The 47675-nt window shown below is 68.4% G+C and carries 55 protein-coding genes; 13 read left to right on the forward strand and 42 right to left on the reverse strand.

Annotated elements, in window-relative coordinates:
* Window positions 1-224: 224 nt before the first annotated feature.
* The 5 genes from ACXYMW_RS03935 to ACXYMW_RS03955 all read left to right on the forward strand — a co-directional run bounded on the left by ACXYMW_RS03935 (window position 225) and on the right by ACXYMW_RS03955 (window position 6722).
* Window positions 225-3230 (forward strand): formate dehydrogenase subunit alpha, encoded by a 3006-nt coding sequence (locus ACXYMW_RS03935; protein WP_459033991.1) that lies wholly within the window; start codon window positions 225-227, stop codon window positions 3228-3230.
* A gap of 12 nt (window positions 3231-3242) precedes the next feature.
* Entirely contained in the window at window positions 3243-3836 is a 594-nt protein-coding gene (gene fdh3B, locus ACXYMW_RS03940; RefSeq protein WP_459033992.1) for a formate dehydrogenase FDH3 subunit beta, read from the forward strand.
* A 158-nt stretch (window positions 3837-3994) separates the two neighbouring features.
* Window positions 3995-5212: a formate dehydrogenase subunit gamma gene (locus ACXYMW_RS03945; protein ID WP_459033993.1), complete on the forward strand. Its 1218-nt coding sequence runs from the start codon at window positions 3995-3997 to the stop codon at window positions 5210-5212.
* On the forward strand, window positions 5209-6558 hold the full coding sequence (locus ACXYMW_RS03950; protein ID WP_459033994.1) for a c-type cytochrome: 1350 nt from the start codon (window positions 5209-5211) through the stop codon (window positions 6556-6558). Before ACXYMW_RS03945 ends, ACXYMW_RS03950 begins: the two co-directional genes overlap by 4 nt.
* Window positions 6555-6722 (forward strand): hypothetical protein, encoded by a 168-nt coding sequence (locus tag ACXYMW_RS03955; RefSeq protein ID WP_459033995.1) that lies wholly within the window; start codon window positions 6555-6557, stop codon window positions 6720-6722. The genes ACXYMW_RS03950 and ACXYMW_RS03955 overlap by 4 nt, the downstream gene beginning before the upstream one ends.
* 28 nt (window positions 6723-6750) lie before the next feature.
* Here ACXYMW_RS03955 and ACXYMW_RS03960 read toward each other — a convergent pair whose 3' ends face one another.
* From ACXYMW_RS03960 to ACXYMW_RS03970, 3 genes are all read right to left on the reverse strand, one after another.
* On the reverse strand, window positions 6751-7977 hold the full coding sequence (locus ACXYMW_RS03960) for an AI-2E family transporter (protein WP_459033996.1): 1227 nt from the start codon (window positions 7975-7977) through the stop codon (window positions 6751-6753).
* A 110-nt stretch (window positions 7978-8087) separates the two neighbouring features.
* Entirely contained in the window at window positions 8088-9185 is a 1098-nt protein-coding gene (gene ychF, locus ACXYMW_RS03965; RefSeq protein ID WP_459033997.1) for a redox-regulated ATPase YchF, read from the reverse strand.
* A 152-nt stretch (window positions 9186-9337) separates the two neighbouring features.
* Complete coding sequence (locus ACXYMW_RS03970) at window positions 9338-10003, reverse strand: sulfotransferase family 2 domain-containing protein (protein WP_459033998.1); 666 nt, start codon at window positions 10001-10003, stop codon at window positions 9338-9340.
* Window positions 10004-10119: 116 nt separating this feature from the next.
* Here ACXYMW_RS03970 and ACXYMW_RS03975 point away from each other — a divergent pair, with 116 nt between their 5' ends.
* Window positions 10120-11748 (forward strand): AMP-binding protein, encoded by a 1629-nt coding sequence (locus ACXYMW_RS03975; RefSeq protein WP_459033999.1) that lies wholly within the window; start codon window positions 10120-10122, stop codon window positions 11746-11748.
* Window positions 11749-11837: 89 nt separating this feature from the next.
* On the opposite strand, the gene ACXYMW_RS03980 is transcribed toward ACXYMW_RS03975, so the two are convergent.
* A complete protein-coding gene (locus ACXYMW_RS03980) occupies window positions 11838-12587 on the reverse strand; it encodes an EcsC family protein (protein ID WP_459034000.1) in 750 nt (249 codons plus the stop codon).
* The gene (locus tag ACXYMW_RS03985) at window positions 12584-13129 is read right to left on the reverse strand and encodes a GNAT family N-acetyltransferase (protein WP_459034001.1); all 546 of its coding nucleotides are present in this window, start codon (window positions 13127-13129) and stop codon (window positions 12584-12586) included. The genes ACXYMW_RS03980 and ACXYMW_RS03985 overlap by 4 nt, the downstream gene beginning before the upstream one ends.
* Before the next feature lie 87 nt (window positions 13130-13216).
* Between ACXYMW_RS03985 and ACXYMW_RS03990 the strand changes: the two genes are divergently transcribed.
* The 3 genes from ACXYMW_RS03990 (at window position 13217) to ACXYMW_RS04000 (ending at window position 15360) form a co-directional block, all read left to right on the forward strand.
* Window positions 13217-13822, forward strand: a complete 606-nt coding sequence (locus ACXYMW_RS03990) for a flavin reductase family protein (RefSeq protein ID WP_459034002.1) — start codon at window positions 13217-13219, stop codon at window positions 13820-13822.
* 94 nt (window positions 13823-13916) lie between these two features.
* Complete coding sequence (locus ACXYMW_RS03995; protein ID WP_459034003.1) at window positions 13917-14810, forward strand: S-methyl-5'-thioadenosine phosphorylase; 894 nt, start codon at window positions 13917-13919, stop codon at window positions 14808-14810.
* Window positions 14803-15360, forward strand: a complete 558-nt coding sequence (locus ACXYMW_RS04000; protein ID WP_459034004.1) for an adenine phosphoribosyltransferase — start codon at window positions 14803-14805, stop codon at window positions 15358-15360. Before ACXYMW_RS03995 ends, ACXYMW_RS04000 begins: the two co-directional genes overlap by 8 nt.
* A gap of 149 nt (window positions 15361-15509) precedes the next feature.
* Here ACXYMW_RS04000 and rplQ read toward each other — a convergent pair whose 3' ends face one another.
* From rplQ to rpsL, 32 genes are all read right to left on the reverse strand, one after another.
* Window positions 15510-15929, reverse strand: coding sequence for a 50S ribosomal protein L17 (gene rplQ / locus ACXYMW_RS04005; RefSeq protein WP_459034005.1), 420 nt, complete (start codon window positions 15927-15929; stop codon window positions 15510-15512).
* A 128-nt stretch (window positions 15930-16057) separates the two neighbouring features.
* Complete coding sequence (locus tag ACXYMW_RS04010; protein WP_459034006.1) at window positions 16058-17074, reverse strand: DNA-directed RNA polymerase subunit alpha; 1017 nt, start codon at window positions 17072-17074, stop codon at window positions 16058-16060.
* Window positions 17075-17189: 115 nt separating this feature from the next.
* Window positions 17190-17582, reverse strand: coding sequence for a 30S ribosomal protein S11 (rpsK, locus tag ACXYMW_RS04015; RefSeq protein ID WP_459034007.1), 393 nt, complete (start codon window positions 17580-17582; stop codon window positions 17190-17192).
* Window positions 17583-17597: 15 nt separating this feature from the next.
* Entirely contained in the window at window positions 17598-17966 is a 369-nt protein-coding gene (gene rpsM, locus ACXYMW_RS04020; protein WP_459034008.1) for a 30S ribosomal protein S13, read from the reverse strand.
* A 240-nt stretch (window positions 17967-18206) separates the two neighbouring features.
* Window positions 18207-18851, reverse strand: a complete 645-nt coding sequence (locus tag ACXYMW_RS04025) for an adenylate kinase (RefSeq protein ID WP_459034009.1) — start codon at window positions 18849-18851, stop codon at window positions 18207-18209.
* Window positions 18848-20209 (reverse strand): preprotein translocase subunit SecY, encoded by a 1362-nt coding sequence (gene secY / locus ACXYMW_RS04030; RefSeq protein ID WP_459034010.1) that lies wholly within the window; start codon window positions 20207-20209, stop codon window positions 18848-18850. The genes ACXYMW_RS04025 and secY overlap by 4 nt, the downstream gene beginning before the upstream one ends.
* Window positions 20210-20330: 121 nt before the next feature.
* Complete coding sequence (gene rplO, locus ACXYMW_RS04035; RefSeq protein ID WP_459034011.1) at window positions 20331-20804, reverse strand: 50S ribosomal protein L15; 474 nt, start codon at window positions 20802-20804, stop codon at window positions 20331-20333.
* A gap of 171 nt (window positions 20805-20975) precedes the next feature.
* A complete protein-coding gene (locus ACXYMW_RS04040; RefSeq protein WP_459034012.1) occupies window positions 20976-21416 on the reverse strand; it encodes a GFA family protein in 441 nt (146 codons plus the stop codon).
* 226 nt (window positions 21417-21642) lie between these two features.
* A complete protein-coding gene (rpmD, locus tag ACXYMW_RS04045) occupies window positions 21643-21831 on the reverse strand; it encodes a 50S ribosomal protein L30 (protein ID WP_459034013.1) in 189 nt (62 codons plus the stop codon).
* 2 nt (window positions 21832-21833) lie between these two features.
* Window positions 21834-22424, reverse strand: coding sequence for a 30S ribosomal protein S5 (gene rpsE, locus ACXYMW_RS04050; RefSeq protein ID WP_459034014.1), 591 nt, complete (start codon window positions 22422-22424; stop codon window positions 21834-21836).
* 177 nt (window positions 22425-22601) lie between these two features.
* Window positions 22602-22961: a 50S ribosomal protein L18 gene (gene rplR / locus ACXYMW_RS04055; RefSeq protein ID WP_459034015.1), complete on the reverse strand. Its 360-nt coding sequence runs from the start codon at window positions 22959-22961 to the stop codon at window positions 22602-22604.
* Window positions 22962-22972: 11 nt separating this feature from the next.
* The gene (rplF, locus tag ACXYMW_RS04060) at window positions 22973-23506 is read right to left on the reverse strand and encodes a 50S ribosomal protein L6 (RefSeq protein ID WP_459034016.1); all 534 of its coding nucleotides are present in this window, start codon (window positions 23504-23506) and stop codon (window positions 22973-22975) included.
* Between the two features lie 13 nt (window positions 23507-23519).
* Window positions 23520-23912, reverse strand: coding sequence for a 30S ribosomal protein S8 (gene rpsH, locus ACXYMW_RS04065; protein WP_459034017.1), 393 nt, complete (start codon window positions 23910-23912; stop codon window positions 23520-23522).
* A 12-nt stretch (window positions 23913-23924) separates the two neighbouring features.
* Window positions 23925-24230 carry a 30S ribosomal protein S14 gene (gene rpsN / locus ACXYMW_RS04070; protein ID WP_459034018.1) on the reverse strand — a complete coding sequence of 102 codons (306 nt, stop codon included), beginning with the start codon at window positions 24228-24230 and terminating at the stop codon, window positions 23925-23927.
* Between the two features lie 13 nt (window positions 24231-24243).
* On the reverse strand, window positions 24244-24804 hold the full coding sequence (rplE, locus tag ACXYMW_RS04075; protein ID WP_459034019.1) for a 50S ribosomal protein L5: 561 nt from the start codon (window positions 24802-24804) through the stop codon (window positions 24244-24246).
* Window positions 24797-25108 (reverse strand): 50S ribosomal protein L24, encoded by a 312-nt coding sequence (gene rplX / locus ACXYMW_RS04080; protein WP_459034020.1) that lies wholly within the window; start codon window positions 25106-25108, stop codon window positions 24797-24799. Before rplX ends, rplE begins: the two co-directional genes overlap by 8 nt.
* Complete coding sequence (gene rplN / locus ACXYMW_RS04085) at window positions 25108-25476, reverse strand: 50S ribosomal protein L14 (RefSeq protein WP_137793019.1); 369 nt, start codon at window positions 25474-25476, stop codon at window positions 25108-25110. The genes rplX and rplN overlap by 1 nt, the downstream gene beginning before the upstream one ends.
* Before the next feature lie 76 nt (window positions 25477-25552).
* Window positions 25553-25783, reverse strand: coding sequence for a 30S ribosomal protein S17 (gene rpsQ, locus ACXYMW_RS04090; protein ID WP_459034021.1), 231 nt, complete (start codon window positions 25781-25783; stop codon window positions 25553-25555).
* A gap of 11 nt (window positions 25784-25794) precedes the next feature.
* Entirely contained in the window at window positions 25795-26001 is a 207-nt protein-coding gene (gene rpmC / locus ACXYMW_RS04095; protein ID WP_459034022.1) for a 50S ribosomal protein L29, read from the reverse strand.
* Window positions 26002-26242: 241 nt separating this feature from the next.
* Window positions 26243-26656: a 50S ribosomal protein L16 gene (rplP, locus tag ACXYMW_RS04100; RefSeq protein WP_459034023.1), complete on the reverse strand. Its 414-nt coding sequence runs from the start codon at window positions 26654-26656 to the stop codon at window positions 26243-26245.
* Window positions 26657-26669: 13 nt separating this feature from the next.
* A complete protein-coding gene (rpsC, locus tag ACXYMW_RS04105; protein ID WP_459034024.1) occupies window positions 26670-27377 on the reverse strand; it encodes a 30S ribosomal protein S3 in 708 nt (235 codons plus the stop codon).
* Window positions 27377-27757: a 50S ribosomal protein L22 gene (gene rplV, locus ACXYMW_RS04110; protein WP_459034025.1), complete on the reverse strand. Its 381-nt coding sequence runs from the start codon at window positions 27755-27757 to the stop codon at window positions 27377-27379. The genes rpsC and rplV overlap by 1 nt, the downstream gene beginning before the upstream one ends.
* A 3-nt stretch (window positions 27758-27760) precedes the next feature.
* On the reverse strand, window positions 27761-28039 hold the full coding sequence (gene rpsS, locus ACXYMW_RS04115; RefSeq protein WP_459034026.1) for a 30S ribosomal protein S19: 279 nt from the start codon (window positions 28037-28039) through the stop codon (window positions 27761-27763).
* Window positions 28040-28042: 3 nt separating this feature from the next.
* Window positions 28043-28885 (reverse strand): 50S ribosomal protein L2, encoded by an 843-nt coding sequence (gene rplB / locus ACXYMW_RS04120; protein ID WP_459034027.1) that lies wholly within the window; start codon window positions 28883-28885, stop codon window positions 28043-28045.
* A gap of 173 nt (window positions 28886-29058) precedes the next feature.
* A complete protein-coding gene (locus ACXYMW_RS04125; protein WP_459034028.1) occupies window positions 29059-29355 on the reverse strand; it encodes a 50S ribosomal protein L23 in 297 nt (98 codons plus the stop codon).
* Entirely contained in the window at window positions 29352-29969 is a 618-nt protein-coding gene (rplD, locus tag ACXYMW_RS04130; protein ID WP_459034029.1) for a 50S ribosomal protein L4, read from the reverse strand. The genes ACXYMW_RS04125 and rplD overlap by 4 nt, the downstream gene beginning before the upstream one ends.
* A complete protein-coding gene (rplC, locus tag ACXYMW_RS04135; RefSeq protein ID WP_459034030.1) occupies window positions 29966-30835 on the reverse strand; it encodes a 50S ribosomal protein L3 in 870 nt (289 codons plus the stop codon). Before rplC ends, rplD begins: the two co-directional genes overlap by 4 nt.
* Window positions 30836-30850: 15 nt before the next feature.
* Window positions 30851-31159, reverse strand: a complete 309-nt coding sequence (gene rpsJ / locus ACXYMW_RS04140; RefSeq protein WP_043773807.1) for a 30S ribosomal protein S10 — start codon at window positions 31157-31159, stop codon at window positions 30851-30853.
* A gap of 150 nt (window positions 31160-31309) precedes the next feature.
* Window positions 31310-32485: an elongation factor Tu gene (tuf, locus tag ACXYMW_RS04145; protein WP_459034031.1), complete on the reverse strand. Its 1176-nt coding sequence runs from the start codon at window positions 32483-32485 to the stop codon at window positions 31310-31312.
* An 86-nt stretch (window positions 32486-32571) separates the two neighbouring features.
* Entirely contained in the window at window positions 32572-34713 is a 2142-nt protein-coding gene (gene fusA, locus ACXYMW_RS04150) for an elongation factor G (RefSeq protein WP_459034032.1), read from the reverse strand.
* 28 nt (window positions 34714-34741) lie between these two features.
* Complete coding sequence (rpsG, locus tag ACXYMW_RS04155; RefSeq protein ID WP_459034033.1) at window positions 34742-35212, reverse strand: 30S ribosomal protein S7; 471 nt, start codon at window positions 35210-35212, stop codon at window positions 34742-34744.
* 12 nt (window positions 35213-35224) lie between these two features.
* Window positions 35225-35596 (reverse strand): 30S ribosomal protein S12, encoded by a 372-nt coding sequence (gene rpsL / locus ACXYMW_RS04160; protein WP_005980675.1) that lies wholly within the window; start codon window positions 35594-35596, stop codon window positions 35225-35227.
* 453 nt (window positions 35597-36049) lie between these two features.
* Between rpsL and ACXYMW_RS04165 the strand changes: the two genes are divergently transcribed.
* A complete protein-coding gene (locus ACXYMW_RS04165) occupies window positions 36050-36871 on the forward strand; it encodes a glycosyltransferase (protein WP_459034034.1) in 822 nt (273 codons plus the stop codon).
* A gap of 46 nt (window positions 36872-36917) precedes the next feature.
* Here ACXYMW_RS04165 and ACXYMW_RS04170 read toward each other — a convergent pair whose 3' ends face one another.
* Together ACXYMW_RS04170 and ACXYMW_RS04175 are read right to left on the reverse strand one after the other, a co-directional pair.
* A complete protein-coding gene (locus ACXYMW_RS04170) occupies window positions 36918-37862 on the reverse strand; it encodes a DMT family transporter (RefSeq protein WP_459034035.1) in 945 nt (314 codons plus the stop codon).
* A gap of 10 nt (window positions 37863-37872) precedes the next feature.
* A complete protein-coding gene (locus ACXYMW_RS04175; protein ID WP_459034036.1) occupies window positions 37873-38070 on the reverse strand; it encodes a hypothetical protein in 198 nt (65 codons plus the stop codon).
* A gap of 147 nt (window positions 38071-38217) precedes the next feature.
* Between ACXYMW_RS04175 and parE the strand changes: the two genes are divergently transcribed.
* Both parE and ACXYMW_RS04185 read left to right on the forward strand, forming a co-directional pair.
* Entirely contained in the window at window positions 38218-40176 is a 1959-nt protein-coding gene (gene parE, locus ACXYMW_RS04180; RefSeq protein WP_459034037.1) for a DNA topoisomerase IV subunit B, read from the forward strand.
* 3 nt (window positions 40177-40179) lie between these two features.
* Complete coding sequence (locus ACXYMW_RS04185; RefSeq protein ID WP_459034038.1) at window positions 40180-40959, forward strand: hypothetical protein; 780 nt, start codon at window positions 40180-40182, stop codon at window positions 40957-40959.
* A 115-nt stretch (window positions 40960-41074) separates the two neighbouring features.
* Here ACXYMW_RS04185 and ACXYMW_RS04190 read toward each other — a convergent pair whose 3' ends face one another.
* The 3 genes from ACXYMW_RS04190 to ACXYMW_RS04200 form a co-directional block, all read right to left on the reverse strand.
* On the reverse strand, window positions 41075-41260 hold the full coding sequence (locus ACXYMW_RS04190; RefSeq protein ID WP_459034039.1) for a PLD nuclease N-terminal domain-containing protein: 186 nt from the start codon (window positions 41258-41260) through the stop codon (window positions 41075-41077).
* Window positions 41261-41321: 61 nt separating this feature from the next.
* On the reverse strand, window positions 41322-43520 hold the full coding sequence (gene uvrB / locus ACXYMW_RS04195) for an excinuclease ABC subunit UvrB (protein ID WP_459034040.1): 2199 nt from the start codon (window positions 43518-43520) through the stop codon (window positions 41322-41324).
* 301 nt (window positions 43521-43821) lie between these two features.
* Window positions 43822-44121: a hypothetical protein gene (locus ACXYMW_RS04200; protein WP_459034041.1), complete on the reverse strand. Its 300-nt coding sequence runs from the start codon at window positions 44119-44121 to the stop codon at window positions 43822-43824.
* A gap of 432 nt (window positions 44122-44553) precedes the next feature.
* Between ACXYMW_RS04200 and ileS the strand changes: the two genes are divergently transcribed.
* Window positions 44554-47565 (forward strand): isoleucine--tRNA ligase, encoded by a 3012-nt coding sequence (ileS, locus tag ACXYMW_RS04205; RefSeq protein ID WP_459034042.1) that lies wholly within the window; start codon window positions 44554-44556, stop codon window positions 47563-47565.
* Window positions 47566-47675 lie beyond the last annotated feature (110 nt).

Here is a 47675-nt window from a genome sequence, read left to right on the forward strand (position 1 = left end):
TGGCACTGGCCGCGGCCGCCGTGGGCGGCACCGCCACCGACGCCGCCGCGGCCGTGCCGCAGGACGGGTCCGAGGCGCGCTTGCAGGACACCGCGCATACCCGCGCCTATTTCGCCGCCGCCCGGTTCTGACCCGGACGCCAGCCTAAGAGGCCGGCGGGACAGGGCCCGCAGACCGGCCAGCCAGGTCCGCCCCCGGGGCGGAACCCAGCAACGGAGGGAACGATGCTTCGCAAGAAATCCACAGGCACCGTCCAGCGCAGCGCGCGGACCGGCCTGCTGTCCGACATTACCGGCGCCGCCGTCGACCGCCGCGCCTTCCTGCGCGGCTCCGGCCTCGCCATCGGCGGCCTGGCCGCGATCGGCGCCACCGGCGGCGCGGTCACCCCGGCCAGCGCCGACGAGGCGGTGCGCGGTGCCGTCGAGACGGTGAAGACCGTCTGCACCCACTGCTCGGTGGGCTGCACGGTGATCGCCGAGACCGCCAACGGCGTCTGGGTCGGCCAGGAGCCGGGCTGGGACAGCCCGTTCAACCTCGGCGCGCATTGCGCCAAGGGCGCCTCGGTGCGCGAGCACACGCATGGCGAACGCCGGCTCAAGTACCCGATGAAGAAGGAAGGCGGCGAATGGGTCCGCATGTCCTGGGCCGACGCGATCAACGAGATCGGCGACAAGATGCTCGCCATCCGCGAAGAGAGCGGCCCGGATTCGGTCTACTGGCTGGGCTCGGCCAAGCATAACAACGAACAGGCCTACCTGTTCCGCAAGTTCGCCGCCTACTGGGGGACCAACAACGTCGACCACCAGGCGCGGATCTGCCACTCCACCACGGTGGCCGGGGTTGCCAACACATGGGGCTACGGCGCCATGACCAACTCCTACAACGACATCCACCTGTCGCGGGCGATCTTCGTGATCGGCGGCAACCCGGCGGAGGCGCACCCGGTCTCGCTCCAGCACATCCTGAAGGCCAAGGAGCAGAACAACGCCCCGCTGATCGTCTGCGATCCGCGCTTCACCCGGACCGCGGCGCATGCCGACGAATATGTCCGCTTCCGGCCCGGCACCGATGTGGCGCTGGTCTGGGGCATCCTGTGGCACATCTTCGAGAACGGCTGGGAGGACAAGGAGTTCATCCGCACCCGGGTCTGGGGCATGGACGAGATCCGTGCCGAGGTGGCCAAGTACACCCCCGAAGAGGTCGAGCGCATCACCGGCACGCCCGGCAGCCAGCTCGAGCGGGTGGCCCGCACCATGGCCAACAACCGTCCCGGCACCGTGATCTGGTGCATGGGCGGCACCCAGCACACCAACGGCAACAACAACACCCGGGCCTACTGCATCCTGCAGCTGGCGCTCGGCAACATGGGCACCGCGGGCGGCGGCACCAACATCTTCCGCGGCCATGACAACGTGCAGGGCGCGACCGATCTCGGCGTGCTCGCCGACACCCTGCCCGGCTATTACGGCCTCTCCGACGGCTCCTGGGCGCACTGGGCCCGGGTCTGGGGCGAGGATCTGGAATGGCTGCGCGGCCGCTTCGCCGTGATGGCGGGCGACGGCGAGGACGGCAAAGACCGGATGATGATCAACGAGACCGGCATCCCGGTGTCGCGCTGGATCGACGGCGTCCTCGAGGACAAGGAGAACCTGACCCAGCCCGACAACACCCGGGCGATGGTGCTCTGGGGCCATGCCCCGAACTCGCAGACCCGCCTGCCGGAGATGAAGACGGCGATGGAGAAGCTCGACCTGATGGTCGTGGTCGATCCCTACCCGACCGTCTCGGCGATCATGCAGGACCGCACCGACGGCGTCTATCTGCTGCCGGCGGCCACGCAGTTCGAGACCTACGGCTCGGTCACCGCGTCGAACCGGTCGCTGCAATGGCGCGAGAAGGTGGTCGACCCGATCTTCGAGAGCCTGCCGGATCACACCATCCTCAAGCTGTTCGCGGACAAGTTCGGTTTCACCGACCGCATGTTCCGCAACATCGAGGTCAACGGCGACGAGCCGCTGATCGAGGACCTGACCCGCGAGTTCAACAAGGGCATGTGGACCATCGGCTATACCGGCCAGTCGCCGGAGCGGATGCGCACCCACATGCAGAACCAGCACACCTTCGACAAGACCACGCTGCGCGCCAATGGCGGTCCGGCGGACGGCGACTATTACGGTCTGCCGTGGCCGGCCTGGGGCACCGCGGAGATGAACCATCCGGGGTCGCCGAACCTCTATGACATCTCCAAGCCGGTGGCCGAGGGCGGCATGGGCTTCCGCGCCCGCTTCGGCGTGGAGCGCGACGGCGAGAACCTGCTGGCCGAGGGCGTCTACCCGGTGGGCTCCGAGATCCAGGACGGCTATCCCGAGTTCACCATGCAGATGCTGATCGATCTCGGCTGGGACGGCGATCTCACCGCCGAGGAGCGGTCGGTCATCGAGCAGGTGGCGGGCTATGTCCGCGAGGAGGAAAAGCAGGCCGGACAGAACGGCGAGGGCCAGACCGATGTCGGCGAGCAGTCGCAGACCGGCCCCTACCCGTCCGACTACGCCGAGAAGGTCGGCGGGGTGAACTGGAAGACCGACCTTTCGGGCGGCATCCAGCGCGTCGCGATCAAGCATGGCTGCGCCCCCTACGGCAACGCCAAGGCCCGCGCCGTGGTCTGGACCTTCCCGGACCCGGTGCCGATCCACCGCGAGCCGCTCTACACGCCGCGCTACGACCTGGTGGCCGATTACCCGACCTACGAGGACAAGAAGTTCTGGCGGGTGCCGACCATGTATGCCTCGATCCAGAAGACCGACTTCTCGAAGGACTTCCCGATCACCCTCACCTCCGGACGCCTGGTGGAATACGAGGGCGGCGGCGACGAGACCCGGTCGAACCCGTGGCTCGCCGAGCTGCAGCAGGACATGTTCATCGAGGTCAATCCGCGCGACGCCAACAACCTCGGCATCCGCGACGGCGCGATGGTCTGGGTCGAGGGCCCGGAGGGCGGCCGGATCAAGGTCAAGTCGCTGGTGACCGAACGGGTGGCGCCCGGCGTGGCCTTCATGCCGTTCCACTTCGGCGGCTTCTGGCAAGGCGAGGACCGGCGGTCCTACTACCCCGAGGGCGCCGATCCCTACGTGTTGGGGGAATCCACCAACACCGCCCAGACCTATGGCTACGACAGCGTCACGCAGATGCAGGAAACCAAGGCCACCCTGTGCAAGATCGTGGCAGCGTAAGGAGTTAACGACATGGCACGCGCTAAATTTCTCTGCGACGCCGAACGCTGCATCGAATGCAACGCCTGCGTCACCGCCTGCAAGAACGAGCACGAGGTGCCCTGGGGGATCAACCGCCGCCGCGTGGTGACGATCCAGGACGGCAATCCGGGCGAGCGGTCGATATCGGTCGCCTGCATGCACTGCTCGGACGCGCCCTGCATGGCCGTCTGCCCGGTGGACTGCTTCTACCAGACCGCCGACGGCATCGTGCTGCATTCCAAGGATCTGTGCATCGGCTGCGGCTACTGCTTCTACGCCTGCCCGTTCGGCGCGCCGCAATACCCGCAGGCCGGCAATTTCGGCTCCCGCGGCAAGATGGACAAGTGCACCTTCTGCGCCGGCGGCCCCGAGGAGAACAACTCCTCCGCCGAGTTCAACAAGTACGGCCGCAACCGGATCGCCGAGGGCAAGCTGCCGATCTGCGCCGAGATGTGCTCGACCAAGGCATTGCTGGCCGGCGACGGCGACGTCGTCTCGGGGATCTACCGCGAACGCGTGGTGGCCCGCGGCTTCGGTTCCGGCGCCTGGGGCTGGGGCACCGCCTACGACCAGAAGGGCGGCTGAGCCGCGCCACGGTCGCACAGGCCCGGAGGGTCCCGCCCGCGCGGGTCCCCCACCCGTCATCCCGGCGGCGCGGAAACGCGCCGCCGGTCCGGTTTGACCGGCGCGCCCGCCGCCCGGTCTGAAAGGACGTAGTCTGCGGCCCGCCCGCGGAGGAGATCATGATGAACCCGCTTCTGCGATGCCTCGCCATCCTGTCGCTCGCGCTGGGACTGGCCGCTCCGGCCGCCGCCCAGAGCGTCGAGACGCCCGAATCCGTCGCCCCCGCCACCGAGGGCACCACGCCGACGCTGGAGGACATCCTGCGCCGCCAGGAGGGCCAGCGCGTCGGTCCCGGCGGCCGCGACGAACTGGTCGGCCGCGACGTCTCGCCGGACGGGGCGCTGGGCCCGCTCGGCACCCTCGGCGGCTCCTCGGACGCCGATCTGTGGCGCGCCTTCCGCTTCGACCAGCGCGAGATGCGGACCCAGGACCGTGGCCCCGCCGCCGACGTCATCATGCAGGACCGCGGCATGTGGTGGCTGGAGTTTCGCCGTGGCCCGCTGATCACCTATGGCGGCTGGCTGCTGCTCGGCACCATCACGCTGCTGGCGCTGTTCTACTTGGTCAAGGGGCGGATCCGCATCCATGGTCCCAAGACCGGGCGCCGCATCCCGCGCTTCCGCTGGGTCGAGCGCTTCACCCACTGGGTGCTGGCGGGCTCCTTCCTGGCGCTGGCGATCACCGGGCTGTTCACCCTGATGGGCCGGCAATACATGATCCCGTGGATGGGCCGCGAGCTCTACGCCGACCTCGCCCTGGCCTCGAAATGGGTCCACAACAACATTTCCTGGGCCTTCATGATCGCGCTGGTCGTGGTCTTCGTGATGTGGGTCCGCCACAACCTGCCCGACCGCACCGACGTGAAATGGATCCTCGCCGGCGGCGGCTTCATCGGCAAGGGCCACCCGCCGGCGAAGAAGTTCAACTTCGGCCAGAAGCTGATCTTCTGGTCGGTGATCGTGCTCGGCGCCTCGGTCTCGGCCTCCGGCCTGTCGCTGCTCTTCCCCTTCGACCTGCCGATGTTCGCGCCCACCTTCGAGAAGGTGAACGCGCTCGGCCTGCCGGAACTGGCCGGCGCCGGGCAGCTGCCGACCGCGCTCAGCCCGCAGGCCGAGATGCAGTTCGCGCAGCTCTGGCACGCCATCGTGGCCTTCGTCTTCATGGCCATCATCATCGCCCACATCTACATCGGCACGCTGGGCATGGAAGGCGCCTGGGACGCCATGAGCCGCGGCGACGTGGAAGAGCAATGGGCCCGCGAGCACCATTCGCTCTGGGCCGAGAAGAAGCTCGCCGAGGGGGATGTCGCACCCTCCGGGGCGACGCCCGCGGAATGACCCGGACCGGCGCTGCCGCAGCCGCGGCCCGGGGCCGCCGCCCCGCCCTCTGGGCGCTGGCCCTGGCGGCGGCGCCCGGCCTCACGGCCGGACCCACCCTGGCCTCCGAGGCGGTCACGCTGGCCGGCCATGGCGGGCCGGTGATGGCGATCGCGGTGGCCCCGGACGGCGCCGTGGCCTCGGCCAGCTTCGACAATTCCGTGGGGCTCTGGAGCGATGACGGCACGCCGCGCTGGCTCGACGGCCACGAGGCGGCGGTCAACAGCGTGACCTTCGCGCCCGACGGGTCGCTGGTCTCCGGCGCCGACGATTTCGACGTCATCCACTGGAGCCCCGACGGCGCGCCGGCGGAACGGCTCGAGGGCCATGCCGGCAAGGTCGCGGCGGTGGCAGCCGATCTGGCCGGCATCGCCTCGGCAAGCTGGGACGGCACGATCGGGCTCTGGCCCGCCGGGGGCGGCGCGCCACGCTTCCTCGACGCCCATGACGGCGCGGTCAACGACGTGGTGCTCTCCGACGACGGGGCGCGGCTCTACTCCGCCTCCGCCGACGGCACGCTCAGGGTCTGGGACCGCGCCAGCGGCACCGAGACCGCGCGGCTGGTGGAGCACGGCTTCGGTCTCAACGTGCTGGCGCTGGACGAGGCCGCGGGCTGGCTGGCCTACGGCGCGGTCGACGGCGTGACCCGCATCGTCGATCTCGACGGCGCCCCGCTGGCCGACCTGTCGCTGGAACGGCGGCCCATCCTGGCGCTCGCGGTCTCGCCCGCGGGCGACCGGCTCGCGGTCGGCGACGGCGAGGGCTACATCATGGTGGTGACCACCGCCGACTGGTCGGTGGAGCGCGATTTCCGCGCCGCGCTCAGCGGCCCGATCTGGGCGCTGGCCTTCTCGCCGGACGGCGCCACGCTCTACGCCGCGGGGCTCGACGCCGCGGTGCATGGCTGGCCGGTGGGCACGCTCGACGCCCAGGCGCCGATGCCCACGGGCGGCGAGAGCTTCCTCGCCGACCCGGCGACGATGTCGAACGGCGAGCGGCAGTTCATGCGCAAATGCTCGATCTGCCACACCCTGACCCCCGGCAGCGCCCGCCGCGCCGGGCCCACCTTGCACGCGCTGTTCGGCCGCAAGGCCGGCACGGTGCCCGATTACATCTATTCCGAGGCGCTGGCGCAATCGGACCTGGTCTGGGACGAGGAGAGCGTCGCCGCTCTGTTCGAGATCGGTCCGCTGCATTACGTGCCGGGAACCAAGATGCCCATGCAGCGCATCACCTCGGCCCAGGACCGGGCCGATCTGGTCGCTTATCTGCGCCGCGCCACCGCGGCCAAGGAGACACTCGAATGAAAGTCATGCTCACCGGTTTCGTGGCCGCCCTGGTTCTGTCCGGCGTCGCCTATCTGGTGCTCGATGCCCTCGACTACACCGCTGCCGAACGCGTCGTCTCGGACAGCGTGCGGCTGGGCGATGCCGGCCCCGAGGACGAGAACCTGATCGACCTGCCGGAGTGATGCCGGCGCGCCGGGCGCGCGCCGCGGCTCAGATCTTGCCCTCGTCCGGGCGCACCACCTCGACGGCCTCTTCCTCGGCCTCCTCGGCGGCCTCGGCGCTCTTCTCGCGGGAGGCATGGGGGCCGGCGAGGAACAAAGCCGTGGTGCGGTAGCGCGGCACGTGATCGCAGAAGACCCGGATGGCGATCAGCACCGGCACTGCCACGAACATGCCGATCACCGACCAGGCCCAGCCCCAGAACGCCACTGCGAGGAACACCACGACCGGGTTCAGTTCAAGCCGGCGCCCCACCGTGTAGGGGGTGATCAGCTGGCCCTCGATGCTGGTCAGCGCCAGGAAGCCGCCGGCGGCGAGGAAGGCCTGGCTCACCGTGTCGAGCTGGATCACCCCGATCCCGAAGGTGATGGCGGCGCCCAGCACCGCGCCGATATAGGGGATGAAGTTGAGCAAAAAGCCCATCACCCCGAAAAGCAGCGGGTTCGGCATGCCGACGCCCCAGAGCATCACCCCGATCGCCACCCCGAGGCCGAAATTGATCAGCGTGATGGTCAGAAAGTAGCGGCTGAGCTGGCGCTCGATGTCGTAGGCGATGCCGATGGCGCGCCGCTTGTCGGCGAAGGTCGGGTTGGCCTGCACGATCTTCTCGTAGAACAGGTTGCCCGAGGCCATCAGGAAGAACAGCAGCACCAGGGTGAAGATCACCTGCGCCAGCACCGACGGCGCGCTCAGCGCCACCCGGGTGACCAGGTCGGGCCCCTGCTGGACCACCACCTTCTCGGGATCGCCGGGCTTCTCCTCGCCGGCCAGTTCGTCGACCTTCTCGCCAGCCTCGGCCACCGTTTCGAGCATCTCGCTCAGGCCGCGCAGCTTGTACTCCACCTCGCGCACCAGTTCCGGCCCGCGGGTGGCGTAATCCTGCACCGGGGTGGACAGCGCCATGGCCACCGCGCCGACGCCGACGAAAAGCGACAGCACCACCAGCGCCGAGGTGATCGCCGGCGGCACGCCGCGCCGCGTGGCCCAGCGCCGCACCGGGGCGAAGGTCAGGTTCAGCAGCAGCGCCAGCAGCACCGGCATCAGGAAGGAGCGGGCCGCGACCAGCGCCGCCACAGCCGCGATCAGCGCGATCAGCACGACCGCCGGCTGCACCCGCCGCTGCGAGGCGACGTGGATCGGCGGCGCGGCGGGCGGATCCTCGTGACCCTCCGCCGACCGGCCGTCCTCACTGGAAGCATTGTCCCCTGTCCGGGCCATCAACGCGTGTTCCCTCCGACAGGCGGGAGCCTGTCCACCGGGGAGGAAAGTCGCCAGGGGCTGCTCCGGTTCCGCGCGAATCCGTGCCAGCGCGCGGAGCGGGGAAGGACTCAGGTGTTGAAGAGAAAGTGCAGCACGTCGCCGTCCTGCACCCGGTAGGCCTTGCCCTCGGCGCGCATCTTGCCGGCCTCCTTGGCCGGCTGCTCGCCGCCGAGCGCGACGTAATCGTCGTAGGAGATGGTCTCGGCGCGGATGAAGCCCTTCTCGAAATCGCCGTGGATCACGCCCGCCGCCTGCGGCGCCAGCGTGCCCTGCGGGATGGTCCAGGCGCGCGCCTCCTTGGGCCCCACGGTGAAATAGGTCTCGAGCTTCAGAAGCCCGTAGCCGGCCTTGATCAGGCGGTCGAGGCCGGGCTCCTCGAGGCCCATCTCGGACAGGAACATCTCCGCCTCCTCGGCCTCGAGCTGGCTGATCTCCTCCTCGATCTTGGCCGAGATCACCACATGGGCGTTGCCCTGATCGGCCGCCATCCTGGCCACCGCCTCGGAATGGGCGTTGCCGGAGGCGGACTCGTCCTCGGAGACGTTGCAGACATAGAGCACCGGCTTGGTGGTCAGCAGCTGCAGCATGCGCCAGGCCTTGGCGTCCTCGGCATCGACCGCCACGGTGCGCGCCGGGCGCCCCGCCTCCAGCGCCGCCATGGCGGCCTTCAGGAGCCGCTCCTGCTGCACCGCGTCCTTGTCGCCGCCACGCACCTTGCGCGTGAGGTTCGCCATCCGCTTCTCGATCGATTCCATGTCGGCGATCATCAGCTCGGTCTCGATGGTCTCGGCATCGGCCACCGGGTCGACGCGGTCCTCGACATGGGTGACGTCGCCGTCCTCGAAGCAGCGCAGCACATGCGCGATGGCGTCGACCTCGCGGATATTGGCGAGGAACTGGTTGCCGAGCCCCTCGCCCTTCGAGGCGCCCTTCACCAGGCCCGCGATGTCGACGAAGGTCAGCCGGGTCGGGATCACCTGCCGCGACTTGGCGATCCCGGCCAGCCGGTCGAGCCGGGCATCGGGCACCGCCACGTCGCCGACATTGGGCTCGATGGTGCAGAACGGGAAATTCGCCGCCTGCGCCGCCGCGGTGCGGGTCAGCGCGTTGAACAGGGTCGACTTGCCGACATTCGGCAGACCCACGATTCCCATCCGGAAGCCCATCTCGATCCTCGCTCGCTGAAGGTTCGGGGGCTTCTAGGCGCCGGGGCGGCGCGGCGCAAGGGTGCGGGGCTGCGGCGCGGGCGGCGAGGGCGCGAGGGGCGCGGCCCCTCTTGGCCGCCCGGGGCGGCCAATTCACCCCGGGATATTTCCGCTCAGAAGAAGGACGGGGCGGGGTCGAAGCGGTAGCCGAAGCGGGCGATGTCCTCGGCGCAGAGCGCGGCCAGGCGCTCGGCATCGGCGGCGCTGTAATAGCGCCGCCAGTCGGGGTGGCGCTCGGAGCGGTTCGCGCGGCCGACCTCGAGGCGGAAGCCCAGATGCGCCTCCAGAGGGGCTAGGTCGGTGGCGAGATGCTCGAGCCGGATCCAGTGGCTGGCGCGCTCGGTGCCGGTGACGTCGCGCAGATAGGCGCCGTAGGGGTTGGCGCGGAAGCCGCGCGCGGTCACCGGGTGGGCGAGGAAATCCGAGAAGGCCAGGCGCTGCGCCAGCGGCACGGCCGGGTGGTCGAAGCGCTGCGCCCGCAGCCAGTGATAATAGCTCACCGCGCGGTCCCACGGGTTGCGCACCAGCGCGAAGGTGAAATGCCCGGCGATCTCCTCGGGGCTCAGCACGCCGTCGAGATCGGCCAGGGTGGCGTGTTTCCAGAGCCGGCCGCGCGCCGCCAGGCGCAGCACCCGGGCGCGGCGGCGGCGCGCCTTCGAGGTGTCGCCGATCAGGATGTCGGCGGCCATGGCGCGCGCCTCCAGCGCCCGGGCGAGCGCCGTGCCGCCGGTTTTCGGGATATGCACGAAGATGTAGCGCCGGCCGGGCGAGATGATCATGGCGCCACCCTAGCCGGCGCCGGCGCGGCGCGGAAGCGTCGGAGGAGGGCTCTTGCGCGGCCCGGCGAAGCGCCGCATCCTGCCCGCCGCGGAACGCGCAGCGGGAGGAGAACGCGATGGGCTGGCTGGCCGACGAAACCGGGCTCGGGAAGCGGGCCGCGAATTACGCGCCCCTGACGCCGCTGTCCTTCCTCACCCGCGCGGCGGGGATCTGGCCGGACCGCGACGCGCTGGTCTATGGCGGCACGCGGCGCAGCTATGCCGAGCACCGGGCGCGCTGCAGCCGGCTGGCCTCGGCGCTGGCCGGGCTCGGAGTGCGCCCGGGCGACGTGGTGGCGACGCTCCTGCCCAACGTGCCGCCGCATGTCGAGGCGCATTTCGGCGTGCCGGCCTGCGGCGCGGTGCTGAACGCCATCAACACCCGGCTCGACCCCGACACCGTGGCCTATATCCTCGACCATGGCGGCGCCCGGGTGCTGCTGGCCGACAGCCAGTTCCTGGGCCTCGCCCAAGACGCCCTGGCCCGCATGACGGGTCCGGCGCCGCGCCTCGTCGAGGTGCCCGATGCCGAGGCCGGGATCGCCGCCTCCGGCGCGCATCCGACCTACGAGGAGCTGCTCGCGGGGGGCGATCCGGATGTCGCCTGGGTGATGCCCGAGGACGAGTGGGAGAGCCTGGCGCTGAACTACACGTCGGGGACCACCGGGCGGCCCAAGGGCGTGGTCTACCATCACCGCGGCGCCTATCTGAACGCCATGGGCCAGGTGCTGTCCTGGCGCATGGTGCTGAACCCGGTCTACCTGACCATCGTGCCGCTCTTCCATTGCAACGGCTGGTGCCACAGCTGGATGATGCCGGCGGTGGGCGGCACCATCGTCTGCTGCCGCGAGATCCGCGCCAAGCCGATCTACGACGCCATCGCCGACGAGGGCGTGACGCATTTCGGCGGCGCGCCGATCGTGCTGAACACCCTGATCAACGCCCCCGAGAGCGAGCGGCGCGCCTTCGACCACGTGGTCGAGGTGTTCACCGCCGGCGCCCCGCCCGCCCCGGCGACGCTGAAGCGGATCGAGCCGCTGGGCTTCAACGTGACCCATGTCTACGGCCTCACCGAGACCTACGGCCCGGCCACCGAATGCTGCTGGCAGGACGCCTGGGACGGGTTCGAGGGCGACGAGCGGGCGCGGATCAAGGCGCGCCAGGGCGTCGGCATGCCGTTCATGGAGGCCAACACCGTGCTCGACCCCGAGACCCTGGCGCCGGTGCCCCGCGACGGCGCCACCCAGGGCGAGATCATGTATCGCGGCAACGGCGTGATGAAGGGCTATTACCGCAACCCCGAGGCCACCGAGAAGGATTTCGCCGGCGGCTGGTTCCATACCGGCGACCTCGCCGTGCTGGAGGCGGACGGCTATATCCGCATCGCCGACCGCGCCAAGGACATCATCATCTCGGGCGGCGAGAACATTTCCTCGGTCGAGGTCGAGGGCGTGCTGATGGGGCACGACGCGGTCAGCCTCTGCGCCGTGGTCGCCCAGCCGGACGAGAAATGGGGCGAGGTGCCCTGCGCCTTCGTCGAGCTGAAGGACGGCGCGACGCTCGACGAGGCCGAGCTGATCGCCTGGACGCGCGAGCGACTGGCCGGGTTCAAGACCCCGAAACGGGTGGTGTTCGACGAATTGCCGAAGACCTCGACGGGGAAGATCCAGAAGTTCCAGCTGCGCGCGCGGGCCCGCGAGGTGTGAGCGGAGGTCGAGGGGCGCTGCCCCTCTTGGCCGCCGGGGGCGGCCAATTCACCCCGGGATATTTCCGCTCAGAAGAAGCTGGGGGGCGGTCAGAGGCGGGCGCGGGTGGTGCGGAAGGCGGCGAGCACCGCGTCGCGGCTCTGGCCGCTGTCCTGGGCCAGCCGCTTGAGGCCGAAATGGACCTGCGCCATCTCCTGGTAATAGGAGGTGTAGGCGTAGTTGGTGGCGGCCCCCGCAGCGGCGCCGATCACCGGCACGGTCTGGGCGGCGAGCTTCTGGCCCAGCACCGTGGCGAGGCGCGGCGCCACCTTGCCGATCAGCCCGTGCACCGTCGCCCCGGTCAGGGTGATGCGGGCCGACAGGAAGGCCATGTCGACGCCGTCATCGGCCTCCAGCGGGCCGGCGCTGCCGAAGACGGCGAGGCATTCCTTCTGGATCTCCGGATCGGCCGGGTCGAAGCCGTGTTCGGCGGCGATGCCCTGGATGGCGCGCAGCAGCACCGTCACCGTGACCGGCAGCTCCGCCAGCGCGGTGGGCAGGCCGCCGGCGCCGCCGGCGGCGCCCATGGCGGTGGCGATGGCGGTGTTCAGCCAGCCCTTCTGGTCGGGCACCACGCCGCGGCTGCCGGCGGCGGCGCGCATCGCCACCTCGAGCGCCCGCGTGGTGGCCTCCTCGAGGCGGTCCTTGACGCGGTCGGGCAGCCGCTCCAGCAGGTTCTCGGCCTGGCTGCCGATGACGTTGAGGACCTGCAGCCCGACGCCCCCCGCGGCGCGGTGGCGCCGCGCCAGCCGGGTCAGGTCGGCGTCGAACGTGGCCGTGGCCAAGGCGGTGCCGGTCATGATGCCCCCTCGCATTTGTCCTCGGCCACAAGATCGGTCGCCGGGCCGGCGCTTTCAATGGCCGGCCGCACCGGGCCGCCCTGTCCCGCCCAGGCGCCGGGCGCCAGGTCGAGCGCCAGCACCCGCTCCGGATTGGTCGGCGGCGGCATCTCGACATTGTCGATGCGGGCGAAGCCGAAGCGGGAATAATAGGGCGCGTCGCCCACCAGCAGCACCCGTTCCCAGCCGGCGGCGCGGGCCGTGGCGAGGCTGTCGCGGATCAGCGCCGCGCCGAGGCCCTCGCCCTGCGCGGTGGGGTGCACCGCGACCGGCCCGAGGAGCAGCGCCGCGGCCTCGCCCACCCGCACCGGCCAGTAGCGGATGGCGCCGCCGAGGATGCCGGTTCCGTCCCAGCGCGCCACCCGGCAGAGCGCGGCCACCGGCGGCACGCCCTCGCGCAGGCGGTAGGAGGACAGCGCCGCCCGGCCCGGCGCGAAGCACAGGTCGAACAGGGCCTCGACCTCCCAGGCATCCTCCGCGTTTTCCTGCCTGATGCGATACACGCCCGCCCGCCCCGCTTCCGGTTCGACATTCCGCCTAGCATGGGGCTAAGTCTCGGGCAAACCGGAACCCCGTGAAGGAGAGACGCGATGTTCTATCGCCCCGAGGACGGCCACGGCCTGCCCCACAACCCGTTCAACGCCGTCGTCACCCCCCGCCCCATCGGCTGGATCTCGACCCGCGGCGCCGACGGGCAGGAAAACCTCGCGCCGTATTCGTTCTTCAACGCCGTGGCCTACGTGCCGCCGCAGGTGATGTTCGCCTCGACCTCGGCGAAAGAGGATCGCGGCGACACCAAGGACAGCGTCGCCCATATCCGCGAGACCGAAGTGTTCTGCGTCAACATCGTCGAATACGAGATGCGCGACGTGATGAACCGCACCTCGGGCGACTGGGCCCGCGATGTCGACGAGTTCGACCTGGCCGGGATCGAGCGCGCTCCCTGCGAGGCCATCGCCTGCTCGCGCGTGGCGCGCGCCCCGGCCAACCTCGAATGCCGCCTGACCGAGATCGTCAAGCTGCCGGGCGAGGCCAATTACGTGGTCTTCGGCGAAGTGGTGGGCGTGCATCTGCGCGACGATTGCATCCGCGACGGCCAGTTCGACGTGCTGGCCTTCAACCCGCTCTCGCGCATGGGCTACCGCGACTACACCGTGGTGCGCGAGAAATTCTCGCTGAAGCGCCCGGGGGAATGAGCCGGCGCCGCGGCCGGCCGCCGGCGGCCCTTCCGCGCGCCGCGGAGCGGCCTATGGTGGCCGGTGAGCGACGGCCAGGACATCAGGAGGCGGCATGACCCTCGGCATCATCGGCGGATCGGGTCTCTATGACCTGCCGGGCTTCGAAGACGCGCAGTGGCAGAGCGTGGAGACGCCCTGGGGGGCGCCCTCGGACGCCATCCTGACGGGTCGGCTGGGCGGCTGCGACCTGGCCTTCCTGCCGCGCCACGGCCGCGGCCATAGGCTGTCGCCCTCCGAGGTGCCCTACCGGGCCAATATCGACGCCCTGAAGCGGCTCGGCGTCACCCGGATCGTCAGCCTGTCGGCCTGCGGGTCGTTCCGCGCGGAGATGCGGCCCGGGGATTTCGTCCTCGTCGACCAGTTCATCGACCGCACCCGCGACCGCCCGGCCTCGTTCTTCGGCTCGGGCTGCGTGGCGCATGTCTCGCTGGCCCATCCGACCTGCCCGCATCTCGCCGCCGCGGCCGGCGCCGCCGCGCGCTCGGCCGGCGTCACCGTGCACGAGGGCGGCACCTACCTCGCCATGGAAGGCCCGCAATTCTCCACCCTCGCCGAGAGCCGGCTCTACCGCGAGGTCTGGGGCGCCGACGTCATCGGCATGACCAACATGCCCGAGGCGCGGCTCGCCCGGGAGGCCGAGATCTGCTACGCGCCGGTCGCCATGGTGACCGATTACGATTGCTGGCATCCCGACCACGACGCGGTCGAGGTCGCCGAGATCGTCGCCACACTGGCGGCCAATGCCCGCCATGCCCGGGCCGCCGCCGCGGCCCTGCCCGAGGCCGCGTCGCGGCTCGCCGCGCCCTGCCCGGCGGGCTGCCACCGCGCGCTCGACCACGCCCTCATCACCGCGCCCGCCGCCCGCGATCCCGGGCTTCTCGCTCGGCTCGACGCGGTGGCGGGGCGCGTCCTCTCCGCTCCCGAAGAAGGCCCAGACCATGCCTGAGACCCGCCGCCCGGCCGCCCGGCCCGATGTCCGCGACTACATCCGCACCATCGTCGACTTCCCGCACGAGGGCATCCAGTTCCGCGACGTGACCACGCTGTTCGCCGATCCGCGCGGCTTCCGCATGGCCATCGACCAGCTGCTGCACCCCTATGCCGGGCTGCGCTTCGACAAGGTGGTGGGCCTCGAGGCGCGCGGCTTCATCCTCGGCGGCGCGGTGGCGCACCAGCTCTCCGCCGGCTTCGTGCCGATCCGCAAGAAGGGCAAGCTGCCCGGCGCGGTGATCTCCGAGGCCTACCAGCTGGAATACGGCGAGGCGGTGGTCGAGGTGCATGACGACGCCATCGCTCCCGGCGAGCGCATCCTGCTGGTCGACGACCTGCTGGCCACCGGCGGCACCGCCGAGGCCGGGATCAAGCTGATCGAACGTCTCGGCGGCACGGTGATGGGCTGCGCCTTCATCGTCGACCTGCCCGATCTCGGCGGCCGCGCCCGGCTCGAGCGGCTGGGCCACGAGGTCCACGCGCTCTGCGCCTTCGAGGGCGACTGAGCCGCCGCCCACCGGCGCGCGGGCGGCGGCCGGACGGCCGGCGCCAAGCGCCAAGGCAGCCCCCCGTGCGAAGCGCCCGACGGCCCGGCCGGAACGAAAAAAGGCCCCGCCGATGGCGGGGCCCCGAAAGGCGTGGCCGTGATCGCGGATCACTCCGCGGTGGCGTCCTCGGCCTCGAGCCGGGCGCGGTCGGCGGCGCCCTTGGCGGCCGGGTCGCGGTCGACGAACTCGATGATCGCCATCGGCGCCATGTCGCCATAGCGGAAGCCGGCCTTCATGATGCGCAGGTAGCCGCCCTGACGGTCGGCCAGGCGCGGGCCCAGCACGTCGAAGAGCTTGGCGACGTGGATGTCCTGCTTGAGCTGCGCGGCCGCCAGGCGGCGGGCATGCAGGTCGCCGCGCTTGGCCAGGGTGACCAGCTTCTCGACGATCGGGCGCAGTTCCTTGGCCTTCGGCAGGGTGGTCTTGATCTGCTCGTGCTCGATCAGCGAGCCGGCCATGTTGGCCCACAGCGCCTTGCGGTGCTCGTGGGTGCGGTTGAGGCGGCGATAACCCCGTGCGTGACGCATTGTCTTACTCCTAGGTCGTGTTTTGCTTTGTCAGGCGGCCCATGCGTGCGGACCGCTCACCTTGGGGCCGGATGGCCCGGGGCGCGGAGCCGGGCGGCCGTGGCCGCCCTGCCCGCTATCGGTCGGTCTCAGAAGGTGTCTTCCATCTTCTTCGACAGGTCCTCGATGTTGTCGGGCGGCCAGTCCTCGACATCCATGCCGAGATGCAGGCCCATGCCCGAAAGCACTTCCTTGATCTCGTTCAGCGACTTGCGGCCGAAGTTCGGGGTGCGCAGCATCTCCGCCTCGGTCTTCTGGATCAGGTCGCCGATATAGACGATGTTGTCGTTCTTCAGGCAGTTGGCCGAGCGCACCGACAGTTCCAGCTCGTCCACCTTCTTGAGCAGGAGCGGGTTGAATTCCAGCCCGTCCTCGTCGTCCTGGCGGCTGGCCGATTCCGGCTCGTCGAAGTTGACGAAGATCGACAGCTGGTCCTGCAGGATGCGCGCGGCATAGGCCACCGCGTCCTCGGGCGTGACCGCGCCGTTGGTCTCGATCTTCATGGTCAGCTTGTCGTAGTCAAGCACCTGGCCCTCGCGGGTCGGCTGCACGTCGTAGGCGACCTTCTTGACCGGCGAGTAGATGGCATCGATCGGGATCAGGCCGATCGGCGCATCCTCGGGCTTGTTCTTGTCGGCCGAGACGTAGCCCTTGCCGGTGTTCACGGTCAGCTCCATGAACAGGTCGGCGCCCTCGTCGAGATGGCAGATCACGTGATCCTTGTTGAGGATCTCGATGCCGTTCGACTCGGAGATGTCGCCGGCGGTGACGACGCCCGGGCCCTTGGCCTGGATCGACAGGCGCTTCGGCCCCTCGACTTCCATGCGCAGCGACACACCCTTGAGGTTCAGCACGATGTCGGTGACATCCTCGCGGACGCCGGCGACGCTGGAGAATTCATGCAGGACGTTGTCGATCTGCACGGCGGTGATGGCACCCCCTTGCAGCGACGACAAAAGCACCCGGCGCAGCGCGTTGCCGAGCGTCAGACCGAAGCCGCGCTCCAGCGGTTCGGCGATGACGGTGGCCTTGCGGGTCGGGTCGTTGCCGGGCTTGACCTCGAGCTGGGTGGGCTTGATCAGTTCTGCCCAGTTCTTGTGGATCATGTAGGACCTCCATTCTCGTCCCGGCCCCATGTCCCGATGGCCGCGGACTCCCGAGGTTTCTGAAAACGGCAGACCGGGGCCGCGCGGTGGCGGCCCCGGCCGGTCGATCGCGAAATCAGACCCGGCGGCGCTTCGGCGGGCGGCAGCCGTTATGGGCGATCGGCGTCACGTCGCGGATCGCGGTGATGTTGAAGCCGGCGGCGGCCAGGGCGCGCAGCGCGCTCTCTCGGCCGGAGCCCGGGCCCTGCACCTCGACCTCGAGGGTCTTGACGCCGTGATCCTGGGCCTTCTTGCCGGCATCCTCGGCGGCGAGCTGGGCCGCGTAGGGGGTCGACTTGCGCGAGCCCTTGAAGCCCATGGTGCCGGCCGACGACCAGGAGATCGCGTTGCCCTGCACGTCCGAGATCAGGATCTTGGTGTTGTTGAACGACGAGTTCACATGCGCCACGCCTGCGGCGATGTTCTTGGAGACCTTCTTCTTGCCTCCGCGACGGGTATCACGTGCCATATCTGCGGTCTCCCCTTACTTCTTCTTGCCTGCGATGGGCTTCGCCGGGCCCTTGCGGGTGCGGGCGTTGGTATGGGTGCGCTGACCGCGCACGGGGAGGTTGCGGCGGTGCCGCAGGCCGCGGTAGCAGCCGAGATCCATCAGCCGCTTGACGTTGATCTGCACCTCGCGGCGCAGGTCGCCCTCGACGGTGAAGTTGGCGTCGATATGCTCGCGCATCGCCACCACTTCCGCGTCGGACAGTTCGTTGACGCGGCGGGTCTGGTCGATGTTCACCGCGTCGCAGATGTCGCGCGCGGAGGACGGGCCGATGCCGTGGATGTAGGTGAGGGCGACGGGCACCCGCTTGTTGGTCGGGATGTTGACGCCGGCAATACGTGCCAAGTCGGTATTCCTCTTCGTTGCGGTTCCGTAGCGCCAGAACCTTTTTTCACAACATTTGGCCCTTCGGCTGAAAAGCCTCCGGGCCGCAGGTCGATCAGGTGGTCGCGCGGCCCGCAAGTCGGGCCGGAAGCGGCGAATCTCCAAAGGAGATGGCGGTGCGTAGTGCGATTCCCGGGGCGCGTCAACACCCCGGGCCCGCGATCGGTCGGGAACCGCCGGACCCCCGGCGGCCGGCCCCGGTCAGGCGTCGATATGCTGCGCGATCTCGGCCTCGACGGCCTCGATCTCGCCCAGCCCGTCGACCCGGACATGCTTGCCCTTGGCGTGGTAGTAGCCGATCAGCGGCGAGGTCTGCTTGTAATATTCCATCAGACGCTTGCGCAGGCTGTCCTCGTTGTCGTCGGACCGGCGCTTGAACTCGGTACCGCCGCAATTGACGCACTTGCCGTCCGCCGGGATCGGCTTGGTCAGGTCGTTGTAGACCTCGCCGCAGGACGCGCAGGTCGAACGCGCGGTGATCCGCGCCACCAGCGCCTCGTCATCGACGCGCAGCTCGATCACCCGGGCCAGGCTCTCGCCGGTATCCTTGAGCAACGCCTCGAGCGCGTCGGCCTGCGCCAGGGTGCGCGGGAAGCCGTCGAAGATGAAGCCCGCCGTGGCGTCGGCCTCGAGCTTCTCGCGGATCAGGCCGATGACGATCTCGTCGGTCACGAGCTCGCCCCGCGCCATCACCTCGGCGACCTTCTGGCCCATCTCGGTGCCGGAGTCCTTGGCCTCCCGCAGCATGTCCCCGGTGGAGAGCTGGGTCATGCCGCGCTTTTCCGTCAGCAGGCGCGCCTGTGTTCCCTTGCCCGCGCCGGGCGGTCCCAGAAGTATGATGTTCATCGCCGAGCCGGCCCCCTTCCCTTGCGGGCCTTACCCTTACCGCGCAGCTGCGACTTCTGAATAAGACCTTCGTATTGATGCGCCAGGAGGTGGCTCTGCACCTGCTGGATCGTGTCCATGGTCACGCTCACCACGATCAGCACCGAGGTGCCGCCGAAATAGAACGGAATGGCGAACTGGTTGCGCAGGATCTCCGGCAGCAGGCAGACGGCGGCAAGGTAGGCGGAGCCCAGGACCAGGATGCGGTTGACCACGTATTCGAGGTATTCCGAGGTCCGCTTGCCCGGCCGGATGCCCGGCACGAAGCCCGACTGGTTCTTCAGGTTGTCGGCCACGTCGTCCGGCTTGAACGACACGTTGAACGTGTAGAAGTAGGCGAAGAAGACGATCATCACCGCGAAGAACAGCAGGTAGAGCGGCTGGCCGGGGCCGAAATAGGCCAGGATCGTCGACATGACCGGGCCGGTATCGGAGCCCGAGAAGGTCGAGATCGTCACCGGCAGGAGCAGCAGCGACGAGGCGAAGATCGCCGGGATGACGCCCGCCGGGTTGACCTTGACCGGCAGGTGCGAGTTCTGCGCCTCGGTCATCTTCATGCCGACCTGGCGGCGCGGATACTGGATGGTGATCTTCCTGAGCGCGCGCTCCATGAAGACCACGAACATGATCACCGCGATCACCATGACGATGACGCCGATGATCACCGCGGGGGAGATCGCGCCGGAACGGCCGGAGGCGAAGAACTGCGCCAGTGCGGCCGGGACCTCGGCGATGATGCCGACGAAGATGATCAGCGAGATGCCGTTGCCGACGCCGCGGGCGGTGATCTGCTCGCCCAGCCACATCAGGAACATGGTGCCGCCCACCAGCGTGATCACCGTGGCGGCGCGGAAGTACCAGCCCGGATCGGTCACCAGGTCGCCGGCCTCGAGGCTGACGGCGAGGCCGTAGGCCTGGAAGGTCGCCAGCAGCACCGTGCCGTAGCGGGTATACTGGTTGATCTTCTTGCGGCCCTGCTCGCCCTCTTTCTTCATCTGCTCCAGCGCCGGCACCATGGAGGCCAGCAGCTGCACGATGATCGAGGCCGAGATGTAGGGCATGATGCCGAGGGCGAAGATGCCCATGCGGCCCAGAGCGCCGCCGGTGAACATCGTCAGGATGCCGCCGATCCCCGATTGCGCGCCTTCCATGAATTCGCGCAGCGCCGCGCCGTCGATGCCGGGCACCGGGATGAAGGTGCCGAGCCGGAAGATGCACAGCAGCGCCAGCGTGTAGAGGATGCGGTTGCGGAGGTCGGTGGCCTTGCCGAGCGCCGCCCAGCTGGTGTTGGCGGCCATTTGTTCGACTGCGGATGCCATGGCGGATCTCTCTATTCGGACGAACGCCGCCCGGAGCGTCTTCCAGCTCGGGGCGGCGTCGGAAAACTCGGGGGAGACATAGCGGCCGGCGCGGCCGGCCACAATGCCCCGAACGGAGCCGTTACTCGGCCGCCTCGGCGCCGGTGAGCTTCAGCGAGCCGCCGGCCTTCTCCACCGCCTCGACGGCGGCCTTGGAGGCGCCGGTCACGGCGAGGGTCAGCTTGCGGGTGATCTCGCCCTTGGCCAGCACCCGGATGCCGTCCTTCTTGCGGCGCACCAGGCCGGAGGCCACCAGAGCGTCCTCGTCGATGGTCTGGCCGGCATCGAGCTTGCCGGCTTCGGCAAACTTCTCGATCAGGCCGAGATTGACCACGGCGTAGGCCTTGCGGTTCGGCTTGTTGAAGCCGCGCTTCGGCAGACGCTGGTAGAGCGGCATCTGGCCGCCCTCGTAGCCGTTGATCGCCACGCCCGAGCGCGACTTCTGGCCCTTGATGCCGCGGCCGCCCATCTTGCCCTTGCCCGAGCCCGGGCCGCGCGCGATGCGCTTCTTCTTCTGGGCGGCGCCGGGATTGTCCCGGAGTTCGTTGAGTTTCATATCGCTTCTCCTTTGCCGGATGCGGCCCCCGAAGCGAACGGGGCCGACCACGGTGGTGTCAGGTTGCGCGCCCGCATGCGGGCCGCCGCCGGCCTATAGCGGGCGGCGGCGGCGAGTTCAAGGGCGACGGGCGGCCTCGGGCCGGCGGCGCCCCGGCACGATCCCGAAGGCTCAGGCCGATTGCGGCCAGGAGAAGTCCGGGCGCAGCCCCTCGTAGACCGGACGGCCGTCCTGCGGCTTCGGGTAGCCCTTCGAATCGTCGTAGAAGGCGTGATAGTTGGCATCCGGGAAGGCGTCGTCGTCATAGCCCATGACGTTCGGCACGGCGACGCGGATGCGTTTTTCCTTGTCGTCGAGCATCAGCGCCGCGCCGCATTCGCCGCAGGTGCAGAGCTCGAGCGGCCCGTTCGGGTTCTCGGCGTTGAACGGCTGGCGCTTCATCTTCTCCGGATGGTCGACCTTCACGTCGCCGTAATTGAAGAAGGCGACATGGGTGGTCTGCTGCCCGGTCACCGACTTGCAGACATTGCAGTGGCAGACATGGTTGTCGATCGGCTCGGCCTCGGCCTTGACGTGCACGTGTTCGCAGCCGCCCTGGTACGGACTGGACATGATCTTTCCTCCCTCTGGGATCGCGGGACCCTTCCCCCGCGTCACCATCAGGCCGCAACAAAGCCCCGGCGTCGAGACCGACGTTCGGATCCCCCGCGGCACCCCGGCGCGGGGACCCGCCGCGGCGGCGACGGTCGCCGCCGCCGGGGGGGGCCTGACGAACGCGAAAACGCCCCGATGCGGGGCATCGGGGCGTTTCCGGGTCTCGGGTCGCGGGGCGGCGGCTTCAGCCGCGCTCCTCGACGATCTCGACCAGATGCGGGATCTTGCGGATCATGCCGCGGATCGCCGGAGTGTCCTCCAGCTCGCGGGTCTTGTGCATCTTGTTCAGCCCCAGGCCGATCAGCGTCTGGCGCTGCTTCTCGGGGCGGCGGATCGGCGAGCCGATCTGCTTGACGACGATGGTCTTGGCCATGTTCACGCCTCCTCGGACACGTGCTGATGGTCACCCGACGCCTGCGCCGAGGCATCGTCGCGCTTCGGCAGGATGTCGGAGACCTTCTTGCCGCGGCGCTGAGCCACGTGGCGCGGCGACTGCTCGAGCGACAGGCCGTCCAGCGTTGCGCGGATCATGTTGTAGGGGTTCTGCGACCCGATCGACTTGGCGACCACGTCCTGAACGCCCAGCATCTCGAAGACGGCACGCATCGGACCACCGGCGATGATCCCGGTACCCTGCGGCGCGGCGCGCATCACCACGCGGCCGGCGCCGTGACGGCCCTCGATGTCGTGGTGCAGGGTGCGGCCCTCGCGCAGCGGCACGCGCATCATGCGGCGCTTGGCCTGCTCGGTAGCCTTGCGGATGGCCTCGGGGACCTCCTTGGCCTTGCCCTTGCCGAAGCCGACGCGGCCCTTCTGGTCGCCCACGACGACGAGCGCCGCGAAGCCGAAGCGCTTGCCGCCCTTGACGGTCTTGGAGACGCGGTTGATCGCGACCAGGCGATCGGCGAATTCCGGAGTCTCGTCGCGGTCGCGACGGCTGCCCCGGCGGTTGTCACGGTCTGCCATGCGGCATCCTTCTTGCTGTGCGGCGCCCGCGCGGGGCGCCTGGTCGGTCCAATCGAAGTGGGTGCGCGCGGCGCCCCCCGATCATCGAGGCGACAGGTGTCGCCTGCCCTCACCGGCGCCCGCGCGCGGGGCCGACAAAAGACGCGAGGCGGGCGGGGTCGCCCCCGCCCTGCCCCATCAGATCTTCAGGCCGCCTTCGCGGGCCGCCTCGGCCAGCGCTTTGACGCGGCCGTGGTAGAGGAAGCCGCCGCGGTCGAAGTAGGCCTCGTCGATGCCTGCCTTCTTGGCGCGCTCGGCGATCGCGGCACCGATCTTCTGGGCCGCTTCCACCGAGTTCTTGCCGACCACGCCCAGATCCTTCTCGAGGCTGGAGGCGGAGGCCACGGTGACGCCGTTGACGTCGTCGATCAGCTGCACGCTGATGTTCTTGTTCGAGCGGTGAACGCTGAGACGGAGCCGCCCCGCATTCGTGGCCCGAAGCTTGTTCCGCACGCGCAGACGGCGCTTCTGGAACTGCACTCTTTTGCTGAAAGCCATTTGCGCCGTCCTTACTTCTTCTTGCCTTCCTTGGCGAAGATGTACTCACCCTTGTAGCGGATGCCCTTGCCCTTGTAGGGCTCCGGACGCCGCCAATCGCGGATGTTCGAGGCCACCTGGCCGACCTGCTGCTTGTCGTGGCCTTCGACCACGAGCTCGGTCGGCTTCGCCGCGGTGATGGTGATGCCTTCGGGGATCTCGAAGTTGACCTCGTGGCTGTAGCCGAGGTTCAGCTTCAGGATCTTGCCCTGAACCTGGGCGCGGTAACCCACACCCTGGATCTCGAGCTCCTTCTTGAAGGTGTCGGAGACGCCGTGCACCAGGTTGGAGACGACGGTCCGGCTCATCCCCCATTGCTGGCGGGCGCGCTTGGACTTGCCGCGCGGCGTGACCGAGACGGCGTCGTTCTCGACGGTCAGGGTCACGTCGTCGGTGGCGGTGAAGCTCTGGGTGCCCTTCGGCCCCTTCACCTCGATGGTCTGGCCCGACACGCTGGCGGAGACACCCGCGGGCAGCGCGACCGGTTTCTTGCCGATACGAGACATGCGTGCGTCCTCCTCAGAATACCGTGCAGAGCACTTCGCCGCCGACGTTCTGGGCACGGGCGGTCGCATCGGACATCACACCTTTGGGGGTGGAGACGATGGAAACGCCGAGACCCTGGCGGACCTGCGGGATGGCATCCACGCCCATGTAGACGCGGCGGCCGGGCTTCGAGACGCGCTTCAGCTCGCGGATCGCGGGGGCGCCCTCGTAGTACTTCAGGCTGATCTCGAGAGCGGCGTGGCCACGCTCGTCGGTCACCTTCTCGTAGCCGCGGATGTAGCCTTCGTCGGCCAGCACATCGAGCACCCAGGCGCGCAGCTTGGAGGCCGGCGACCGGACGGTCGACTTGCCGCGCATGCCGGCGTTGCGGATACGGGTGAGCATATCACCGATGGGATCGTTCATCTCACGCCCTCCTTACCAGCTCGACTTGACCATGCCCGGAAGCAGGCCCTTGGAGCCCAGCTCGCGCAGCATGATCCGGCTGACTTTCAGCTTCCGATAATAGGCGTGCGGACGCCCGGTCAGCTGGCAGCGGTTGTTGAGACGCGTCGGCGACGAGTTGCGCGGCAGCTCGGCCAGCTTCAGCCGGGCCTTGAAGCGCTCTTCCATCGGCTTCGATTCGTCGTTTGCGATCGCCTTCAGAGACGCGCGCTTCTCGGCATATTGTGCCACGAGCCGCTCACGCTTCTTCTGGCGTTCGACCATGGATTTCTTGGCCATAATCCGTATCCCCTCAGCTCGTGAACGGCATGTTGAAGTGCTTCAGAAGCGCCTGCGCCTCCGCGTCGGTCGCGGCGGTGGTCGTGATGATCACGTCCATGCCCCAGACCTCGTCGACCTTGTCGAAGTCGATTTCCGGGAAGACGATGTGCTCCTTGATGCCCATCGCGAAGTTGCCGCGACCGTCGAAGCTCGGCTTCACACCGCGGAAGTCGCGGATGCGCGGCATCGCCACGGTGATCAGGCGGTCGAGGAAATCGTACATCCGGTCGCCGCGCAGGGTCACCTTGGCGCCCAGCGGCATCTCTTCGCGGACGCGGAAGCCGGCGATCGACTTCTTGGCCTTGGTCACGACGGCGTGCTGGCCGGCAATGCGGGACAGGTCTTCCTGCGCCGACTTGGCCTTCTTGCTGTCGCGGACCGCCTCGGCGCCGCAGCCGATGTTCAGAACGATCTTGTCCAGACGCGGGATCTGCAGGTCGTTCTTGTAGCCGAACTCTTCCTTGAGCTTGGCCTTGATCTCGTCGCGGAACAGCTGCCGCAGACGCGGGGTGTAGTTCTGAGCATCAAGCATCGATCGCGTCCCCCGTGGTCTTGGCGAAGCGGACCTTCTTGTCGCCGTCCACGCGGAAACCGACGCGGGTCGGCTTGCCGTTGGCATCGACGAGGGCGAGGTTCGACAGGTCGATCGGCAGCGCCTTGGGCTGGCGGCCACCCTGGTTGGTCTGGGTCTGACGCTGGTGGCGCACGGCCATGTTGATGCCCTCGACGACGGCCTTGCCGTCCTTCGGCATCACCTGCGTGATGGTGCCCTGCTTGCCCTTGTCCTTGCCGGCAAGCACGATCACCTTGTCACCCTTGCGGAGTTTCGCAGCCATCAGAGCACCTCCGGAGCCAGCGAGATGATCTTCATGAAGTTCTTCGCCCGCAGCTCGCGCACGACCGGCCCGAAGATACGGGTGCCGACCGGCTCGCCCGCATTGTTCAGGATCACGGCGGCGTTGCGGTCGAAGCGGATCGCGGTGCCGTCCTCGCGACGGACTTCCTTGGCGGTGCGCACGACGACGGCCTTGCGGACATCGCCCTTCTTCACGCGGCCGCGCGGGATGGCTTCCTTTACCGAGACGACGATGATGTCGCCGACGGACGCATATTTGCGCTTGGACCCACCCAGGACCTTGATGCACTGAACCTTCCGGGCACCGGAATTGTCAGCGACATCCAGATTGGTCTGCATCTGGATCATGTGGTTTCTCCCGACCTTCCGAGGCTTTTCTGGTTAAATCCCCGGGGTTTCGATCAAACGGAAAGGTGGCCGCGGATCACTCCGCGATCACCTCCCAGCGTTTCGTCTTGGATTTCGGGGCGCATTCGATGATGCGCACCGTATCGCCGACCGAGAACGACCCCGCCTCGTCATGGGCGCGGTATTTCTTGGACTTGCGGATGGTCTTCTGCAGCACGGGGTGCTTGAAGCGGCGCTCGACCGAGACGGTGACGGTCTGGGCGTTGGCCGTCGAGGTCACGGTGCCTTGAAGAATACGCTTGGGCATGTCCGTCCCTCTTATTCTGCGGAGGCCGCGTCGGCGGCCTTCTGGTTCAGCACGGTCTTCACGCGTGCCACGTCGCGGCGCACGGACCGCATCCGCGCGGTGTTCTCGAGCTGCCCGGTGGCCTGCTGGAAGCGCAGGTTGAAGGCCTCTTTCTTGAGCTGGACAAGCTGGTCCCGGAGTTCGTCCGGGGTCTTGTCACGGAGTTCGCTGGCGTTCATGTCGCCCCTTTCTTCAACATCACCGGAGGGCCCCTCCCCGTCTGCGAGGGTCACCCTGATTCCGGTGGAGTCCGTGGATGAGCGCGCCCTATAGCGCCGATGCGCCGGCGTGGCAAGGGCGGGCTGCGGGAAATCGCCGGGCGCGCGCGGCGCCGCCCGGGGCGGGTGTGCGAAGGCCCCCGCCGGCAGCGCCGCGGGGGCCTTGCTTGGAGCGTCGCGGGCGGCCGGGCCGCCCGGCGGATCACCAGTCCTCGCGGACCACGATCCGGGTCTTGATCGGCAGCTTCATCGAGGCCAGGCGCAGCGCCTCGCGGGCGATCTCCTCGCCGACGCCGTCGATCTCGAACATCACCCGGCCGGGCTTCACCCGGGCGGCCCAGTAATCGACCGAGCCCTTGCCCTTACCCATCCGGACCTCGGTGGGCTTGGAGGAGACCGGCACGTCCGGGAAGATGCGGATCCAGACGCGGCCCTGACGCTTCATGTGGCGCGTCATGGCCCGGCGGGCGGCCTCGATCTGGCGCGCGGTGATGCGCTCCGGCTGGGTCGCCTTGAGGCCGTAGGTGCCGAAGTTCAGGTCGGACCCGCCCTTCGCCTCGCCGTGGATCCGGCCCTTGTGCTGTTTGCGGAACTTCGTCCGTTTCGGTTGCAGCATGTGTCAGTCCTCCTCAGCGGCGGCCGCCGGCGCCACGCGGGGCCGGTCCGTCCTGGAGTTCCTGCGAACGACGGTCGCGGGCCTGGGGATCGTGCTCCATGATCTCGCCTTTGAAGATCCAGACCTTGATCCCGATGATGCCGTAGGGCGTCGCCGCCTCGACATGGGCGTGGTCGATGTCCGCGCGCAGCGTGTGCAGCGGCACCCGGCCCTCGCGGTACCATTCGGTCCGGGCGATCTCGGCGCCGCCGAGGCGGCCCGACAGGTTCACCCGGATGCCCAGGGCACCCATGCGCATGGCGTTCTGCACCGCGCGCTTCATGGCGCGGCGGAACGACACCCGGCGCTCGAGCTGCTGGGCGATCGATTCCCCCACCAGACGCGCGTCGAGTTCCGGCTTGCGCACCTCGACGATGTTGAGGTGCAGCTCGCTGTCGGTCATCCGGCCGAGCTTCTTGCGCAGCGACTCGATGTCGGCGCCCTTCTTGCCGATGATGACGCCGGGACGGGCGGCGTGGATCGTCACCCGGCACTTCTTGTGCGGGCGCTCGATGATGATCCGCGCGACGCCGGCCTGCTTGCACTCCTTGTGGATGAAGTCGCGGATCCGCAGATCCTCGAGCAGCAGGTTCCCGTAGTCCTTGGTATCGGCGTACCAGCGGCTGTCCCAGGTGCGGTTGACCTGGAGGCGCATGCCGATCGGATTGGTCTTGTTACCCATTAGGCTTGCTCCTCGATCTGACGCACCTTGATGGTGATTTCCGAGAACGGCTTGAGGATGCGTCCGAACCGGCCGCGCGCCCGCGGACGGCCGCGCTTCATCACCAGGTTCTTGCCGACCCAGGCCTCGGCCACCACCAGCTCGTCGACGTCGAGACCGTGGTTGTTCTCGGCGTTGGCGATTGCCGATTGCAGGCACTTCTTGACGTCGATCGCGATGCGCTTCTTCGAGAAGGTCAGGTCGTTGAGAGCCTTGTCGACCTTCTTGCCGCGGATGAGCGCCGCAACGAGGTTGAGCTTCTGGGGCGAGGTGCGCAGCATGCGCAGCTTGGCCATCGCCTCGTTGTCCGCCACGCGGCGGGGATTCTTATCCTTGCCCATGGCTTACTTCCTCTTGGCTTTCTTGTCGGCAGCGTGACCGTAATAGGTCCGCGTCGGCGAGTATTCCCCGAACTTCTGGCCGATCATGTCCTCGGTGACGTTCACCGGCACGTGCTTGTGGCCGTTGTAGACGCCGAAGGTGAGACCCACGAATTGCGGCAGGATGGTGGAGCGCCGCGACCAGATCTTGATGACTTCGTTGCGGCCCGAATCCCGTGCTGCCTCGGCCTTCTTCAGGACGTAGGCATCGACGAAGGGGCCTTTCCAAACAGAGCGCGTCATGGATTACCGCCCTTTCTTCTTGGCGTGGCGCGAGCGAATGATGAGCTTCGACGACGCCTTGTTGGGGTTGCGGGTCCGGGCACCCTTGGTCGGCTTGCCCCACGGGGTAACCGGGTGACGGCCGCCCGAGGTGCGGCCTTCGCCGCCGCCATGCGGGTGATCGATCGGGTTCATCACCACGCCGCGGACGCTCGGCCGCTTGCCGTAGTGGCGGTTCCGACCGGCCTTGCCGATGTTCTGGTTCGAGTTGTCCGGGTTGGACACCGCGCCGACCGTCGCCATGCATTCCTGGCGCACCAGGCGCAGCTCGCCCGAGGACAGGCGGATCTGGGCGTAGCCGCCGTCGCGGCCGACGAACTGGGCGTAGGTGCCGGCGGCGCGCGCGATCTGCCCGCCCTTGCCCGGCTTCAGCTCGATGTTGTGCACGATCGTGCCGATCGGCATGCCGGAGAACGGCATCGCGTTGCCCGGCTTGATGTCGGCCTTGGCGCTCGACAGCACGCGGTCGCCGATGGCGAGGCGCTGCGGCGCGAGGATGTAGGCCTGTTCGCCGTCATCGTACTGGATGAGGGCGATGAAGGCGGTGCGGTTCGGGTCGTATTCGATCCGTGCCACGGTGCCCTGCACGTCGAACTTCGTGCGCTTGAAATCGACGATGCGATAGAGACGCTTCGCGCCCCCGCCACGGCGGCGTGCAGTGATCCGTCCGGTGTTGTTGCGACCGCCCTTCTTCGTCAGACCCTCGGTGAGTGCCTTGACGGGACGTCCCTTCCACAGCTCCGAACGGTCGATCAGCACCAGCCCGCGCTGGCCCGGCGTCGTCGGCTTGTACGACTTGAGTGCCATGCTTCCTGTCTTCCGTTGTCAGTCGGCGGCCGCCGCCCGGGACCGGGAAGCGCCGCCACGTGTCGGATGGGGTTGCCCCCATCGTCGGATACAGGGCCCCGAAGGTCCCCGGCGAAAAGACGTGGCCCCGAGGGATGGTCCCGGGGCCACGCCGAGTGAGTCGCGGCTCTCTATCAGAGGCCGGTGGTGACGTCGATGGTGTTTCCCTCGACCAGCGTCACATAGGCTTTCTTGGTGTCGGCGCGGCGGCCCTTCTGACCGCGGAAGCGCTTCACCTTGCCCTTGGTGATGGCGGTGTTGACCGCCTTCACCTTGACCCCGAACAGCGCCTCGACCGCGTCGCGGATCTGCGGCTTGGTCGAGTCCATGGCCACCTCGAACACCACCTTGTTGTCCTCGGACACCAGGGTGGACTTCTCGGTGATCACGGGCTTGCGGATCACGTCGTACTGTTCTGCCTTCGCGCTCATTTCAGCCGGGCCTCCAGAGCTTCGACACCGGCGCGGGTGATCACCAGGGTGTCCCGCTTCAGGATGTCGTACACGTTCGCGCCCATCGAGGGCAGGATGTCCAGCCCGTCGATGTTGGCGGCCGCGCGCGCGAAGCCGTCATTGACCTGCGCGCCGTCGATCACCAGCGCCTTCTTCCAGCCGAGATCGCGGACCGCCTTGGCCAGCGACTTGGTCTTGCCGTCGGTCTCGGTCGATTCGAGGATGACCAGACGGCCTTCCTTCGCCTTCGCCGAAAGCGCGTGCTTCAGACCCAGCGCCCGGACCTTCTTGGGCAGGTCGTGGGCGTGGCTGCGGGGCGTCGGCCCCTTGTAGATGCCACCCTTGCGGAAGATCGGCGCCTTGCGGGAGCCGTGGCGTGCGCCGCCGGTGCCCTTCTGGCGGTAGATCTTCTTGGTCGAGTAGCTGACCTCGGAGCGGCCGAGCGTCGAGTGGGTGCCCTGCATCGCCTTGTTGCGCTGCCAGCGGACCACCCGGTGCAGGATGTCGGCGCGGGGTTCGAGACCGAAGATCTCGTCGCCCAGATCGACCGAACCCGCGGTCTCGCCGTCGAGCTTGATCACGTCGAGTTTCATGCCTCACCGTCCTTCTTCTCGGCGTCCGACTTGTCGGTGTCCGCCGTCTCCTCGGAGATCTCGGCCTCGGCTTCCTTGAGCGCGGCCTCCTGCTGGGCGGCCTCCTCGGCGAGACGGGCCTCCTCGGCGGCGCGGGCCTCTTCCTCGGCCTGGCGCGCGGCTTCCTCGGCCAGACGCTTGGCCTCGTCGGCAGCGGATTTCAGCGCCGCGGGCAGGATGATGTTCTCGGGCACGGGCTTCTTGACCGCGTCCTTGATCGTCACCCAGCCGCCCTTCGAGCCCGGCACCGCGCCCTTGATCATGATCAGGCCGCGATCGGCGTCGGTCTTGACCACCTGCAGGTTCTGCGTGGTGACCCGGACGGCGCCCATGTGGCCGGCCATCTTCTTGCCTTTGAAGACCTTGCCGGGATCCTGACACTGGCCGGTCGAGCCGTGCGAGCGGTGGCTGATCGACACGCCGTGCGAGGCGCGCAGGCCGCCGAAATTGTGCCGCTTCATGGCACCGGCGAAGCCCTTGCCGATCGAGGTGCCGGAGACGTCGACGTACTGGCCCTCGAAGTAATGATCGGCGGTGATCTCCTCACCGACATTGATCAGGTTCTCCGGCGCGACGCGGAATTCCGCGACCTTGCGCTTGGGCTCGACCTTGGCGACGGCGAAGTGGCCGCGCATCGGCTTCGAGACGTTCTTCGGCTTGATCGAGCCGCAGCCGAGCTGCACGGCGGAATAGCCGTGCGCCTCGACGGTGCGCTGCGCCACGACCTGCAGCTTGTCGAGTTGAAGGACGGTCACGGGAACCTGCTTCCCGTCCTCCAGGAAGAGCCGGGTCATGCCGACCTTCTTTGCGATGACTCCAGAGCGCATCTGAACCTGCCCTCCTTACACCTTGATCTCGACGTCGACACCCGCGGCGAGGTCGAGCTTCATCAGCGCGTCCACGGTCTGCGGGGTCGGATCGACGATGTCGAGCAGACGCTTGTGGGTGCGGATCTCCCACTGGTCGCGCGACTTCTTGTTGACGTGCGGACCGCGCAGGACGGTGAACCGCTCGATCTTGTTCGGCAGCGGGATCGGGCCCCGGACGTCGGCCCCGGTCCGCTTCGCGGTGTTCACGATCTCCTGGGTGCTGGCATCCAGCACGCGGTAATCGAACGCCTTGAGCCGGATGCGAATGTTCTGGCTTTGCATTTCTCTCGCCTTTGTCGGCTGTGGGGGTTGAGAGGAGGAGACGGGACCACCCCGCCGCCTCGTCGAACCCGGTCGGTCAGACGCCGGCACAGCGGCCGGCGTCCTCGCGGTAGCTCTGCCGGCCCCGGGAGCGGGGCGCGGCGGTGCGGATCACTCGACGATCTTCGAGACGACGCCCGAGCCGACGGTGCGGCCGCCTTCGCGGATGGCGAAGCGCAGGCCGTCTTCCATGGCGATCGGGGCGATCAGCTCGACGACGAATTTCAGGTTGTCGCCGGGCATCACCATCTCGGTGCCCTCGGGCAGCGACACGGTGCCGGTCACGTCGGTGGTCCGGAAGTAGAATTGCGGACGATAGTTGGCGAAGAACGGCGTGTGGCGGCCGCCCTCCTCCTTGGTCAGGATGTAGACCTCGGCCTCGAACTTGGTGTGCGGGGTCACCGAGCCGGGCTTGCAGAGCACCTGGCCGCGCTCGACGCCCTCACGGTCGACGCCGCGCAGCAGCGCGCCGATATTGTCGCCGGCCTCGCCGCGGTCGAGCAGCTTGCGGAACATCTCGACGCCGGTGCAGGTGGTCTTCTTGGTGTCGCGGATGCCGACGATCTCGATCTCGTCGCCCACGTTGATGACGCCGCGCTCGACCCGGCCGGTGACCACGGTGCCGCGGCCGGAGATCGAGAACACGTCCTCGATCGGCATCAGGAAGGGCTGGTCGACGGCGCGCTCGGGCTGCGGGATGTACTCGTCCACGGCGGCCATCAGCTCGCGGATCTTGTTCTCGCCGATCTCCGGGTCGCGGCCTTCCATCGCCGCCAGCGCCGAGCCCGCCACGATCGGGATGTCGTCGCCCGGGAAGTCGTACTCGGAGAGCAGCTCGCGCACCTCCATCTCGACCAGCTCCAGGAGCTCCTCGTCGTCGACCTGGTCGACCTTGTTGAGGAACACCACCATCGCCGGGATGCCGACCTGACGGCCGAGCAGGATGTGCTCGCGGGTCTGCGGCATCGGGCCGTCGGCGGCGTTCACCACCAGGATCGCGCCGTCCATCTGCGCCGCCCCGGTGATCATGTTCTTCACGTAGTCGGCATGGCCCGGGCAGTCGACATGGGCGTAGTGCCGCGCGTCGGTCTCGTATTCCACATGCGCGGTCGAGATGGTGATCCCGCGGGCCTTCTCCTCCGGCGCGCCGTCGATCTGGTCATAGGCGCGGAAATCGCCGAAATACTTGGTGATCGCGGCGGTCAGCGTGGTCTTGCCGTGGTCCACGTGCCCGATCGTGCCGATGTTGCAATGCGGCTTGCCGCGTTCGAACTTTTCCTTTGCCATGAAACTGGCTCCTTCTCGTTGCGGGTGCCGGGCCCGGGCCCGGCCTACGAATGGTGGGTAGGGCGGGCCTCAGCCCGCCACCCGGATCAGGCGTACTGCTTCTGGATCTCGTCCGAGATGTTCTGCGGCACCGGATCGTAATGGTCGAACTGCATCGTGAACTGCGCGCGGCCCGAGGACATCGAGCGCAGGTTGTTGATGTAGCCGAACATGTTGGCCAGCGGCACCATGGCGTGGATCGCCACGGCGTTGCCGCGCGGATCCTGACCGGTCACCTGGCCGCGCCGCGAGGTCAGGTCGCCGATGATCGAACCGGTATATTCCTCCGGGGTGACCACCTCGACCTTCATCATCGGCTCGAGCAGCTGCGCGCCGGCCTTCTTCAGGCCTTCCCGCATGCACATCCGCGACGCGATCTCGAAGGCCAGGACCGAGGAGTCGACGTCGTGGAACTTGCCGTCGATCAGCGCCACCTTGAAGTCGATCACCGGGAAGCCCGCGAGCGGACCGCTGTCCATCACCGACTTGATGCCCTTCTCGACGCCGGGGATGTATTCCTTCGGCACCGAGCCGCCGACGATGCGGGACTCGAAGGAATAGCCCTCGCCCGGCTCGGTCGGCATGATCTCGAGCTTGACCTCGGCGAATTGACCCGAGCCACCCGACTGCTTCTTGTGGGTGTAGGTGTGCTCGATCTTCTGGCGGATGGTCTCGCGATAGGCCACCTGCGGCGCGCCGATATTGGCCTCGACCTTGAACTCCCGCTTGAGGCGGTCGACCAGGATGTCGAGATGCAGTTCGCCCATGCCCTTCATGATCGTCTGGCCCGACTCGATGTCGGTCTCGACGCGGAAGGACGGGTCCTCTGCGGCCAGGCGCTGCAGACCGGCGGACATCTTCTCCTGGTCGGCCTTGGTCTTCGGCTCGACGGCGATCTCGATCACCGGGTCGGGGAAGGTCATGGTCTCCAGAACCACCGGCTTGGCGGCGTCGCAGAGCGTGTCGCCCGTGGTGGTGTCCTTCAGACCCGCCAGCGCGATGATGTCGCCGGAGCCGGCCCAATCGATCTCCTCGCGGGAGTTCGAGTGCATCATCATCATCCGGCCGATGCGTTCCTTCTTGCCCTTGGTGGAGTTCAGGACGGAACCGCCCTTCTCCAGCAGGCCGGAATAGATCCGGGTGAAGGTCAGCGAGCCCACGAACGGGTCGTTCATGATCTTGAAGGCCAGACCGGCGAAGGGCTCGGTGTCGCCCGGACGGCGGGCGATGTTGCGCTCTTCGGTCTCGTCATCGGGCGAGAAGCCCATGTAGGGCGGCACGTCGAGCGGACCCGGCAGGTAGTCGATCACCGCGTTCAGCAGGGGCTGCACGCCCTTGTTCTTGAACGCCGAGCCGGCGAGCACCGGAACGAAGGCCATCTCCAGCGTGCCCTTGCGGATCAGCGTCCGCAGGGTCGGCAGGTCGGGCTCTTCGCCTTCGAGGTACTTCTCCATGGCGTCGTCGTCCATCTCGACGGCGAGCTCGACGAGGTTGGCACGGTATTCCTCGGCCTGGTCCTTGAGCTCGTCACGGATGTCCTGGATGACCCAGGAGGCGCCCAGATCCTCGCCCTTCCAGACCCATTCCTTCATGGTCACGAGGTCGACGATGCCCTCGAGCTGATCCTCGGCGCCGATCGGCAGCTGGATCGGGGCCGGGGTGGCACCGGTGCGGTCCTTGATCATCTTCACGCAGTTGAAGAAGTCGGCGCCGATCTTGTCCATCTTGTTGACGAAGACGATGCGCGGGACCTTGTAGCGGTCGGCCTGACGCCAGACGGTCTCGGTCTGGGGCTCGACGCCGGCATTGGCGTCCAGCACGCAGATCGCGCCGTCGAGCACGGCGAGCGAGCGCTCCACCTCGATCGTGAAGTCGACGTGGCCGGGCGTGTCGATGATGTTGAAGCGGAAGCGGGCCTCTTCCGGCGTGTCGCCGTAGATGCCGGTCGGGTTCTTGCCGTCCTCGGTGCGGAACCAGAAGGTGGTGGTCGCAGCCGAGGTGATGGTGATCCCCCGCTCCTGCTCCTGCTCCATCCAGTCCATCGTCGCGGCGCCGTCATGGACTTCGCCGATCTTGTGCGACTTGCCGGTGTAGAACAGGACGCGCTCGGTGCAGGTCGTCTTGCCCGCATCGATATGCGCCATGATCCCGAAGTTCCGGTAGCGCTCGAGGGAATATTCGCGTGCCATTGGGTAGGTCCTCAGGCTTGAGTTCGGATTACCAGCGGTAGTGGCTGAATGCCTTGTTGGCATCGGCCATCTTGTGCGTGTCCTCGCGCTTCTTCACCGCGGCACCGCGGGAATTGACCGCATCGAGGAGCTCGCCCGCCAGGCGCTCTTCCATCGTGTTCTCGTTGCGCTTGCGCGACGCGTCGATGAGCCAGCGCAGGGCCAGGGCCTCGCGACGCTCGGGGCGCACCTCCACGGGGACCTGGTAGGTGGCACCACCGACCCGGCGCGAGCGGACCTCGACCGACGGCTTGATGTTGTCGAGCGCCTCGTGGAAGATCTCCACCGGCGCGCGCTTGACCTTGGCCTCGACCCGGTCGAGCGCGTTGTAGACGATGCCCTCGGCGACGGACTTCTTGCCGTCGACCATCAGGTTGTTCATGAACTTCGACAGGACCCGGTCGCCATACTTGGCGTCGGGCAGGATTTCGCGCTTTTCGGCAGCGTGACGACGGGACATCTCTCGTACCTCTTATTTCGGGCGCTTGGCGCCATACTTCGAACGGCGCTGCTTGCGGTCCTTGACGCCTTGGGTGTCGAGCACGCCGCGCAGGATGTGGTAGCGCACGCCCGGAAGGTCCTTCACCCGGCCCCCGCGGATCAGCACAACCGAGTGCTCCTGCAGGTTGTGGCTCTCGCCCGGAATGTAGCTGATCACCTCGTAGCCATTGGTCAGACGGACCTTGGCCACCTTCCGCATTGCCGAGTTCGGCTTCTTCGGCGTGGTGGTGTAGACGCGCGTGCAGACGCCGCGCTTCTGCGGGCACTGCTCGAGATGCATCGACTTCGAGCGCTTGACTTTGGGCTGCCGCGGCTTGCGGATCAGCTGCTGGATCGTTGGCATTCCGGTCTTATCCCCGTGTATCTCACATATGTGGTGCGCGGGACTGGCCCGTGCGGGTTCTGATGGTTCAGGCCCTCGCGCGTCCGCAAGACCCCGGCGTTTCGCGCAACAGGCCCCTGGCGGCTCCGGCCTCGTACCGCCCGGTTCCCGGGCGACGCAAAAAACCGCATACGTCCCTCGTTCCGGGACGACGCGGGAGGTTCCAGAGGATCGGGGCGCATGGCATGGCCCGGATCGTGACCGCTTCGGTTCTGCTGCTGTCGGCCGCGGGGCGGACCCCGGGCCGAGATGCGGCGCGTATATGGAGAGTCGCCGGGCTTGTCAACAGCGCCTCCGGCGGTCGCGGCGGCACCGGCGCGGAGCGGCCGGACGGGCCGCTTGCCGGGGGCCCGCGGCGCTGTCAGTCTGGCGCGCGGAGCGGGCCACCGGGATATGCACGAGAGGGCGGCGAGAATGCAAGTGATCGGCTTCTGCCGCTTCTCCTGGCCGGCCGAGGGCGGCTTCCAGGTCGGCCATGACAGCATCGGCGAGCGCATCGCCTATCTCTACGCCCCGGCCCGGCTGGAGGCGCGGTTCCGGCAGTTCGAGACCGTCTGCCTGCCCGGGCTGAAGGCCCAGACCGACCCGGAGTTCAGCTTCGTCGTGCTGATCGGCGACAGCCTGCCCCGGCCCTACCGGGCGCGGCTCGAGGCGCTGCTGGCCGACCTGCCGCAGGCGCGCATCGTCGCCCGGCCGCCGGGGCCGCACCGCCAGGTCTGCCGCGCGGTGCTGAACGCCGCGCGGCGCGACCCCGACGCGCCCTGCCTGCAATTCCGCCACGACGACGACGACGCGGTGGCGGTGGATTTCGTCGCCAGCCTGCGGCAGGCCGCGCGGGACGCCGCGCCGATCCTCGCGCGGGCGCCGCTGATGGGCTTCGACTGGAACCGCGGCTACGTCGCCCGGGCCGATGAAACGGGTTTGTGTGCCGAGGAGATCGTGCGGCCCTATTGGGGCGTGGCCCAGGCCGTGGCGGTGGCCGGCGGGACGCGGCAATCGATCATGAATTTCGCCCATGAGCGGATCAACCGCTTCATGCCGACGCTGACCTTCCACGCCCCGGCGATGTATGTCCGCGGCCACAACGATCACAACGATTCCCGCCAGCGCGGCGATGCCGAGGGCCGGGCCCTGCCGCGGCTCGACGCGGCCGGGGAGGCGCTGTTCCGGCGCCGCTTCGCCATCGACGCCGACCATGTCCGCCGGGTCTACGCGGCGCCGGCGCCCCTGCCCTAGCGCCGCGCCGGCACCCCTGCCCTAGCGCCGCGCCGGTGCCCCTGCTCTAGCGCCGCGGCGGCGGCGCGCCGGCGGCCACCGGAGCGGCACGGGCGGCGCCGATCACCGCCCCGCCGCGGCGCCGCGCGCGGGCCTCGCGCCAGAGCGTGAAGAGGCCGGTGGCGGCGATCAGCGCCGCGCCCACCAGGGTCAGCGGCCGCGGCCAGTCGCCGAACAGCGCCCAGCCCAGGCCCAGCGCCCAGAGCAGCCCGGTATAGCGGAACGGCGCCACCACCGCGACCTCACCCACCCGCATCGCCGCGACGCTCATCAGATAGCCGAAGATCACGAAGCCCGCCGCGCCGAGCACCAGCGCCCCGGCCCCCGCCGGCACCGGCTGCCACGGCACCCCGGCGCTCAGCGCCGCCGCGAAGAGCGTCACCGACAGGCTGCCGGCCAGCGTCACGGTGAGGCTCGGCACCGCCGCCGAGAGCCGCCGCACCGCGAGGTCGCGCACCGTCACGAAGGCCACCGCGGCCATCGCGTAGAGCGCGTTGGCGTCGAATTCGGCGCTGCCCGGGCGCACGATCAGCAGCATTCCGGCAAAGCCCACGGCGATGGCCAGGCCGCGGCGCCAGCCCACCGTCTCGCCGAAGACCAGCGCCCCGGCCAGCGTCACGGTGAGCGGCAGGGTCTGCAGGATCGCCGTGACATTGGCCAGCGGCATCCGCATCAGCGCGGTCAGGAAGAACCAGGTGGCGCCGATCTCCGCCGCGCTGCGCAGCGCGATCAGGAGCCCGTCGCGGCGCCCGGGCCGGCGCAGCCCGCCCGCGGCCCAGGCCAAGAGCAGGATGGCAAGGCTCGCCACGGCGCCGCGGATCACCAGGATCTGCATCAGCGGCAGCTCCGCCCCGGCGCGCTTGACCAGCGCGTCGTTGCAGGTGAAGGCGGCCATCGCCCCCATCATCAGCAGCGCGCCGCGGGCATTCTCCGAAAGCGGCGCGGCAGCCATGACGGGATCCTCAGCAGGGTTCGTGTTCGCGGTTGTGATGCCCGCAGGCGCCGCAGATCGGGCTTTCCCCGGTCTCCGCGAAGCCCTCGCAGCCGCTGGCGCGGCAGCCGCCGCGGCGCGGGTTGTGCATCCGCCAGGCGTCGCCGGGGGCGCCGGGCACCGGCAGTCGGGTGTCGCGCGGCGGCACATAGACATGGGATGCGGGCATCGTCTCCTCCTCGAAGCGCATCTCTGGGAGAGCGACGCTAGCAGCCGCCGCTCCGGGCGCAAGTCCCCGCCCGGCCTTTTCCCTGTCCCGCCGCTCTGCCATAATCGCTGGCCAATGGCGCCCCAGACACCAGGATACGAGCAGCCCATGGCCGAAGACCTCCTCACCGGGACCCAGCCCGGCGATTACGACGCCTCCTCCATCGAAGTCCTCGAAGGTCTCGAACCGGTCCGCAAGCGGCCCGGCATGTATATCGGCGGCACCGACGAGCGCGCCCTGCACCATCTGGTGGCCGAGGTGCTCGACAACTCGATGGACGAGGCGGTGGCCGGCCACGCCAACCGCATCGAGGTGGAGCTGCACGCCGATCACGCGGTCACCATCCGCGACAACGGCCGCGGCATCCCGATCGACCCGCATCCGAAATTTCCCGGCAAGTCGGCGCTCGAGGTCATCCTCTGCACGCTCCATGCCGGCGGCAAGTTCTCCGGCAAGGCCTACGAGACCTCGGGCGGGTTGCACGGCGTCGGCGCCAGCGTGGTCAACGCGCTTTCGGATTCGATGGTCGTCGAGGTGGCGCGCAACCGCGAGCTCTGGGAGCAGCGCTTCTCGCGCGGCAAGCCGCTCGGCCCCGCCGCCAAGGTCGGCCAGGCGCCGAACCGGCGCGGCACCACGGTGACCTTCCATGCCGACGAGGAGATCTTCGGCCATCACCGCTTCAAACCGGCGCGGCTGTTCAAGATGGTGCGCTCCAAGGCCTACCTGTTCTCGGGCGTGGAGATCCGCTGGAAGAGCGCCATCGAGGACGGCGAGACGCCCACCGAGGCCAGCTTCCACTTCCCCGGCGGCCTCGCCGACTACCTGACCGAGACGCTGGGCGGCGCCACCACCTACGCCGCGCAGCCCTTCGCCGGCGCGGTGTCCTTCCGCGAGAAGTTCGACGCGCCCGGCAAGGTCGAATGGGCGATCAACTGGACGCCGTCGCGCGACGGCTTCACCCAATCCTACTGCAACACCGTGCCGACCCCCGAGGGCGGCACCCACGAGGCCGGCTTCTGGGCCGCCATCCTCAAGGGCATCCGCGCCTATGGCGAGCTCGTCAACAACCGCAAGGCGCAGCAGATCACCCGCGAGGACCTGATCGCCGGCGGCTGCGCGCTGGTGTCGTGCTTCATCCGCGAGCCGGAATTCGTCGGCCAGACCAAGGACCGGCTGGCCACCACCGAGGCGGCGAAGCTGGTCGAGGGCGCGGTGCGCGACCATTTCGACAACTGGCTGGCCGCCGACACCAAATCCGCCGGCGCCATCCTCGACTTCCTCGTGCTGCGCGCCGAGGAGCGGCTGCGGCGCCGGCAGGAGAAGGAGACGGCGCGCAAGTCGGCGACCAAGAAGCTGCGCCTGCCCGGCAAGCTCACCGACTGCACCAACAAGAACCGCGAGGGCACCGAGCTGTTCATCGTCGAGGGCGACTCGGCCGGCGGCTCGGCCAAGGGCGCGCGCTTCCGCGAGAGCCAGGCGCTGCTGCCGCTGAAGGGCAAGATCCTCAACGTGCTGGGCGCGGCCTCCTCGAAGCTGACCACCAATGCCGAGATCCGCGATCTCTGCGAGGCGCTCGGCGTGGGCCTGGGGACCAAGTTCAACCTCGACGACCTGCGCTACGACAAGATCATCATCATGACCGACGCCGATGTCGACGGTGCCCATATCGCGGCGCTCTTGATGACCTTCTTCTACGCCCAGATGCGGCCGCTGATCGACAACGGCCACCTCTACCTCGCCTGCCCGCCGCTCTACCGGCTGACGCAGGGGGCGAAGCGGCTCTACGTCGCTTCGGATGCCGAGAAGGAGGCCTGGCTGAAGAAGGGCCTCGGCGGCAAGGGCAAGATCGACGTGCAGCGCTTCAAGGGCCTGGGCGAGATGGACGCCAAGGACCTCAAGGAGACGACGATGGATCCCAAAACCCGGACCCTGATCCGGGTCACTATCGACGAGGACGAACCCGGCGAGACCGGCGACCTGGTCGAGCGCCTGATGGGCAAGAAGCCGGAACTGCGCTTCCAGTATATCCAGGAGAATGCGCGGTTCGTGGAGGAGTTGGATGTGTGAGATTTGAGAAAGGCGCTCCTCCCCAATGAATATTGCCCTTGCTCAATTGGCGCTAGTTTTTTGCCCGGAATTATTTGGGCTAATCTCGATGCGGTGTACGGATCTGGCCCCAAAGTTGACAAAGCAACTTTGGCGCTGAACTCTTTTTTGTTCGGAATATTCTCGTATGCGACAGTTTATTTAGGTTATACGTTATTTAACCAAGAGTTCACATCAGCGGTTTTTTCCGAAGGAGACCCCACAGGGCTCAACGAATTCTCTGACGAGATCGCGGTGTCCGTCCCTGTAAGTCTCACTCTAGCAATAATTTGGCTCTATCTGGTAAAATACCGCGTCGTCATGAGAGTGCTGAATTTTATCGGAGCAACCAGACGATTTGGAACAGAGGATGTGTGGAGCTTCACATTTAATGGTTCGCAACCCTTCGTCGACTATGTGAACATCCGCGACCTAAAGAATGATTTTATTTATTGTGGATATATCAGCGCCTATTCAGAAACGGAGGAATATCGAGAGCTTCTCTTGAGGGATGCAATCGTCTACAGTGCTCAAGCTGATGTAATCTCTGAAGCTCCCCACATTTATCTGTCTTTCCCACGAGAAGAAGTTTGGATTGAGTTCCCCACTACAGGAGATTGTGATGTCCAGAAAGGAACCGCCGAAGCCTGTTCGACCGACGATCGAGCGGGGCGGAATAATGAAGGGCGGTCACAACCCCCCTCGTCCAACAGTTTCAACTCGGCCGCCAGCTCCCACTCCGACGAAGCCGAAAAAGTAATATAGAAATTGGGCCACGGTTTGGCCCAATCTCGTTGAAGCCTACAGCGGCCGGCGCAGCGGTAATTCGCTGCGTGCGCCTCTGCGAGGTGCGGCTGCCCCCAGCCTCACCCCTTATGCGTCAAACCCGCGCTTTCCGCCCCCGCGGCCCCGCGACCAGCCAGGCGATGAAGCCGAGCACCGGCAGGACGAGGATGACCAGCGTCCAGATCACCTTGGCGGCGGTGGAGGCGCCGGAGGTGAGGATCTGGTAGATCGCGTAGATGTCGAGGATCAGGACGATCAGTCCGAAAATGCCGTATTCCATTGGCGTCGCTCCCGCATATGCCGTTTGCGGAATGAACGATGCAACCGTCTGACCCGTTCCCTCAGCGCTTCTTCCTGCGCTGAACGTTGCCGCCGCGCTGGCCCGGGCGGCCGGCGGTGGAGCGGCCCGAGGCCTTGGTGGCGGCGTCCGAGGCCTTTTCGACCGCCTGCTGGCGCGCCAGCGGGTCGTCGGCGACGGCGAGATCCACCGCCTCCAGCCGCTTGACCTCGTCGCGGAGCCGCGCCGCCTCCTCGAATTCGAGGTTCTCGGCCGCCTTGCGCATGTCGGCGCGCAGGCCGTCGAGCACTGCCTGCATGTTGGAGCCCTGGCGCTTCGGGTCGATCTGCGCCGTCACCCGGTTCATGTCGACATCGCCCTTGTAGAGCCCGGCGAGGATGTCCTCGACGTTCTTCTTGATCGTCGCGGGGGTGATGCCGTGGGCCGCGTTGTAGGCGATCTGCTTCTCGCGCCGGCGCTCGGTCTCGCCCATGGCGCGCTCCATCGAGCCGGTGATGCGGTCGGCATACATGATCACCCGGCCCTCGGCGTTGCGCGCGGCGCGGCCGATGGTCTGGATCAGCGAGGTCTCGGAGCGCAGGAAGCCCTCCTTGTCGGCGTCGAGGATGGCCACCAGCCCGCATTCCGGGATGTCGAGCCCCTCGCGCAGCAGGTTGATGCCGACCAGCACGTCGAAGGCGCCGAGGCGGAGGTCGCGCAGGATCTCGATGCGCTCGATCGTGTCGATGTCGGAATGCATGTAGCGCACCCGGATGCCCTGCTCGTGCAGGTATTCGGTGAGGTCCTCGGCCATGCGCTTGGTCAGCACCGTGGCGAGCGTCCGGTAGCCGTCGGCGGCGACCTTGCGGATCTCGTCCAGCAGGTCGTCGACCTGCATCTCCACGGGGCGGATCTCGACCTGCGGATCCAAGAGCCCGGTGGGGCGGATCACCTGCTCGGTGAAGACGCCGCCGGCCTGGTCGAGCTCCCAATCCGCGGGCGTGGCCGAGACGAAGACCGATTGCGGCCGCATGGCGTCCCATTCCTCGAACTTGAGGGGGCGGTTGTCCATGCAGGAGGGCAGCCGGAAGCCGTGTTCGGCGAGCGTGAACTTGCGCCGGTAGTCGCCGCGATACATGCCGCCGATCTGCGGCACCGAGACGTGGCTTTCGTCGGCGAAGACGATGGCGTTGTCGGGGATGAACTCGAAGAGCGTCGGCGGCGGCTCGCCCGGCGCGCGGCCCGTCAGGTAGCGGGAATAGTTCTCGATGCCGTTGCAGACGCCGGTGGCCTCCAGCATCTCGATGTCGAAATTGGTGCGCTGCTCGAGCCGCTGCGCCTCGAGCAGCTTGCCCTCGGAGACCAGCTGGTCGAGCCGCTGGCGGAGCTCCTTCTTGATCTGGATCACCGCCTGCTGCATCGTCGGCCGCGGCGTCACGTAATGCGAATTGGCGTAGACGCGGATGCGGTCGAAGCTGCCGGTCTTTTCGCCGGTCAGCGGGTCGAATTCGGTGATCGCCTCCAGCTCCTCGCCGAAGAAGGAGAACCGCCAGGCCCGGTCCTCGAGGTGCGCCGGCCAGACCTCGAGCACGTCGCCGCGCACCCGGAAGGAGCCGCGCTGGAAGGCCTGGTCGTTGCGCCGGTATTGCTGCGCCACCAGATCGGCCATCACCTTGCGCTGGTCGTAGTCCTGCCCGACGAAGAGATCGAGCGTCATGGCGCCATAGGTCTCGACCGAGCCGATGCCGTAGATGCACGACACCGAGGCCACGATGATCACGTCGTCGCGTTCGAGCAGCGCCCGGGTGGCCGAGTGGCGCATCCGGTCGATCTGCTCGTTGATCTGGGATTCCTTCTCGATATAGGTGTCCGAGCGCGGCACATAGGCCTCGGGCTGGTAATAGTCGTAATACGAGACGAAATACTCGACCGCGTTGTCCGGGAAGAACTGCTTGAACTCGCCGTAGAGCTGGGCGGCCAGCGTCTTGTTGGGGGCGAGGATGATCGCCGGGCGCTGGGTCTCCTCGATCACCTTGGCCATGGTGAAGGTCTTGCCGGTCCCGGTCGCGCCCAGCAGCACCTGGTTGCGCTCGCCGTCGCGCACCCCGGCGGCCAGCTCGGCGATGGCGGTCGGCTGGTCGCCGGCCGGGGCGTAGTGGGTCTTCATCACGAAGCGCTTGCCGCCCTCCAGCTTCTCGCGCTCGGCCACCGCCGGGGCGGGGGCGTGCAGCATCGGCATGGCGTCGGGGCGGTTGTTGTGCATCGGAGACTCCAAGGGGACCGGGTCCGATGTTGTCGCGCGGGGCGCGATCTTCAAGTGCAAACGGGGGCAAACGGGCCAGCCGGTCCCGGCACGAAAAGGGCGCCCGGCCGGGGGAAGGGGCCGGGCGCCGAGGCCGGAGCGCCGAAATTGCAGCTCCGGTGGGGGACGGCGCGGTCACGGTCCGCACCGGTCCAGGTCCGAGAGAGGACGCCGGGTGGCCGGATCGTCAGACGGTCCGGTCCCGATCAGGGCCGTCCGGAGGCGTCGCGCGGGCCGGCGACCGGCCCGCAGCCTGGGCGCGTCACTGGCTGGTGACCGCCCCGCCCTCGGCCGGCGGCGTGGCCGCCACGGGGGCGTCCGCCGCATCGCCCGGCGGCAGGGTCTCGGCATTCTCGATGGCGGCCGGCGGCGCCGCGTCGTCGGAGCCCAGAAGGCCCGCGCCGAAGATCAGTCCGAGGATCAGCAGCACCGCCACCAGCAGGCCCGCGAGAACGGTGCCGGGACGGCGGCTGCGCAGCGCCGGATCGGTGGGCAGAGGCTGCCCGTAGGGGTCGGTGGCCCGGTTCGGCGGCGTCCGGGTGGTATGATCGCTATAGGCCATGGCATCTCTCCTTTGCGGTTTGGCGGCGGGCGACCCGCCGCGCCGATGGCGGCTATGGGGAAGAGATTGGCGCCGTCGGGCCGCCATGCCAGTGCGCCGCGCGCCGCCGCCGGATTCCGGCGGGCCGGCGCCGAGATCGCCGCCCGGCATCGGCCAAGCGCCGCCGCGCCGCGCCGCGGCATCGCGGGAACCGGCGGGATGCGGCCCATCCGGCCCCGCCCCTTGCGCCGTTTTCCGCGGGCCGCGGGCGGGCTGGACCATCGCGGCCGGGCCTCCTATACAGCGCCCATGCGGGAGCTTTTCGGAATCCTCATCCGAATTACGGGCCCGGCGCGGTAAGCTTCTGCTGCGCCGGGACAATGGCGTCTGCTCCGCCGCGCCGCCCCTCTCCGCCCGACCCTTCCCGAGACCGCTTCGCCGAGGACGCCCGTCATGTGCGCCGAGACCCCCGACTACAAAGACACCCTGAATCTGCCCCGCACCGAGTTCCCGATGCGGGCGGGCCTGCCCAAGCGCGAACCCGACTGGCTCGTCCGGTGGGAGGAGATCGGCATCTACGACCGCCTGCGCGAGCGCGCCGAGGGCCGCCCGCCCTTCACCCTGCATGACGGCCCGCCCTACGCCAACGGCCACCTCCATATCGGTCACGCGCTGAACAAGACGATCAAGGACATGATCGTGCGCAGCCACCAGATGATGGGGCACGATGCGCGCTACGTGCCGGGCTGGGACTGCCACGGCCTGCCGATCGAGTGGAAGATCGAGGAGCAGTACCGCGCCAAGGGGCTCGACAAGGACCGCGTCGACGTCGTCGATTTCCGCCAGGAATGCCGCCGCTTCGCCGAGGGCTGGATCGACATCCAGCGCGAGGAGTTCAAGCGCCTCGGCATCACCGGCGCCTGGGACCGGCCCTACCTGACGATGGATTTCCGCGCCGAGCGCATCATCGCCGAGGAATTCCAGAAATTCCTGATGACCGGCACGCTCTACCAGGGCTCGAAGCCGGTGATGTGGTCGCCGGTGGAGAAGACCGCCCTGGCGGAGGCCGAGGTCGAGTACCACGACAAGGAGAGCTTCACCATCTGGGTGAAGTTCCGCGTCACCGATTTCGCCCTGCCCGATGCCGACACCTCCGACGAGGAGGAGAGCGACGAGGCCCGCGAGGCGGTGTTCGACACGCTGCAGAAGACCGCCGAGAAGTTCATCGGCGCGCATGTGGTGATCTGGACCACCACGCCCTGGACCATCCCGTCGAACAAGGCGGTGGTCTACGGCGCGGACTTCTCCTACGGCCTCTACGAGGTCACCGAGACGCCCGAGGAATGCTGGGCGGCGCCCGGCGAGCGCTTCATCCTGGCCGACAAGCTGGCGGCCCAGACCTTCGCCAAAGCGCGGCTCTCCGACGGCCAGTGGCGGCGCGTCTCGGACGTCACCCCGGCGCAGCTCGCGGGGATGACGCTGGCCCATCCGCTGGCCGGCGCCGAGGGCTCGGCGGGCGAATGGGACGCGCCGCGCGACTTCCGCGCCGCGCCCTTCGTCACCGACGAGGAGGGCACCGGCTTCGTGCATTGCGCGCCCTCGCACGGCATGGACGAATACGAGCTCTACCGCGATCTCGGCATGCTGGGACAGGTGATCACCTACAATGTCGAGGATGACGGCGCCTTCCGTGCCGACCTGCCGTTCTTCGGCGGCACCCGCATCCTCAAGCCCAACGGCAAGGAGGGCGACGCCAACAAGGCGGTGATCGACAAGCTGGTCGAGGTCGGCGGCCTGCTGGCGCGCGGCAAGATCAAGCATTCCTACCCGCATTCCTGGCGCTCCAAGGCGCCGGTGATCTTCCGCAACACGCCGCAATGGTTCGCCGCCATCGACCGCCCCGTCGGCGACGGCCAGGACACCTACGGCCAGACCATCCGCGAACGCGCGCTGAACTCCATCGACCAGCTCGTCGCCTGGACGCCGCGCACCGGGCGCAACCGGCTCTACTCGATGATCGAGAGCCGCCCCGACTGGGTGCTGTCGCGCCAGCGCGCCTGGGGCGTGCCGCTGACCTGCTTCACCAGGCGCGGCGGCAAGCCCACCGATCCCGACTTCCTGCTGCGCGATGATGGCGTCAATGCCCGCATCCTCGAGGCCTTCGAGGCCGAGGGCGCCGATGCCTGGTACAAGCCCGGCGCCAAGGCGCGCTTCCTCGGCGCCGAGCACGACCCCGAGGCCTGGGACCAGGTCTTCGACATCCTCGACGTGTGGTTCGATTCCGGCTCGACCCATGCCTTCGTGCTGCGCGACCGCGAGGACGGCAGCGAAGACGGCATCGCCGATGTCTACATGGAGGGCACCGACCAGCATCGCGGCTGGTTCCATTCCTCGATGCTGCAGGCCTGCGGCACGATCGGCCGCGCGCCCTACCGCAACGTCGTGACCCACGGCTTCACCCTCGATGCCAAGGGCAACAAGATGTCCAAGTCGCTCGGCAATACCGTGGTGCCCGAGGAGGTGGTGAAGCAATACGGCGCCGACGTGCTGCGGCTCTGGGTGGCGCAGGCCGATTACACCGCCGACCAGCGCATCGGCCCGGAGATCCTCAAGGGCACCGCCGACAGCTACCGCCGGCTCAGGAACACCATGCGCTTCCTGCTCGGCGCGCTGGCGCATTTCGAGGAGCGCGACCGCACCGACCCGGCCGAGATGCCCGAGCTCGAGCGCTGGGTGCTGCACCGCCTGGCCGAGCTCGACACGAAAGTGCGCGAGGGCTACGCCGCCTTCGACTTCCAGGGCGTGTTCCGGGCGCTCTTCGACTTCTGCACGGTGGAGCTCTCGGCCTTCTACTTCGACATCCGCAAGGACGCGCTCTATTGCGACGGCGACACGCCGCGCCGGCGCGCCGCGCGCAGCGTGCTCGACCTGCTGTTCCACCGCCTGACCACCTGGCTGGCGCCGGTCCTGGCCTTCACCATGGAGGAGGTCTGGCTCGAACGTTTCCCCGGCGCCGAAAGCTCGGTGCACCTGCAGGACATGCCGGCCACGCCGGCGGCCTGGCGCGACGCCGCCCTGGCGGCGAAATGGGCCCGGGTGCGGGCGGCGCGGCGCGTCGTCACCGCGGCGCTCGAGATCCGGCGCAGCGACAAGGAGATCGGCGCCGCGCTGGAGGCCGCCCCGATCGTCCATGTCGAGGATGCCGAGACCCTGGCGGCGCTGAAATCGGTGCAGTTCGACGATGTCTGCATCACCTCGGGCATCGCCCTGACCGCCGATCCGGCCCCGGCCGAGGCCTTCCGCCTGGCCGAGGTGCCGGGCCTCGGCGTGGTCTTCGAGCCGGCCGCCGGCGAGAAGTGCCAGCGCTGCTGGAAGGTGCTGCCCGATGTCGGCAGCCATGCCCATCCCGCGGTCTGCGGCCGCTGCGACGCCGCCCTGGCCGAACAGGACGTGCCGGCCGCCTGACCGCCCGGCCAACGGCGCGGGGGCCGCTTGCGCGCCCCCGCCGCTTCTTCTGAGCCGAAATATCCTCGGGGGGAGCAGGGCCGCCCGGCCCTGTGGGGGGCAGACAGCCC

The organism is Roseivivax sp. CAU 1761 (genome assembly GCF_054482755.1).

Bases quoted from the DNA above. Each gene is read 5' to 3' on its own strand.
- secY (WP_459034010.1), bottom strand. From the start codon at position 20,209: ATGGCATCCGCAGTCGAACAAATGGCCGCCAACACCAGCTGGGCGGCG.
- ACXYMW_RS03945 (WP_459033993.1), top strand. From the start codon at position 3,995: ATGATGAACCCGCTTCTGCGATGCCTCGCCATCCTGTCGCTCGCGCTG.
- tuf (WP_459034031.1), bottom strand. From the start codon at position 32,485: ATGGCAAAGGAAAAGTTCGAACGCGGCAAGCCGCATTGCAACATCGGC.
- ACXYMW_RS04190 (WP_459034039.1), bottom strand. From the start codon at position 41,260: ATGGAATACGGCATTTTCGGACTGATCGTCCTGATCCTCGACATCTAC.
- ACXYMW_RS04175 (WP_459034036.1), bottom strand. From the start codon at position 38,070: ATGCCCGCATCCCATGTCTATGTGCCGCCGCGCGACACCCGACTGCCG.
- ACXYMW_RS04000 (WP_459034004.1), top strand. From the start codon at position 14,803: ATGCCTGAGACCCGCCGCCCGGCCGCCCGGCCCGATGTCCGCGACTAC.
- rpsL (WP_005980675.1), bottom strand. From the start codon at position 35,596: ATGCCAACGATCCAGCAGCTGATCCGCAAGCCGCGGCAGCCCAAAGTC.
- ACXYMW_RS03995 (WP_459034003.1), top strand. From the start codon at position 13,917: ATGACCCTCGGCATCATCGGCGGATCGGGTCTCTATGACCTGCCGGGC.
- fusA (WP_459034032.1), bottom strand. From the start codon at position 34,713: ATGGCACGCGAATATTCCCTCGAGCGCTACCGGAACTTCGGGATCATG.
- rplX (WP_459034020.1), bottom strand. From the start codon at position 25,108: ATGGCTGCGAAACTCCGCAAGGGTGACAAGGTGATCGTGCTTGCCGGC.
- ychF (WP_459033997.1), bottom strand. From the start codon at position 9,185: ATGGGCTTCCGGATGGGAATCGTGGGTCTGCCGAATGTCGGCAAGTCG.
- ACXYMW_RS04025 (WP_459034009.1), bottom strand. From the start codon at position 18,851: ATGAACATCATACTTCTGGGACCGCCCGGCGCGGGCAAGGGAACACAG.
- ACXYMW_RS04040 (WP_459034012.1), bottom strand. From the start codon at position 21,416: ATGTCCAGTCCGTACCAGGGCGGCTGCGAACACGTGCACGTCAAGGCC.
- ACXYMW_RS03955 (WP_459033995.1), top strand. From the start codon at position 6,555: ATGAAAGTCATGCTCACCGGTTTCGTGGCCGCCCTGGTTCTGTCCGGC.
- rplN (WP_137793019.1), bottom strand. From the start codon at position 25,476: ATGATCCAGATGCAGACCAATCTGGATGTCGCTGACAATTCCGGTGCC.
- rpsQ (WP_459034021.1), bottom strand. From the start codon at position 25,783: ATGCCCAAGCGTATTCTTCAAGGCACCGTGACCTCGACGGCCAACGCC.
- ACXYMW_RS03950 (WP_459033994.1), top strand. From the start codon at position 5,209: ATGACCCGGACCGGCGCTGCCGCAGCCGCGGCCCGGGGCCGCCGCCCC.
- rpsN (WP_459034018.1), bottom strand. From the start codon at position 24,230: ATGGCCAAGAAATCCATGGTCGAACGCCAGAAGAAGCGTGAGCGGCTC.
- parE (WP_459034037.1), top strand. From the start codon at position 38,218: ATGGCCGAAGACCTCCTCACCGGGACCCAGCCCGGCGATTACGACGCC.
- rplB (WP_459034027.1), bottom strand. From the start codon at position 28,885: ATGGCACTCAAGTCGTACAAGCCGACGACGCCGGGCCAGCGCGGGCTG.
- ACXYMW_RS04010 (WP_459034006.1), bottom strand. From the start codon at position 17,074: ATGATCCACAAGAACTGGGCAGAACTGATCAAGCCCACCCAGCTCGAG.
- ileS (WP_459034042.1), top strand. From the start codon at position 44,554: ATGTGCGCCGAGACCCCCGACTACAAAGACACCCTGAATCTGCCCCGC.
- rpsS (WP_459034026.1), bottom strand. From the start codon at position 28,039: ATGACGCGCTCTGTTTGGAAAGGCCCCTTCGTCGATGCCTACGTCCTG.
- ACXYMW_RS03935 (WP_459033991.1), top strand. From the start codon at position 225: ATGCTTCGCAAGAAATCCACAGGCACCGTCCAGCGCAGCGCGCGGACC.
- rpsH (WP_459034017.1), bottom strand. From the start codon at position 23,912: ATGAACGATCCCATCGGTGATATGCTCACCCGTATCCGCAACGCCGGC.
- ACXYMW_RS03990 (WP_459034002.1), top strand. From the start codon at position 13,217: ATGTTCTATCGCCCCGAGGACGGCCACGGCCTGCCCCACAACCCGTTC.
- ACXYMW_RS04165 (WP_459034034.1), top strand. From the start codon at position 36,050: ATGCAAGTGATCGGCTTCTGCCGCTTCTCCTGGCCGGCCGAGGGCGGC.
- fdh3B (WP_459033992.1), top strand. From the start codon at position 3,243: ATGGCACGCGCTAAATTTCTCTGCGACGCCGAACGCTGCATCGAATGC.
- ACXYMW_RS03960 (WP_459033996.1), bottom strand. From the start codon at position 7,977: ATGGCCCGGACAGGGGACAATGCTTCCAGTGAGGACGGCCGGTCGGCG.
- ACXYMW_RS04170 (WP_459034035.1), bottom strand. From the start codon at position 37,862: ATGGCTGCCGCGCCGCTTTCGGAGAATGCCCGCGGCGCGCTGCTGATG.
- rplR (WP_459034015.1), bottom strand. From the start codon at position 22,961: ATGGCTTTCAGCAAAAGAGTGCAGTTCCAGAAGCGCCGTCTGCGCGTG.
- rplF (WP_459034016.1), bottom strand. From the start codon at position 23,506: ATGTCTCGTATCGGCAAGAAACCGGTCGCGCTGCCCGCGGGTGTCTCC.
- ACXYMW_RS04200 (WP_459034041.1), bottom strand. From the start codon at position 44,121: ATGGCCTATAGCGATCATACCACCCGGACGCCGCCGAACCGGGCCACC.
- rplD (WP_459034029.1), bottom strand. From the start codon at position 29,969: ATGAAACTCGACGTGATCAAGCTCGACGGCGAGACCGCGGGTTCGGTC.
- rpmD (WP_459034013.1), bottom strand. From the start codon at position 21,831: ATGGCCAAGACCATCGTCGTCAAGCAGATCGGCTCGCCGATCCGCCGC.
- ACXYMW_RS04125 (WP_459034028.1), bottom strand. From the start codon at position 29,355: ATGAGCGCGAAGGCAGAACAGTACGACGTGATCCGCAAGCCCGTGATC.
- ACXYMW_RS03980 (WP_459034000.1), bottom strand. From the start codon at position 12,587: ATGACCGGCACCGCCTTGGCCACGGCCACGTTCGACGCCGACCTGACC.
- rpsK (WP_459034007.1), bottom strand. From the start codon at position 17,582: ATGGCACGTGATACCCGTCGCGGAGGCAAGAAGAAGGTCTCCAAGAAC.
- rpsE (WP_459034014.1), bottom strand. From the start codon at position 22,424: ATGGCAGACCGTGACAACCGCCGGGGCAGCCGTCGCGACCGCGACGAG.
- rplQ (WP_459034005.1), bottom strand. From the start codon at position 15,929: ATGCGTCACGCACGGGGTTATCGCCGCCTCAACCGCACCCACGAGCAC.
- rpsG (WP_459034033.1), bottom strand. From the start codon at position 35,212: ATGTCCCGTCGTCACGCTGCCGAAAAGCGCGAAATCCTGCCCGACGCC.
- ACXYMW_RS03970 (WP_459033998.1), bottom strand. From the start codon at position 10,003: ATGATCATCTCGCCCGGCCGGCGCTACATCTTCGTGCATATCCCGAAA.
- rplC (WP_459034030.1), bottom strand. From the start codon at position 30,835: ATGCGCTCTGGAGTCATCGCAAAGAAGGTCGGCATGACCCGGCTCTTC.
- rplV (WP_459034025.1), bottom strand. From the start codon at position 27,757: ATGGGCAAGGATAAGAATCCCCGCCGCGTGGCGGACAACGAGGCGATG.
- ACXYMW_RS03975 (WP_459033999.1), top strand. From the start codon at position 10,120: ATGGGCTGGCTGGCCGACGAAACCGGGCTCGGGAAGCGGGCCGCGAAT.
- rpmC (WP_459034022.1), bottom strand. From the start codon at position 26,001: ATGAACGCCAGCGAACTCCGTGACAAGACCCCGGACGAACTCCGGGAC.
- rplP (WP_459034023.1), bottom strand. From the start codon at position 26,656: ATGCTGCAACCGAAACGGACGAAGTTCCGCAAACAGCACAAGGGCCGG.
- rpsC (WP_459034024.1), bottom strand. From the start codon at position 27,377: ATGGGTAACAAGACCAATCCGATCGGCATGCGCCTCCAGGTCAACCGC.
- rplE (WP_459034019.1), bottom strand. From the start codon at position 24,804: ATGCTTGATGCTCAGAACTACACCCCGCGTCTGCGGCAGCTGTTCCGC.
- uvrB (WP_459034040.1), bottom strand. From the start codon at position 43,520: ATGCACAACAACCGCCCCGACGCCATGCCGATGCTGCACGCCCCCGCC.
- rpsJ (WP_043773807.1), bottom strand. From the start codon at position 31,159: ATGCAAAGCCAGAACATTCGCATCCGGCTCAAGGCGTTCGATTACCGC.
- rplO (WP_459034011.1), bottom strand. From the start codon at position 20,804: ATGAAACTCAACGAACTCCGGGACAATCCCGGCGCCGCCCAGAAGAAG.